The sequence below is a fragment of the Brakhagea baltica genome (assembly GCF_052161605.1).
Lineage (GTDB): Bacteria > Planctomycetota > Planctomycetia > Pirellulales > Pirellulaceae > JBKCUI01.
Window position 1 is genome coordinate 5,478,792 of sequence record NZ_CP197409.1, and the last position, 57,671, is coordinate 5,536,462.

The 57,671-nt window shown below is 51.9% G+C and carries 53 protein-coding genes (2 of these 53 cut by a window edge); 18 read left to right on the plus strand and 35 right to left on the minus strand.

The genetic code is table 11. The annotated features are described in order from the left end of the window. Positions 1-124: the beginning of a hypothetical protein gene (locus SH449x_RS21250; protein ID WP_482378086.1), read on the minus strand. It extends 296 nt beyond the left edge of the window; 124 of the gene's 420 nt are visible here — the first part of the coding sequence; its start codon is at positions 122-124; its stop codon lies off the left edge, out of view. A 335-nt stretch (positions 125-459) separates the two neighbouring features. Beyond that, a complete protein-coding gene (locus tag SH449x_RS21255; protein WP_482378087.1) occupies positions 460-2,376 on the minus strand; it encodes a hypothetical protein in 1,917 nt (638 codons plus the stop codon). Positions 2,377-2,751: 375 nt separating this feature from the next. Here SH449x_RS21255 and SH449x_RS21260 point away from each other — a divergent pair, with 375 nt between their 5' ends. After that, positions 2,752-5,361 (plus strand): discoidin domain-containing protein, encoded by a 2,610-nt coding sequence (locus SH449x_RS21260; protein WP_482378088.1) that lies wholly within the window; start codon positions 2,752-2,754, stop codon positions 5,359-5,361. 1 nt (position 5,362) lies between these two features. Here the strand turns inward: SH449x_RS21260 and SH449x_RS21265 are convergent, their stop codons facing one another. Continuing rightward, positions 5,363-9,607, minus strand: coding sequence for a hypothetical protein (locus SH449x_RS21265; RefSeq protein ID WP_482378089.1), 4,245 nt, complete (start codon positions 9,605-9,607; stop codon positions 5,363-5,365). Positions 9,608-9,829: 222 nt separating this feature from the next. Here SH449x_RS21265 and SH449x_RS21270 point away from each other — a divergent pair, with 222 nt between their 5' ends. After that, positions 9,830-10,390 carry a rhodanese-like domain-containing protein gene (locus SH449x_RS21270; RefSeq protein WP_482378090.1) on the plus strand — a complete coding sequence of 187 codons (561 nt, stop codon included), beginning with the start codon at positions 9,830-9,832 and terminating at the stop codon, positions 10,388-10,390. Between the two features lie 62 nt (positions 10,391-10,452). Here the strand turns inward: SH449x_RS21270 and SH449x_RS21275 are convergent, their stop codons facing one another. The 26 genes from SH449x_RS21275 to SH449x_RS21400 form a co-directional block, all read right to left on the minus strand. Next, the gene (locus SH449x_RS21275) at positions 10,453-11,028 is read right to left on the minus strand and encodes an adenylate kinase (protein WP_482378091.1); all 576 of its coding nucleotides are present in this window, start codon (positions 11,026-11,028) and stop codon (positions 10,453-10,455) included. 57 nt (positions 11,029-11,085) lie between these two features. Beyond that, the gene (secY, locus tag SH449x_RS21280) at positions 11,086-12,444 is read right to left on the minus strand and encodes a preprotein translocase subunit SecY (RefSeq protein WP_482378092.1); all 1,359 of its coding nucleotides are present in this window, start codon (positions 12,442-12,444) and stop codon (positions 11,086-11,088) included. Between the two features lie 180 nt (positions 12,445-12,624). After that, positions 12,625-13,116 (minus strand): 50S ribosomal protein L15, encoded by a 492-nt coding sequence (gene rplO, locus SH449x_RS21285; protein ID WP_482378093.1) that lies wholly within the window; start codon positions 13,114-13,116, stop codon positions 12,625-12,627. Beyond that, complete coding sequence (gene rpsE / locus SH449x_RS21290) at positions 13,116-13,607, minus strand: 30S ribosomal protein S5 (protein WP_482378094.1); 492 nt, start codon at positions 13,605-13,607, stop codon at positions 13,116-13,118. The genes rplO and rpsE overlap by 1 nt, the downstream gene beginning before the upstream one ends. Positions 13,608-13,623: 16 nt before the next feature. Then, positions 13,624-13,992 (minus strand): 50S ribosomal protein L18, encoded by a 369-nt coding sequence (gene rplR / locus SH449x_RS21295; protein WP_482378095.1) that lies wholly within the window; start codon positions 13,990-13,992, stop codon positions 13,624-13,626. 135 nt (positions 13,993-14,127) lie between these two features. Beyond that, positions 14,128-14,670 carry a 50S ribosomal protein L6 gene (rplF, locus tag SH449x_RS21300; RefSeq protein WP_482378096.1) on the minus strand — a complete coding sequence of 181 codons (543 nt, stop codon included), beginning with the start codon at positions 14,668-14,670 and terminating at the stop codon, positions 14,128-14,130. Between the two features lie 89 nt (positions 14,671-14,759). Further along, positions 14,760-15,155 carry a 30S ribosomal protein S8 gene (gene rpsH / locus SH449x_RS21305; protein ID WP_482378097.1) on the minus strand — a complete coding sequence of 132 codons (396 nt, stop codon included), beginning with the start codon at positions 15,153-15,155 and terminating at the stop codon, positions 14,760-14,762. 22 nt (positions 15,156-15,177) lie between these two features. Continuing rightward, positions 15,178-15,363: a type Z 30S ribosomal protein S14 gene (locus SH449x_RS21310; RefSeq protein WP_482378098.1), complete on the minus strand. Its 186-nt coding sequence runs from the start codon at positions 15,361-15,363 to the stop codon at positions 15,178-15,180. A gap of 85 nt (positions 15,364-15,448) precedes the next feature. Then, positions 15,449-16,009: a 50S ribosomal protein L5 gene (gene rplE / locus SH449x_RS21315; RefSeq protein ID WP_482378099.1), complete on the minus strand. Its 561-nt coding sequence runs from the start codon at positions 16,007-16,009 to the stop codon at positions 15,449-15,451. Positions 16,010-16,141: 132 nt separating this feature from the next. Then, entirely contained in the window at positions 16,142-16,477 is a 336-nt protein-coding gene (rplX, locus tag SH449x_RS21320) for a 50S ribosomal protein L24 (protein WP_482378100.1), read from the minus strand. Further along, positions 16,478-16,846, minus strand: coding sequence for a 50S ribosomal protein L14 (gene rplN / locus SH449x_RS21325; RefSeq protein ID WP_482378101.1), 369 nt, complete (start codon positions 16,844-16,846; stop codon positions 16,478-16,480). An 85-nt stretch (positions 16,847-16,931) separates the two neighbouring features. Then, positions 16,932-17,225 carry a 30S ribosomal protein S17 gene (gene rpsQ, locus SH449x_RS21330; RefSeq protein ID WP_482378102.1) on the minus strand — a complete coding sequence of 98 codons (294 nt, stop codon included), beginning with the start codon at positions 17,223-17,225 and terminating at the stop codon, positions 16,932-16,934. A gap of 58 nt (positions 17,226-17,283) precedes the next feature. Continuing rightward, positions 17,284-17,481 (minus strand): 50S ribosomal protein L29, encoded by a 198-nt coding sequence (gene rpmC, locus SH449x_RS21335; RefSeq protein WP_482378103.1) that lies wholly within the window; start codon positions 17,479-17,481, stop codon positions 17,284-17,286. A 125-nt stretch (positions 17,482-17,606) separates the two neighbouring features. Then, positions 17,607-18,023 carry a 50S ribosomal protein L16 gene (rplP, locus tag SH449x_RS21340; RefSeq protein WP_482378104.1) on the minus strand — a complete coding sequence of 139 codons (417 nt, stop codon included), beginning with the start codon at positions 18,021-18,023 and terminating at the stop codon, positions 17,607-17,609. Next, a complete protein-coding gene (gene rpsC, locus SH449x_RS21345; protein WP_482378105.1) occupies positions 17,962-18,675 on the minus strand; it encodes a 30S ribosomal protein S3 in 714 nt (237 codons plus the stop codon). Before rpsC ends, rplP begins: the two co-directional genes overlap by 62 nt. A 10-nt stretch (positions 18,676-18,685) precedes the next feature. Continuing rightward, on the minus strand, positions 18,686-19,042 hold the full coding sequence (gene rplV, locus SH449x_RS21350; protein ID WP_482378106.1) for a 50S ribosomal protein L22: 357 nt from the start codon (positions 19,040-19,042) through the stop codon (positions 18,686-18,688). Between the two features lie 24 nt (positions 19,043-19,066). Further along, positions 19,067-19,339 (minus strand): 30S ribosomal protein S19, encoded by a 273-nt coding sequence (gene rpsS / locus SH449x_RS21355; protein WP_482378107.1) that lies wholly within the window; start codon positions 19,337-19,339, stop codon positions 19,067-19,069. Positions 19,340-19,435: 96 nt separating this feature from the next. Further along, complete coding sequence (gene rplB / locus SH449x_RS21360) at positions 19,436-20,293, minus strand: 50S ribosomal protein L2 (RefSeq protein ID WP_482378108.1); 858 nt, start codon at positions 20,291-20,293, stop codon at positions 19,436-19,438. 14 nt (positions 20,294-20,307) lie between these two features. Beyond that, on the minus strand, positions 20,308-20,619 hold the full coding sequence (gene rplW / locus SH449x_RS21365; RefSeq protein ID WP_482378109.1) for a 50S ribosomal protein L23: 312 nt from the start codon (positions 20,617-20,619) through the stop codon (positions 20,308-20,310). Between the two features lie 105 nt (positions 20,620-20,724). Further along, positions 20,725-21,351 (minus strand): 50S ribosomal protein L4, encoded by a 627-nt coding sequence (gene rplD / locus SH449x_RS21370; RefSeq protein WP_482378110.1) that lies wholly within the window; start codon positions 21,349-21,351, stop codon positions 20,725-20,727. Positions 21,352-21,396: 45 nt separating this feature from the next. Then, the gene (rplC, locus tag SH449x_RS21375) at positions 21,397-22,050 is read right to left on the minus strand and encodes a 50S ribosomal protein L3 (RefSeq protein ID WP_482381845.1); all 654 of its coding nucleotides are present in this window, start codon (positions 22,048-22,050) and stop codon (positions 21,397-21,399) included. A gap of 212 nt (positions 22,051-22,262) precedes the next feature. Continuing rightward, complete coding sequence (gene rpsJ / locus SH449x_RS21380) at positions 22,263-22,586, minus strand: 30S ribosomal protein S10 (protein ID WP_482378111.1); 324 nt, start codon at positions 22,584-22,586, stop codon at positions 22,263-22,265. A 176-nt stretch (positions 22,587-22,762) separates the two neighbouring features. Further along, the gene (locus SH449x_RS21385) at positions 22,763-23,353 is read right to left on the minus strand and encodes a 1,2-dihydroxy-3-keto-5-methylthiopentene dioxygenase (protein WP_482378112.1); all 591 of its coding nucleotides are present in this window, start codon (positions 23,351-23,353) and stop codon (positions 22,763-22,765) included. 63 nt (positions 23,354-23,416) lie between these two features. Beyond that, positions 23,417-24,313, minus strand: coding sequence for a hypothetical protein (locus SH449x_RS21390; RefSeq protein WP_482378113.1), 897 nt, complete (start codon positions 24,311-24,313; stop codon positions 23,417-23,419). A gap of 79 nt (positions 24,314-24,392) precedes the next feature. Continuing rightward, entirely contained in the window at positions 24,393-25,274 is an 882-nt protein-coding gene (murB, locus tag SH449x_RS21395) for a UDP-N-acetylmuramate dehydrogenase (protein WP_482378114.1), read from the minus strand. Between the two features lie 85 nt (positions 25,275-25,359). Beyond that, positions 25,360-25,794, minus strand: coding sequence for a thioredoxin family protein (locus SH449x_RS21400; RefSeq protein ID WP_482378115.1), 435 nt, complete (start codon positions 25,792-25,794; stop codon positions 25,360-25,362). A gap of 897 nt (positions 25,795-26,691) precedes the next feature. Here SH449x_RS21400 and SH449x_RS21405 point away from each other — a divergent pair. The 8 genes from SH449x_RS21405 (at position 26,692) to SH449x_RS21440 (ending at position 35,913) form a co-directional block, all read left to right on the plus strand. Then, positions 26,692-27,798 carry a glycosyltransferase family 4 protein gene (locus tag SH449x_RS21405; protein WP_482378116.1) on the plus strand — a complete coding sequence of 369 codons (1,107 nt, stop codon included), beginning with the start codon at positions 26,692-26,694 and terminating at the stop codon, positions 27,796-27,798. Continuing rightward, positions 27,795-29,108, plus strand: a complete 1,314-nt coding sequence (locus tag SH449x_RS21410; protein WP_482378117.1) for a hypothetical protein — start codon at positions 27,795-27,797, stop codon at positions 29,106-29,108. The genes SH449x_RS21405 and SH449x_RS21410 overlap by 4 nt, the downstream gene beginning before the upstream one ends. Further along, positions 29,101-30,075, plus strand: a complete 975-nt coding sequence (locus SH449x_RS21415; RefSeq protein ID WP_482378118.1) for a glycosyltransferase family 2 protein — start codon at positions 29,101-29,103, stop codon at positions 30,073-30,075. Before SH449x_RS21410 ends, SH449x_RS21415 begins: the two co-directional genes overlap by 8 nt. Further along, positions 30,075-31,265, plus strand: coding sequence for a glycosyltransferase (locus tag SH449x_RS21420; RefSeq protein WP_482378119.1), 1,191 nt, complete (start codon positions 30,075-30,077; stop codon positions 31,263-31,265). Before SH449x_RS21415 ends, SH449x_RS21420 begins: the two co-directional genes overlap by 1 nt. Continuing rightward, complete coding sequence (locus SH449x_RS21425; RefSeq protein ID WP_482378120.1) at positions 31,252-32,712, plus strand: glycosyltransferase family 39 protein; 1,461 nt, start codon at positions 31,252-31,254, stop codon at positions 32,710-32,712. Before SH449x_RS21420 ends, SH449x_RS21425 begins: the two co-directional genes overlap by 14 nt. A gap of 668 nt (positions 32,713-33,380) precedes the next feature. Next, positions 33,381-34,304: a histone deacetylase family protein gene (locus SH449x_RS21430; RefSeq protein ID WP_482378121.1), complete on the plus strand. Its 924-nt coding sequence runs from the start codon at positions 33,381-33,383 to the stop codon at positions 34,302-34,304. 22 nt (positions 34,305-34,326) lie between these two features. Continuing rightward, positions 34,327-35,145: a DNA adenine methylase gene (locus SH449x_RS21435; RefSeq protein ID WP_482378122.1), complete on the plus strand. Its 819-nt coding sequence runs from the start codon at positions 34,327-34,329 to the stop codon at positions 35,143-35,145. Between the two features lie 15 nt (positions 35,146-35,160). Then, a complete protein-coding gene (locus SH449x_RS21440; RefSeq protein ID WP_482378123.1) occupies positions 35,161-35,913 on the plus strand; it encodes a ComF family protein in 753 nt (250 codons plus the stop codon). Between the two features lie 9 nt (positions 35,914-35,922). Here SH449x_RS21440 and SH449x_RS21445 read toward each other — a convergent pair whose 3' ends face one another. Continuing rightward, positions 35,923-37,530 (minus strand): DUF1559 family PulG-like putative transporter, encoded by a 1,608-nt coding sequence (locus SH449x_RS21445; RefSeq protein WP_482378124.1) that lies wholly within the window; start codon positions 37,528-37,530, stop codon positions 35,923-35,925. Positions 37,531-37,689: 159 nt separating this feature from the next. Between SH449x_RS21445 and SH449x_RS21450 the strand changes: the two genes are divergently transcribed. The 4 genes from SH449x_RS21450 (at position 37,690) to accD (ending at position 41,572) form a co-directional block, all read left to right on the plus strand. Further along, positions 37,690-39,099: a hypothetical protein gene (locus SH449x_RS21450; RefSeq protein WP_482378125.1), complete on the plus strand. Its 1,410-nt coding sequence runs from the start codon at positions 37,690-37,692 to the stop codon at positions 39,097-39,099. A gap of 115 nt (positions 39,100-39,214) precedes the next feature. Continuing rightward, the gene (rpe, locus tag SH449x_RS21455; protein ID WP_482378126.1) at positions 39,215-40,015 is read left to right on the plus strand and encodes a ribulose-phosphate 3-epimerase; all 801 of its coding nucleotides are present in this window, start codon (positions 39,215-39,217) and stop codon (positions 40,013-40,015) included. Positions 40,016-40,046: 31 nt separating this feature from the next. Further along, positions 40,047-40,664 carry a histidine phosphatase family protein gene (locus SH449x_RS21460; RefSeq protein WP_482378127.1) on the plus strand — a complete coding sequence of 206 codons (618 nt, stop codon included), beginning with the start codon at positions 40,047-40,049 and terminating at the stop codon, positions 40,662-40,664. A 56-nt stretch (positions 40,665-40,720) separates the two neighbouring features. Continuing rightward, positions 40,721-41,572, plus strand: coding sequence for an acetyl-CoA carboxylase, carboxyltransferase subunit beta (gene accD / locus SH449x_RS21465; RefSeq protein ID WP_482378128.1), 852 nt, complete (start codon positions 40,721-40,723; stop codon positions 41,570-41,572). A gap of 121 nt (positions 41,573-41,693) precedes the next feature. On the opposite strand, the gene SH449x_RS21470 is transcribed toward accD, so the two are convergent. Continuing rightward, positions 41,694-43,571: a GMC family oxidoreductase N-terminal domain-containing protein gene (locus SH449x_RS21470; protein WP_482378129.1), complete on the minus strand. Its 1,878-nt coding sequence runs from the start codon at positions 43,569-43,571 to the stop codon at positions 41,694-41,696. 438 nt (positions 43,572-44,009) lie between these two features. After that, positions 44,010-44,681 (minus strand): DUF8091 domain-containing protein, encoded by a 672-nt coding sequence (locus SH449x_RS21475; protein ID WP_482378130.1) that lies wholly within the window; start codon positions 44,679-44,681, stop codon positions 44,010-44,012. 301 nt (positions 44,682-44,982) lie between these two features. Here SH449x_RS21475 and SH449x_RS21480 point away from each other — a divergent pair, with 301 nt between their 5' ends. From SH449x_RS21480 to SH449x_RS21495, 4 genes are all read left to right on the plus strand, one after another. After that, the gene (locus tag SH449x_RS21480; RefSeq protein ID WP_482378131.1) at positions 44,983-46,290 is read left to right on the plus strand and encodes a c-type cytochrome; all 1,308 of its coding nucleotides are present in this window, start codon (positions 44,983-44,985) and stop codon (positions 46,288-46,290) included. A 3-nt stretch (positions 46,291-46,293) separates the two neighbouring features. Beyond that, the gene (locus SH449x_RS21485; protein WP_482378132.1) at positions 46,294-47,322 is read left to right on the plus strand and encodes a COX15/CtaA family protein; all 1,029 of its coding nucleotides are present in this window, start codon (positions 46,294-46,296) and stop codon (positions 47,320-47,322) included. A 69-nt stretch (positions 47,323-47,391) separates the two neighbouring features. Continuing rightward, on the plus strand, positions 47,392-48,369 hold the full coding sequence (gene cyoE, locus SH449x_RS21490) for a heme o synthase (RefSeq protein ID WP_482378133.1): 978 nt from the start codon (positions 47,392-47,394) through the stop codon (positions 48,367-48,369). Between the two features lie 73 nt (positions 48,370-48,442). Continuing rightward, positions 48,443-49,909 carry an MATE family efflux transporter gene (locus tag SH449x_RS21495; protein WP_482378134.1) on the plus strand — a complete coding sequence of 489 codons (1,467 nt, stop codon included), beginning with the start codon at positions 48,443-48,445 and terminating at the stop codon, positions 49,907-49,909. A 34-nt stretch (positions 49,910-49,943) separates the two neighbouring features. Here the strand turns inward: SH449x_RS21495 and SH449x_RS21500 are convergent, their stop codons facing one another. The 3 genes from SH449x_RS21500 to SH449x_RS21510 form a co-directional block, all read right to left on the minus strand. Then, positions 49,944-53,486 (minus strand): hypothetical protein, encoded by a 3,543-nt coding sequence (locus tag SH449x_RS21500; RefSeq protein WP_482378135.1) that lies wholly within the window; start codon positions 53,484-53,486, stop codon positions 49,944-49,946. A 297-nt stretch (positions 53,487-53,783) separates the two neighbouring features. Then, positions 53,784-54,104 carry a thioredoxin gene (trxA, locus tag SH449x_RS21505; protein ID WP_482378136.1) on the minus strand — a complete coding sequence of 107 codons (321 nt, stop codon included), beginning with the start codon at positions 54,102-54,104 and terminating at the stop codon, positions 53,784-53,786. A 364-nt stretch (positions 54,105-54,468) separates the two neighbouring features. Next, positions 54,469-57,671 carry the 3' portion of an alpha-2-macroglobulin family protein gene (locus SH449x_RS21510; RefSeq protein ID WP_482378137.1) on the minus strand. The gene runs 2,872 nt beyond the window's last position, so the window shows 3,203 of its 6,075 coding nt (coding positions 2,873-6,075); the start codon falls outside the window, past its right edge; it ends in the stop codon at positions 54,469-54,471.

Genomic DNA, 57,671 nt, shown 5'->3' on the forward strand with positions numbered 1-57,671 from the left:
CCATCGGTGCCAAAGACACGGTCGAAATTGCGAGCAAGTAAATTGAAAAGCCGATCGAACACAGGATGACGGTCGAAATAACCACCAGAGCGAGAATTGAGGTTATGTCACCAAGCTTATTCATGCGTACCTGTTTTAAAAATTGCTGAAAAAATGAAACACTGCTCGCTAATCGCCAACAGCGTCACCTTCCCCAAACTGCGTTTTGGAGGAGGGGCGTCGACATAAACCGAACCCTTTTCCATTCTACCTCGAATCGGCAGCGCATCAGTCTCACCAGTTCAAGAATACGACCAGCTGCATCGCATGGTTGCTGGAAAGCCACTCCAAAATTTACCACAATTCTTCACGCCCCATACATTTAGGCCTGTAACAGCCGGCGTAACATCGCAGTTTCTCATCGTCGACCATGGGGGAACGGAAACAGAGAAGAGGATGGAAAGTTGATTCGCGATCTCCTCAAAATGGAGCGTCGTCCTCGGAACTAGCATCATGCCAGCCATCACGGAAGGTTTCTTCCGCATAGTCGGTGAAGCACCGCAATAACTGGCTGAGCTCCTCGGCGACGTGCAATGCCTTTCGGGAGAATAAAACGTTCTGCGATTCGGGGATCGAACTCCTTCCGTACTTGTCGTCAGCTCTTGAATCGTTTTCTTCTGCTTTGATGGATTCGAATTCGCGTAGATAGTGCTGCAAGTAAACAGTCAGTTCGTTAACGAGTTTCAACAACTCCGACGCGTTTACCTCGACGTTGAGCGATAGCTGCTGCTCGGTCGATTCTGCGCAAACCTGTTGCAACAAAGCATAAGCATCCATGAGGCTATCGATGTACTGCTGAACATCAAGGCCAGTATCATGTGTCGTAGCGATGCGAACCTGCACGACCAGCGACACCACACAATGTGCCACCTTGTTCAGTCTGTCGCCCAGCGGAATAACGCCAGCTTCATCTTTAACCAGCAATCGCCAAACGTCTCCGTAGTCGGATTTGGGCACGGAATACAGTGGTGGAAGTCCCCATTGTTTGGCAAGCTTCCACTCTTGATCGATCTGCTCATTGAACGCCCGAAAATCTGCCTGGTCAAGTTCCCATGATTCAATCGTTTTGTGATGGTAGGCGAATGCAAATAAGTCGTCCATATTGCAGCCGTCCATGTGCCAGAATCCAATGCCTGGCATCTCGGCCAATGCTTGACAACAGGGACAATCCGGATCGATAGGATGAAACTGACCGCCATTGGGCTGCCGTCGGCGCTCAAGATTGATGATGCCTCGTGGCGTCCGCATCGGATCGTCCTCCCACGGTGCATCAAGCCATTGATTGCCGATCTCCCGCAACCGAATCACTTCATTGCAGACAAACTCTTCGAGATCGCTCTGCGATACTTCTAGCGTTGCTCGTTCGGCGTTTGACATCGATCGTAAACCGTCCCAGCATGCCCAGGCAACTTGGCGAACATAATCGTAGTACATCACAATTTCGGTCGTGTTGAATCCGCCAAACCGAAATGCATGCGATTCGGGACTGATACCGGGTGGACATCGCCCTAGAATGCTCCATTGGATTTCACGATCATCCATGTCACCGCTTAATCGATCGTGGTCTTCCAACATCACCGCTCGAGGAAGCTGACCGTTGAGCTCTGCACACGGCGTCATCAACCACGCTGCGTGAATGTCGCGAATGGTATTGTAATAAATACGGTATTCGATATCCGCCGACGGATCTTCCATGCGAGCGAGCTCGTGGAGCGTTAACGTTTCGGGCGCTGGCTGGGGAACATCGGCATACCGTTCGTTCCAGTGGCGTCGATTTTCGATCCATTCCAGACGAACTTGTTTAGCTATCTCGTCCCGCTGGCGAAATTGCATTCGACAGCCATGAATGATCGATCGCAGCATCGGTTCGCCATAGAAGATTTCACGCAACTCGAAAACTGGCTGGTCAGCTCGGGCCTGCCGGCGCATGCGTGCGGTTGCTTCCCAGCTGGTCGCGTCATGCAGAAACAGCCAATCGTCTGCCAGACGATAGCGTAGACGCACGCTCCCGCCTTCGACGGAATCGATATTGTGCCTCTCGATGAATCCGGTGCGGCCAGGAGAAGAGTAAGATGAGTCGATCATTACCAGTCGCGCCGCCATATCGATCACCACAAGTCCTGCATCCCACGGCTCGGTGTCGATGGCGTGAAGGAAGTGCGAAAAATATCCATGAGTTGGCGATTCTAGAGTAAATCGATCCACTGCAGCATTCAGATCGGCCAGCGAAACTGGATCCGCACTCAACGCCGCAATAAAGCATTCCGCCACCGACCCATGCACTGTGCCAGACCGGTCTTCGTCCACATCGCGAATCACAAGCTTGACTTCCGACATTTGATGCCCTTTCTACATGGGAGATCTCGCCGTATTTAAACACCACAAGTTTAACAATTTCGTACCGTTATTGCTTCAGAATTTGCACAGCGATTGTCAATCGAGATCGCCCGACGAAGCAGGGAGTTAAGACGTCTCTATGAATCGGTACTGCTGAGCGAGCAGATTCTTGCTCATTGAATAGCCTCTGACAATCTTCTGTAGTGCTATGAAGCCAGGTCTCAGTCTCACTTTTATTCTGCTGCCAGAAGGTTCTAGGTTTACTATCCGTCTTTGGCTATGATGATTCGTGGTTTGTATTTCGCTAGTTCGTCGGCATACGAGATCTACGCAATACATAGCAATCCTCTCGCAGATTCCGGGAAAGTAAAAATCATGTCAGTCTTCGCATCCTCTCGCGGGTTATCAAGGTCGCTCGCTTCTGGACTCATAGCTTGCGTCGTAGCTTTGTTGTTCGTACAGGTTTCCAATGCTCAGCCAAGCGATTCGCCATTGCTTGACAAAAGCGAGATCCTGAAACGATTCGACTTTTGGGATAACCAGGATTGGAATTGGTACAAAGAGAACATTCCCTTCTTCGAGTGCCCTGACGATGATATCACCCTAACCTACTACTATCGATGGGAATTGATTACAAAGCATTTGACCTATGGCTCACCGAACACTGGCTATCTCTTTACGGAATTTATCGATCGCCCCTTCTGGTCGGGGGCATACGGTGCGATAAGCTGCCCTGCTGGTCATCAACTTTACGAAGCTCGTTGGTTAAGGTCGCCACGTGTTGCCCAGGACTATTCACGATACTGGTTGCGAACACCCGGTGCTCAGCCTCGCAACTATTCCACTTGGTTGGCGGATTCGGTATGGGAAGTCAATCGCACCCATCCGAACCGCGAGTTTACGATCGATCTTTTGAACGATCTGATTGCGAACTACGAAGGTTGGGAGAAGAGACATTTTGTTAAAGAGGTCGGATTGTTCTGGCAAACAGGACACGACGATGGAATGGAGTTCAACATCAATAGCCGCCAGACGCAGGATATCCTGAGAGGAGCTCCCAGCTATCGCCCGTCCTTTAATGCGTACATGTGGGCCGATGCTGTCGCCATCGCCAAAATCGCTGAACTGGCTGGCAAGTCGGAGATAGCCTCCCAATACCGTGTCAAAGCTCGTAACCTTAAGGATAAAATGATCGAGCTTATGTGGGATGAACAACGACAGTTCTTCTTTCCCGTCTTTAAGAACGATGAAGAACGTGATGGTCATATCAACAAAGCCTTGACCAAGACTTATGAGTCCGGGCAACATGCCGGCAGCCCCTTTGGGCGTGAACTCATTGGTTACGTTCCGTGGCACTTCGATATGATCGATGACGAGCGGTTCGATATAGCTTGGAAGAAGCTCATGGATCGAGAAGCATTCTACGCAGACTATGGCCCATCAACAGTCGAACGCAATGACCCCATGTTTCTGCTTCAACGATCATGCTGCTGGTGGAGCGGACAATCCTGGCCGTTTGCAACGACACAAACCCTCAAAGCCATGGCGAACTTGATTCAGCGTGGAACTCAAGTCATCAATGCCTCCGACTATGTGGATATGCTTGGTATCTACGCACGCTCCCATCGCAAGGATGGGCGTCCGTATCTGGCGGAGGCTTTGCATCCCGACACCGGCTCATTTGAAGGGCACGATGGTTACAACCATTCGGAGCATTACTTTCACTCTGCCTACTGCGATTTGGTGATCACCGGCCTAGTTGGATTCCGGACGCGGGATGATGATGCGTTGGAGTTGATCCCTTTGGCACCGCCGGAGTGGGACTATTTCGCTTTGGACGATCTGCGTTATCGAGATAGCGATGTGTCGATTCTCTGGGATCGAACCGGTGAACGGTACGGTCGAGGTAAGGGGTTAAAGGTTTATGTCGACGGCAAGCTCATAGCCGAATCTGCAGAATTGCAACCGTTGAAGGCAGTCAATGTTTTTACAAAGGGAACGAATAGTACCGACCGCTCCACATCGATTAGCACCACAAACTTAGTCAATTTCGCTGTCAATAACGACGGTACTTATTACCCGCGATTGACCACCTCCTACACCAGTGGCGAAGCGCCGCTGATGAAGGTGAACGACGGTAACTACTGGTACGCAAAACATCCCCCTAATCGCTGGACAGCAGAGGGTTCTTCTAACCCATCTGATTGGATTGAAATCGACTTTGGTATTCCACGCCCCATCGAAACGCTCCAGCTTTATTTCCTCGACGATGGGGACAACGGCCGAATCGTCCCGCCCGACTCGGTCGAGATAGAAGTCTTTCAGAACGGTGAATGGACGAAGCTCTTTGACGCTTCTAAGCCAATACAGAATGTCGTTGGGCGTAGACCAACAACGATATCGCTCGGAGGTTCGCCAACAGATAAAGTGAAGATCACGATGAAGCACTCGCCGCGAGGTAAATCCGGTTTGACGGAAATCGAAGCTTGGGGACCTGCAACCCTTCCGGTGAAGACGGCTCCGCCGCCCGCTGGCAATCACGCCTACAACGATGGATCGTCTGAGTTTCCGCGGGCAACCGCTTCCCATTTTGATCGATTTGGCGGGGTCCCAAAGAGTGCCATCGACGGTAAGGTCGTGTTTACCCCGACCCCGACGAATCGTTGGACGAGCTATGAATCTCCTAATGCACAAGATTGGTTGCAAGTGGAGTTCGGAGAGACGCGACGTATCGGCAGAGCGGAATTGTATATCTACGACGATCGGGGTGGTGTTCAAACCCCTACGGAGTACTGGGTTGAGTATTGGGCAGACTCGGAATGGAAACGAGTGGCAAACGAAACGCATGAACCGAGCAAGCCCACTGGTAGCGTCATGAATACGAGCCGATTCCAACCCGTTGAAACCACGAAGATTCGCGTGGTTTTCGTCAACAAAGGCCAAGCGAGAAGCGGCGTTACCGAGCTCGAGCTATGGAGCGAGTAGACTAGTGCGGCCCGCGTAGAGCTCGATTGTGGGCCATAACAGCGTTCAATTGAGATTGGATGTTGGAGCTGGGAACCACGATCCATGGTACGGATCGTTCCAATCGCTGAGTCTGGGGAAAAGCTCGATGGTTGTGCAGAACGCGATCGACTTCTTCCTCGAGCATCAGAAGCCAGGCGGGAATATCCAGCCCCACACCTGTTGGTTCACGCATCATGAGATGAGCCTCTTCCACTAGCAAATCAAAAGCGTGACTCTCCTCCCGGTCGCTCGCCCTGAGTTGCCGGATCGCAGGGCGAATGAGAGCACGCATCCGATCGATCGTCATCGGCTTAACGAATCGTTCGTTGAGTCGATCGGCTACGGTTGGCATCTTCATGGCGTAGACTTCTTGTAACTTGGCCAAACGCTCCAAGTACTGATCGGATTCTCGGGCCACACGCTCTGCCAATGCGCGTCGCCATTGCTGAGCAGAGTTTTGGCAACCCGCATGCACCAAAACCTCATGAGCCCAAAATACAGGCTTTAAATTCCAACAAACCCGATCGTATCGAACTCGCAACCTGAGGAAATCGAGGAGCATATAAAGCATCTCGCCTCGATCCGATTGCGTCGTCGTGCTGTTGTAATCCTTATATTCCGAGTAGTGGTCGATAATCGCTTCGAAAACCACCGAAAGCCAACGGGTGGCGTCCTCCATCGAGATTTCGCCCGCATCTAGGGCTTCAAGCAGTGGCACCAATTCATCGGAATCACGATTCTCGATCGCTTGCGTTAGGTAGTTACCAACCCCTTGATGCAGGATAGCTCGTACGTTGGATAGCTTGAGAAAGCCTTGGGTGAAAATTCCTTTACCGTACTTTTGAATAAACGTAGCTAACTGGTTCCATGTACCCGCCCCATCCATGGTTTCTAGCACGCTCAATCGGAGCGTCCGTGAATGCGACAACCAGCTCCCCAACAAAATCTCCGTCAACTGTTCCAATAGAGGGACCAATTGCTCTTGATTCGGTTCCGGCGGATTCAAATCCACTATCGCATCCAGCTCGATCGCATCCCATTGATTGGGAGAAATTCGCTTGCGTTTCGTTCCCTTACCTTCTTTTGGGTTCGGTGGATCTTGTTGCCACTGGTAGGCATTGCGGACCAGACAACGCACCATCGATTTAAAGGCGATCTGAAACAAATCGTCGAACTCGGTGACTGCCCCATGTCCCACAGGATTGGAATGCTCCATGTGTCGCGCCGTGTCCACCAATCGGCATGCTTGGTAGAAAAGTCCCTGCCGAGGTAACCACGTAAGCAAATGCGTTAGTGCTCGTCTGCGAACTCGCGCATCCAGGATCTCTCGAGGATTGCCGCCCCGAGCGAGCGAAACGTAAAGCAACTTTTGATCGCGAATCACGGCGATGAAGTCGGGAAAGGAGTCCTCAACGTGGCTTCTACGGCCAGCCATCAAATTGCCGAAAAGCTCTACCGTGAGCCGCTCATCTCGAGGCAGTTTTTGCAAGGTCTCGGAAACGCAGCTTCCTTCGTCATCGCTGGACAGAATCGCACCGATGAGGAGCCTACCTGCATCCGCCGTTTCCACGGCTGCCGCCAATATTCGCTCCATGAGAGATTCTTTGACGACTCGTTTACGGTCGTATTTTGCCATCGACTCGGTGTCCGTCCCGCCCCGAACAATCTTATACGACTGCACTTGATCCAGTAATCGAATCAGTCCGTCTCGATTCGACAAGCATTGCTCACTCCATCTATACAAAGCATCGGAAATGCTGGACTGCGGACTTCCTGCCGGCTCGGTCTTACGTAAGAGCCGAACAGACTGCGAAACAAGTTTCCACATCTGGGCCAGAGCAACCAGGAACGTTAAGTGTTCGCCGATTCGTTTCGACTCCGAAATCAACTCCTCCGACGTTCCCTCGTCCTCTTCGAACACAGGACCTTCGTTGCCGTCGTCAGTGCTATCCTCGTAAGTAACCCCTTCATAGGCGGCGCCGTACAACGAGCTCTGCACCTCGTCTTCCGGCTCATCATCCCCCACCAGCTCCGCGTTGGCTTTCGGCTTTTCTCGTTTGGACCCGAGCTGAAAGTCGGGAACTGTCCAATAGGATTCCCCGTTCGCCTCGAGATAATCGAAATACTTTTCAATCGTCCCCCAGCAGGGGCATTCCGGTGCCATTGCTGGCGTCCCCTGACCTTGCGTGGCTTGATCCGGTTTGGCTTGATCTAGTTTGGCTTGATCCGGTTTGGCTTGATCCGGTTTGGCTTGATCCGGTTTGGCTTGATCCGGTTTGGCTTCTGGAGCTAGGCTTTGACACCGGGACTCGATCAACTGCTCCAGCCAAAGCCGTGCAAAATCAGCGTAAGAAGTATTGCCACTTTGCAGGCCGACCCGATCCGCTTGGCTAAGCCAGTGGACTAATAGAGCCATAGCCCCGACGAAATCGTTTCGATCCAGGAGGGCTTCGATGACGAGTCCATAGGCCTTGGGAGAGTCAAACAGCTCAGCGTGGGGTGCCCAGAACCGGATATCGCCCGACGCGGCTCCACCTTTGTGCCAGAGTCGCAACGCCCTGGCCACAAGTTGTGATGATTCGAGAATATCTTGCGGATCGGTCGCTGAAACATCGCTCACTTCATGAGCTGCAAACTGGCGCCACCAGTCGGAAATCGACTTGAATCTTTGCTCGGTTCGCGCACAGAGTTGATCTTGGTTGGTGGCGGCAGCTTCCCGCCACAATCGGGACATCAACCCCAGTAACTGCTCCATGATGTGGACCAACTCTTCGACTCGTTCATCACTTACTGTCGAGTCGGTGCCAATAAATCGGGGGAAGTTACCGGCGAACCCCAGGATGTTCCATGGGTCAACCAAAGCCCCACAACGGATGCCTCGTTCTATCCAATCAAAGATCTGATCCGGTATCTCCACCGCTTTTTCCAGCTCACCGCGCCGGAGAAGCTGATTGCCGATGGTCAGCAGACAGTCGATCCTGCACAAAATACGAGCCGAGGGAACCTGAACGTCATCGGATTCATCCTTGGCCGCTGTCGCATTTCCCATGCGTGCAAAGATGCGAGCCAATTGAACGTGTTCGACCTGCGTTGCTCTCAGTCTAGCCAAATGAGTGTTAAGCTGTTGACGAGCTCCGCCGAGCGGTTGCCTGCGAATGGCGCTTTCCGCTTTGAGTCGCTCTGCATGAGGACCGACCAAATTATCTAAGAACTCGGAGTAGAACTGATCTCGGTAGTTGGCAATAACGGACAATAACTGTACCAACGTGGTCGTGGACGAGAATGCATTGGCACCTCCTCCGGAAATGCCCGAGGCCATCAACATGGTGCCGGCCAGAACGGTAGCCGCCTCGGTCAGAAGCTGATCGCGAGGGATCTCCTTTTCTTCTTTGACCCTCGCCAACAATGCATCAACGGTCACCTGTTGCAATACAAACCGACGATACGAGCCGGATTGATCGAGAAGATGGGGATCCCATTGCCCGAAGTAATAATTCGGGCGTTTGTTGACGGGATGATCAAAGTCATACGCTCGGGGATCCAACGCTAACTCATCGAGATTCTCCGGATCGAACTGGGCGTCTCGCAGAATATGCGGAGAGGTGTTGCGAATGATCTCCAAGCAACGCGATACGATCTCATAGTAGGGGCCGAGCGCGACGCCTACATCGCGAATGTACAAAGGAATAGGGCGAAGCCACTCGTGGGGATAAGGCTCCAGTCTGCGACCTTCGAGGACCGCGACTGGCCGATAGCCTACGTAGTCGTTCAGTTGTTCTATTGCTGCGGATACGATCCGATCCGTTTCCCCCCAGGGGCCACCCTGTTGGAGAACGCACTCTATAGCACGCCCTAGAAACAGACCATTGAACAGTCCCTCTGGCTCTTGATGGAATAGTAGATCGCTGTGAAAATCGAGATACTCCGGGAGCAGGTGCTGCCAGACAAGTTCAATCACCCGCTCTGCTTGTTCGCTCTCTCGGAAAATCTCCTTTTCCTGCTTGAGCGACCGAAGCCGGGACTGCAACCACTCGAGAATGGTCAACCAAGCCGGAGGACCTGCAAAAGGACTATTTCGCTTGTTGGTGCCGGTCAGCGCTAGACTATAGAGTCTATTCAAAGCAGACAGGGACTTCGGGTCGGATTTCCCTGATGAAAAGTTAAAGTAGCCCAAGACATGAACCAAATCCCCGTCCCGGCTGTCTGCATTCCCTTCGATCGTCACCGAATCCCCCTAGTACGCGTGTTTGAAAGGGTAATGGTAGATAGGATGCCCTAATCACGGAAGTCCAAGAAGCCCCTGGAAACCGGCAAGAAGTGTTATTTCTTGGCTGGTTGCTGAAGGTAAACTAGGTGTGATCCCATTGCTCCAGCCTTGATCTAGGTAACAATGAACCTAGTGAACCATAATCGGATTCGGTTTCGAAAACCAAAGAACGAAATATCTATGACAACTGGTACCTTTGCGAATATCTCGCCCCACGATTTAAAGGATTGGGTTTCCCAACCTGGAACGGTCCACGTCATTGATGTGCGAACAGCTCCAGAGTTTCAAGAAGTACACCTCGAAGCAGCCACGAATGTCCCCCTAGACAAACTTCGAGCGGAAAGCCTGCCCAGCGATGGAAAACCAATCGTTTTCGTCTGCAAATCGGGGACCAGAGGCCGAACAGCTGCTGAGAAAGCCTCCCAGCACCGGCAGAATGTGTTCAACGTTGAGGGGGGGACTGATGCTTGTGTCGCCGCGAACCTGCCAGTCATCAGAGGCAAAAAAGCAATTTCATTAGAGAGACAAGTCCGGATTGCTGCGGGCTCCCTGGTGCTAACGGGAGTCGCGCTCGCATACTTGATCCACCCCGCGTGCATTTTATTGTCCGCTTTCGTCGGAGCAGGATTGGTTTTCGCTGGCGTAACAGACACGTGCGGAATGGCGATTTTGCTCGGCAAGATGCCTTGGAATCAATGCCCGCTGGCCCCGTCGAGCGCCTCCCAAAAGTTGGCCTCCTAGTTCATGGAGACCGTTTCTAGGTGCAAAGTCCGTTCGGATCTCTTCCCCCTTACCCTGGCCTTTCAAGGCTGAGAATGGCGATCAACGCAACTCCTGATCGCCTCGAACACATCGTCAGGAGATTGCATCCCATCGACGACCTCTAACTTGTCCTGTCTTGCATAATACTCGGTGAGTGGAGCCGTTTGCGTTTTGAAAACATGCAGCCGTTCGCGAATGGTCTCATAATTGTCATCCACTCGACCATCGATTTGAGCTCGCTTCAACAGCCGCTGGATCAGCTCCTCTTCGTCGACTCTTAATTCGAGTGCCATGTCCAGCTTAAGGCCCTCTTCGGCCAGGAAGTCATCCAGCAGTTGTGCTTGAACTATCGTCCGAGGGAATCCGTCGAACAAAGCACCGTTTACACATTCCTCACTCTTTAATTTCTGCGAGACAATCCTCATGACCAGATGGTCCGGAGCCAATCGGCCAGCGTCAATGTAGGACGCCACCCACCGAGACAGAGCGGTGTCCTGCTTCTTGACCGTCCTTAACATCTCACCCGTCGAAAGATGGGGGATGCTAAGCAGCTTCACCAATCTCGCACACTGTGTTCCCTTTCCAGCCCCCGGGGGGCCGATAAATACCAATCGCATCTTGCGGCCCTTCCTAAACCCAATCTAAATTCCAGCGCCCTGGGAATCGAACATGGCTTATTGTTCGAGAAGTCCCTTGTAGTTCCGCATCAGCAAATGACTATCGATTTTCTGGATCAAGTCAAAACCTACACTGACCGCGATAAGCAATCCCGTACCGCCATAAAAAGAAGCGACCGAAAAAGGTACCCCAAACTGGGATGCTATCACCGTCGGCACGATCGCGACTATCGCCAGAAACGCTGCCCCAACATAGGTAATTCGAGTCATGACTTTCTCGAGGTAGTCAGCCGTCCTCTTTCCTGGCCTATAACCAGGGATAAATGCACCAGAATCCTGTAATTGCTGGGACATTTCCTTTGGGTTGAACATGATAGAGGTCCAGAAATAACAGAAAAAGAAAATCAAAGCGATGTAGCAGATACTGTAAACGAAAGTTCCCGAATCGCCCAAACTGGACGAAAGGGTGTTGAACACCGTCCCCAAGAACTCAGAATACTGACCAATTCCCGATGCAATAAATCCAAGTATCAACGCAGGGAACATGAGTAAGCTGCCGGCGAAAATGATTGGCATAACCCCCGACTGATTCAGCTTAAGAGGTAAAAACTGTTTTGTTCCCCCTGTGACGCGACGCCCTCGAACATGCTTCGCGCTCTGCATCTGAATGCGTCGCTGAGCCATGGTTATAAACACTACCGCAAAAACGACTCCCACAAATAAGCACGCTAAAATCAATAAAACGTCCGGACCGATCGAACTTCCCGAGCCACCGCTCAAACCCGATGTCATATTCTGCCTCAGGTCCCAAATCGCCATCGGTGCTTGAGCCAAAATTCCAGCCATGATCAATAACGAGATCCCATTTCCGATACCGTACTCGTCAATCTGCTCTCCGAGCCACATCAAAAACATGGAACCAGCCGTCATGATTGCAACACAGCTAATCTGCCAACCAAACGAAAGCTGATCTGAACTCGAATAGAAAACATCCGAGATCTTGGACGGATCATTGACCACAGTGAACCGCAAGTAAACCCAGCTTTGGATTACGCAAATAAACAATGTCAAGTAACGTGTGTACTCGTTGATCTTTTTTCGGCCCGCAGGCCCCTCTTTACGAAGTTGTTCAATGGGCGCCCAAACCGTTCCCAATAGCTGGAAAATAATCGACGCGGAAATATAAGGAGCGATGCCCAATCCGAAAATGGTCAAAGTCCTAAGATCCGTCGCAGCGAAGACAGCAACTTTATCCAGAAAACTCTGTAGCTGGTCACCCATCAGGGTATTTGAGTCTTTAAGAACGGGTAGACGAATATGGTATCCAACCCGGTAAATCGCGAGCAACGCGAGGGTCAATATGATCTTTTGACGCAATTCGGGAATAGAGAATACAACGCGAAACTTTTCCCACATAATCGTGATCCCTGAATGTTATGAATTCCACGGCCAAGCCGTCAGCCTGGATATTGTCTAGTAAGTCTCGGATCGTGACTAGCCGAATTGAGGCTGCTTCCCAAAAGGTCTACCAAAAAACAAACACCACGCCCTGAAACGTGGTGTCAACAATTTTTCCCGAGTACCCTTGAGCTGACCTTATTCGCCCTTGAGGGCTGCAACTCGCTCTTCTGGCGTCCGCTTGGCAGCGATAATTTCCACGCTACCACCTGCCGCCGCAATCTTAGTCTTGGCTGATTCACTAGCACGGGTTACAACGAACTTCAAACCTTTTGTCAGCTCGCCATCACCCAGGATCTTGATCTCGTCACAACGAACCTTGACCAAACCCTTTTCGCGGAGCGTTGTGGGATTGACTTCTTCGCCGGCCTGAAAAACGGCATCGATCACCGAGAGATTAACACCGAACACGGTCGTTGCAAACCGGTTATGGAACCCTCGCTTTGGCAAACGTCTGACCAACGGCAAATCCCCGCCGTTGAACATAGGTTTGCGGGAGTATCCACTCCGGGACTTATGACCGTCCTGACCACGCCCCGACGTCTTGCCAGTCTTACTACCAACACCACGACCAACCCGCTTTCGCCCACGATTGGTTACGATGCCATTATTGATGTCTTCAAGATTCATTACAGCTTTACTCCTCGGAGTCGTTCAACGTCTTCTCGGGTTCGGAGTTGCTCCAAGGCATCGAACGTCGCCTTGATCAAGACCGATGGATTATTGGATCGGAAGCTCTTGGTCAGAATGTCCTGAATTCCAACAGCCTCACAAACTGCCCGAACCACTTGCCCAGCAATGATACCAGTACCTGGGCTGGCTGGCATTAGCAAAACGTGGGCCGCGCCAAAGCGCCCCGTAACGGCGTGTGGGATCGTACCGTTCTCTAGCGGCACCGAGATCATAGCGCGGTTCGCAGCTTTTTGAGCTTTAGACACGCTTGGTGGGACTTCGTTAGCCTTTCCGTAACCGTATCCGACGCGACCACGACCATCACCAACAACAACCAATGCTGCAAAGCTAAACCGTCTACCCCCCTTGACCACCGCTGCACAGCGTTTGATCTTTAGGACACGATCAATGAGTTGATCGCCTTGAGTTGTTTCCGTTGTATTCGCCACTCTTCGATCACTCCTACTAGAATTCTAAACCTGCTTCGCGAGCTGCGTCAGCAAACGCAGCCACTCTGCCGTGATACCTGCACGAACCACGGTCGAGGGCCACTTGCTTTATACCCTTTGCAAGAGCTCTCTCCGCCACAATCTTACCTAGCTTCATAGCTGCTGCACAATTCCCACCATAACCCATGTCTCCCCGAAGGTCCTTGTCCCTCGTAGTAGCAGAACAAATCGTCTTGCCAACTGTGTCATCGATCACTTGGCAGCTCAAATTGGTAAGCGAACGCGTAATGCACAACCTCGGTCGCTCGGTTGTACCGCGTACCTTCTTCCGAACTCGATATGCCCGTCGCTGACGCTGCCCAGCTACAGTCTTTCTGATATCCACGCTTCTACCCTTGATTTTCCTTGGTCAAAAATGACCGCAAATTCCACCAGTTTTATCCGCACCCAAGGCCCCGCCGTTATGCCCGATGGCAGCCCCGGATCTATGTACCACTTCAACAAAGCCCACCTGGGCCTACTATGTAGCACTCTTACCAGGCTTGAGTTTGATCTGCTCGCCCACGTACCGAACACCCTTACCCTTGTAAGGCTCCGGCTTACGCAATGACCGAACATGCGCTGCAAATTGCCCAACAGCCTGCTTGTCGCAACCCTTGACCGTAACGTGCGTCTGATCCGGGCAAGTGACTTCCAAATTATCAGGAATTGGCACTTGAAGCTCATTGGCAAAACCAACGCGGAGTTGAAGGATTTTACCCTTAATCGCCGCGAGGTAACCAACGCCGATAATTTCCAGTTTCTTCTCATACCCGTTCTTGACACCAACAATCATATTGTTGATCAAAGCACGAGTTAATCCATGCAAGGCGCGGCTTGTACGCTCCTCGTTCTTTCGGCTTACACTGACTTCCTTACCATCCTCGGAACATGTCACGTCGATTCGATCGCTAAATCCGAACGATAACTTCCCCTTGGGACCCTCGACAGTTACTGTTTGCCCTTCAATTAAGACCTTCACTCCGTCCAGGACCGTAATCGGCTTTTTTCCTACTCTTGACATGTTTCTCTTTCTCTCCGGAATGTGTGCTTGATCCTGACTCGGACAGCATTCTTCCTGTTTTGCTCAATAAACCCAGTATTTCGATGTCCCTAGCAAACCTCAGCCAGTACTTCGCCACCTAGCTTGTGTTGCCGGGCTTCTCGGTCGCTGAACACTCCCCTGGACGTACTGACGATCGAGATGCCGAGTCCGTTTAGTACGGGCTTTAATTCATTGCACTTTAAATAAACTCTGCGGCCGGGTTTGCTAACACGACGAACGTTTTGGATGATTTTCTCGCCATTTGGACCATACTTCAGCTCAATCCGTAAAACTTTAGCAGGGGACTCGTCAACTTCGGTATAATCCCAAATAAAGCCTTCTCGCTTGAGTACATCCGCAACTCCCTTTCGCAACCTCGAAAGGGGCATGTCTACGAAACGTCGCTCTATGCGAACCGCATTGCGAATCCGAGTCAACATATCAGAAATTGGATCATTCGTCATGTTTATCTATCACTCCCCAAGCTTACCAGCTAGCCTTACGAACACCAGGAATCAGACCCTTGTCAGCCAACTGACGAAAACAGATCCGGCAAATACCGAACTTTCGGTATACCGCCCTAGGGCGCCCGCATAATTTACAACGGTTCTCACGACGAGTCGAAAACTTTGGCTCACGACTGGCTTTTGCAATCTTACTTTTGCTGGCCACTGATGTTATCCAATTTACTAGAAAACTGATTTCATTTGTGTCTAGGTCCCATCACCACAACGGAACCTCACCTGTCTCTATCCTACTACGCAGACTTTTTCTTTGGTGCCCTGAAAGGCATCCCGAACAGTTCCAACAATCGACGAGCATGCTCATCAGTCTTGGAGGACGATACGATCACAATGTTCATACCCTGGGCTTTTGCGAACTTGTCACCAATCAACTCAGGGAAAACCAACCATTCGGAAAGCCCCATCGAGTAGTTGCCGTTTCCGTCGAACGCTGTCCGGCTAACACCTCGAAAGTCCCTAACCCGAGGCAAAACGATACTGATCAAACGATCCAGAAATTCGTACATTCGCTCACGTCGCAGAGTCACCTTGCAACCGATAGGAACGCCTTCGCGGAGTTTGAAACCCGCGATGGAATTCCTAGCCAACGTCGCTACCGGCTTCTGTCCCGAAATCTCGGTCATCGCATCCAAAGCAAGCTCAAGGAATTTCTTGTCCTGCATCGCCTCTCCAACTCCCATATTGATGGAGATCTTCTCCAACTTGGGAATCGCAAGAATGTTACTAATTCCAAGCTCTTGAGCGATCTGCGGTCGGATCGTTTCAAAGTAATGCTGTTGTAATCGTGGTTTCATCTTTTTCGTTGGGTTGCCCACCCTTAAGGATCTATTGGTCGTGGCCTATTTAAACCAGTGATTTGTTTTTTTACCAAGCCTGCTGAACCCGTAACCTTGGTTACAGCTCCAAACAAGCCTACTTCGAAGGAACTATTTGCTCTTCGCTGGAGACACGACACTGATCGTCTCCCCGCTTTTCTTACTATATCGCTCTTTCGATCCATCCGGAAGGATTCTTACTCCGACCCGCGTTGGCAATCCCGTTTTCGGGCACACCAACATTACCTTGGATGCATCGACGAACGCCTCTCTGGACAATCGCCCACCCTGTGGGTTTCTTTGGGACTTGCGTACGTGCTTGAATATCTTGTTCAAGCCCTCTACGATGACCTTGTTATTGGCTCGATCGACCTTGATTACCTTGCCCCGCTGGCCTTTGTCTTGCCCGGAGAGCATGACCACTGTGTCATTGACCTTAATCAACATTTAAACCACCTCACTCGCCAATGAAACAATCTTCGTAAAGCTCTTCTCTCGCAATTCTCGAGCAACCGCTCCGAAAATCCGAGTGCCTCGAGGGTTGTTGTCCTTATCGACCAAGACAACTGCATTGGTGTCGAATCGGACGTAACTGCCGTCCACTCGCCGTGCAGGCTGACTGGTGCGTACGATAACGCCACGCACGACGGCCTTTTTCTTGATCTCACTGCCGGGAATCACACTCTTGACGGAGCAGATGATGACATCCCCCAGTCCAGCGTACCGGCGACGCGTTCCACCAAGCACCTTGATGCACATCACTTCACGCGCACCCGTGTTATCGGCGACAACCAATCGGCTTTCTTGCTGAATCATTTTGGACTATTCCAACCTATCGACGTTTATGTTTGCTGTACTAAATAACGAGCAGCGTTGCGAAACAATCGCAACAAAACAACGTTTATGAACTTAATTCGCTCGACAAATCTTCCGATACCGAGGCAACTGCCGACTTGTTCTTTTGGACAACCTTAACCAACTTCCATCGCTTGAGCTTGGAAAGTGGCCGTGATTCTTCAATTTCCACCAAGTCTCCCACCTGAGACTCGTTGTTCTCGTCGTGGGCGTGGCATACAGTCGTTTTGCGAATGATCTTCGTATACCTCGGATGTCTCACCAATCGCTTGATTTCAACACGCCGTGTCTTCGAAGCCTTATCGCCAGTTACAACCCCAACCAAAATTCGCCGTGGCATAGTTCTGTAGTCTTGCTAAATATCTAAGTTTTTATCTGTGATCCCGAAGGACCCCCGGTTAGACGCTTTTCTTTGATCGCTCGGTCTGTATCGTACGAACTCTTGCAATCAACCTCCTGTTGTGCCGCATTTGCGTTGGCACATCCACTCGGTCGGTCTGAGATTGCAACCGAAGCTTGAACATGGTCTCCGCAGCATCTACCGCTGTGAGCTCCAGTTGCTCATCGCTCATCTCTCGAAGTTCTTTTGCTTTCATATCCACACTAACCGTTTAAAATTTGTTTCACTTGCCGACCTGGTCGGCATTCAACCTGGGACGACAACCCTATCGTCATCCCGGCATATGTTCGCTTTCCATTGAGTATCAGAACCCACGCGTTATTAAGCAGGACGTCGCCTGATTAATCGCACGGGAACCGGCATCTTGGCGGCCAAACGTGCGAAACAAATCTTCGCCTGTTGTTCCGTCACTCCGCTCAGCTCGTACAGAACTGTGCCTGGCTTAACCACAGCAACCCAGTACTCCGGCTCTCCTTTCCCCTTACCCATTCGGGTCTCAAGAGGTTTCGAAGAAACCGGCTTATCCGGAAATACTCTAATATATAGTCGCCCCGTACCACGAACGTATTGATTACCAGCAATCCGCCCCGCTTCGATTGTCTGAGCTCGGATCCAGCCACCTTGCAGGCACTGTAGTCCAAAATCTCCAAAAACAACCTTGTTTCCGCGGGTTGCATTACCTTTTATACGTCCTCTTTGGCTTTTTCGGTGCTTGACCCGTTTGGGCATCAGCGCCATCGTTAGCTTCTCCCGCGTAAGAACCTTGATTTACCCATACCTGAATACCAATATTTCCTTGCGGAGTACTGGCTTCAGCAAACCCATAACTAATCTTCGCTTGGATCGTGCTGAGTGGAAGTGCACCCGCGTTGCCCTTTTCGCAACGCGCCATTTCCGCTCCACCCAATCGTCCCGACATTTGAATTTTGATACCCAGTGCTCCAGCATCCATGGCGGTCTCAATCGCACGCTTCATGGTTCTGCGGAAACTAGCTCGCTTCGCGAGTTGTTTGGCAATGTCCTCTGCAATCAGCTGCGCCTGAATCTCTGGCCGATAAACTTCCTCTACCTTGAGGTTCACCCGGCGACCAATCAGGTTCTGCAATTCTTCCTGCAGAATCTCGATCTCCGTACCCTTCTTCCCAATAATCAAACCTGGCTTCGCAACGTAAACCATCAACCGAACTTCATCCCGCGTTCGCTCGATTTCGATTCGATCAATCCCAGCCTCTCTGTAGGCTGGCTTGGTTGGATGGTACTTGATGAACTTCCTAATCTTTTGATCTTCGACCAGCAATTCTGCAAACTCTCGCTTGCTGGCATACCAACGACTCTTCCAAGTCATCACAATACCGGTGCGGAAACCAATTGGATTTACTTTTTGTCCCATATTCCGTTTCCTACATCTCTTCTAGTCGTTTGAGTTCAACGCTGATATGGGCCGATCGCCGCAGAACGGTAAAGGCCTGACCACGCGACATCGGACGAAACCGCTTGAACATCGGCCCACCATCGATTCTGGCGTCGACGACAACCAACTCTTCCACGGAATACGAACGCCCGCCGTTCTGCTCCGTATCTTGAGCGTTCCCGATGGCACTCCTGATCACCTTCTCCAGCATCCTCGCACCGCGATTCGGCTGGTACTTGAGCAATGCGAGTGCTTCGTCCGCAAATTTGCCACGCACCAAGTCTGCCAGCGGACGTACCTTTCTGGCACTGATGCGTGCATGTCTATGAACGGCTCGAAAAGCCATGTTATATTCCTGAATAAAAAGTACTTACTTCTTGCCGCCCTTGCCACCATGACCACGGAAGGTCCGGGTCGGGGCAAACTCACCAAGCTTGTGCCCAACCATGTCTTCTGTCACGTAGACCTTGATGTGAGCCTTGCCGTTATGGACCATAAAGGTCGTTCCCACGAACTCGGGAACAATCGTGCATCGTCTTGCCCAAGTCTTAATGGGCTGGTTGTCGCCGGTCTCTCGAGCCTTCGAAAACTTTGCGAATAACCTGGGCTCCACATAGGGGCCCTTCTTTGTCGATCGTCCCATTCGTCGAAATCTTCCCTACAATGTTTCTTAACTTGTTTCGCTATCGATCTCGATCGTGTTTGAAACGCGATCGACGTATCTTCGTCGCCTAAGCGATTACTTCAACTTCAACTGGCCATACCTAACCGACTTCCGTCGACGTATGATCGCCGAGTTACCCGGCTTCCTTGGTCTTCTCGTCGATCCGCCCTTCGCCAATTTGCCCGTAGGACTAACTGGATGACGCCCACCCTTGGTTCGTCCTTCACCACCACCGTGTGGGTGATCGTGCGGGTTCATCGCAGTACCACGAACGTGGGGTCTTCGACCCTTCCATCGGTTACGCCCGGCTTTTCCAATCACGACTTTCTCGTGCTCAGAATTACCCATACGCCCAATGACCGCTCGACATTGTCCGGGAACCCGCCGCACCTCACCACTAGGCAATTGCAACTGTGCCCAACCTGACTCCCTCGCCATCAAAACAGCACTCATGCCCGCTGAACGACACAAAGCCGCTCCTCGTCCGGGAGTCATCTCCACGCAGCAAACCTCGGTTCCTGGTGGAATGTTTCGCATTGGCAAACAGTTTCCAACTACCGGAGCGGCGTTCTCGCCATTCTCGATCGTTTGCCCGGCTTTTAAGCCGTCTGGAGCAAGCACGTATGCTTTCTCGCCATCGGCATAAACCACCAATGCGATCCGCGCCGTTCGGTTCGGATCATACTGGATCGAATCAACCTTACCAGCGATCCCATCCTTTGTTCGACGGAAATCAATGATGCGGTACATTCGCTTATGACCGCCGCCTCGATGGCGAACAGTGATAAAGCCCTGATTATTTCGTCCGCCCTTTTTCTTCGCTCGCTTGAGCAAAGATTTCTCGGGCTTTGCTCCTGGTGTCAATTCGACAAAGTCATTGACCGATGCGTTTCGACGCCCAGGTGAAGTTGGCCGGTATACTCTAATTCCCATTGTTCACTCTTCTCCTAGAAGAAGTCGATCTTGTGTTCGTCGCTCAGCTTAACAATGGCCTTTTTCCAAGCCTTTGTCTTACCAGCTTTCATCTTATAACGCCGAGCTTTTCCAGCTCTGTTTTGGGTCGCTACCGCAACGACCTTAACGTTGAACAATTCCTCGATCGCATCTTTGATCGCTGGCTTATCCGCAAGGGGATTAACCTCGAACGCATAACGGTTCTGCCGAGTCGCTTTGTGCACACCCTTCTCAGTCACCAATGGTCTTACGACGATTTGGTGAGGAGTGAGGATCATCGATGTTTTAGGCTTTGGTTTGGCCATGGTGGTCTCGCGTTCGCTAGCCCTACAATTCGTTTTTCATTAAGTCACTGTTTATGCAAAGCGGCACGATATCCGCCCAGCTTACATTCACCTAGCTACGTTGTCTTACGATGCTCGAGACTGTAACCAGTCCAACGCATCTTTCGTCACTACAAGCTTCTTTGGCCGCAGGATGGTAAGTGCATTCAAGTCGGAGACCGGGGAAATCGTACATCCCTGGATGTTCCGCCCACTCAAATACACGTTCTTGTCCAAGCCACCGAGAGCCAACGTCTTGGTCTGGCCTTCCAAGCCCAAAGCCTTGAAAGCCGCAGCCAGCACCTTGGTCTTGGGAGCGTCCATTTTGATTTCGTTAACCACCACAACCGATCCGGACGTGATCTTGGCGGCCATCGCCATTCGCGTTGCAGCCTGAACAGCCTTGCGTGGCAAGCGATAATAATAAGATCTTGGTTGACGGGAGTTGGCATGTCCACCACCACGACGAACTGGTGTCCGCTTGGCACCCATCCGTGCATTACCCGTTCCTTTTTGCTTGTAAAGCTTTTTGGTCGAACCTGAAACTTCGCCGCGAGACTTTGTCTTATTGCTACCTTGTCGTTGGTTTGCCAAGTACATCACGACGACGTCGTGAAGCAACTGCTTGCTAATCTTCGGTGCAAGCTTGGCTGGGTCGATTTCGTAGTCGCCTACTTTATTCCCTGCGAGGTCAAATACTGGAAGTGTTGTCATTTTGCTTTGCCTTGAATGCTACGGCTACCTAGATGGATTCCGAACTTAACCAACCTTGTTGGTCTCTCGAATAATCACGAATCCACCTGCTGGTCCTGGAACGGCGCCGTGTACCAAAATCAGATTGTTTTCAACGTCGATCTTCGCAACTGACAAGTTACGCATCGTTACTCGGTCCACCCCGTAGTGACCAGCTCCCTTTTTGCCTTTGCGAACGTGACCGGGGTATGTACCGGCACTGGTGCCCCCTGCATGACGGTGAACTTTCTTCACACCGTGGGTCGCACGCTGACCGGCAAAGTTATGCCGCTTCATCCATCCGGAAAACCCGCACCCCTTGCTCGTGCCGGTAACGTCTACAGCCTTGACACCCTCAAGAATCGAAACATTGAGTTGTGCACCAACCTCGGCAGTGGGAGCCCCGCGGAACTCGCGAACAAACCGCTTTGGTTCACACTCTGCCTTGACAGAAACTGCCGCTCCAGCGGCCTTTAATTTGGTCGAACGCTTGCTAGAAATAGAGGCTACATGCCCGCGACCAGCTTTGCTCACCAACCGGCGAGGCTTGTCAGAGAAGCCCAATTGCATGGCTTCGTAACCATCACGATCTACGGTCTTGACTTGCAAAACGTGGCAAGGACCAGCTTCGATTACCGTGACAGGAATCGCGCGTCCGTTAGCTTCAAATATCTGTGTCATACCGACCTTTCGGCCGAGAATACCTTTGCTCATCTTTTTGTTCCGTAAATCGTTTGCCTTAAGGGACTCGTCGACAATCACGACCCCAACTTCAAGTTGAAAGGCCTGGCAGGCTCTCCATCGACAGGAACGAGCCCAAAGATTACCGAAGGTTACCCGCAGGGCTTCCGTTCATCGTGGAATCCTGATGGATACGTTAAATTACCGCAAAACTATCGCGACGTGGCCTTGATCTTGATGTCCACCCCTGCTGGGAGACTCAACTTGTTCAAGGCTTCAATGGTCTTCGCTGTCGCCTGCTTGATATCGATCAAACGCTTGTGCGTTCGGATCTCAAACTGCTGACGTGCTTTCTTGTCGATGTTCGGGCCGGAAAGAACGGTGTATCGCTCGATCCTGGTTGGCAATGGAATGGGACCATGGACTTCAGAGTGGGTACGCTTAGCTGTATCCACAATCTCCATAGCACTTTGATCCAGAACGGCATGATCATACGCTTCCATTCTGATGCGAATTACTTCATGCGATCCAGACACTGTTATTACCACCTGTACTAAACATCGAAAATCAGCAATCCAACCCTTGGATGCTATGCCATTTCCCACATCGGTCGCGGGAGGGGAGAATTTAGGGAGGAGCCCCCAAGTCGTCAATCGCAAAAGTTCGGATTTTGTTGCGATCTAGTTGAAAGAAAGGTTTGTACCCCCGGAATCTAGCCTACACCGCCCAGTTTTGTATCGATTGGTAAATAGCTACCACCAAAACACGCGGGACTAAACTTCTCATGCACAGGCGTTTCGACGTAATGTGGTGTCCATCCCGTCATGTCTTGGAAAAACCGGATACAGCGTATGTGCCTGTCGTCGCACAAGTTAAACCAATGGTTCATCCCTTTGGGTACGTTGATCATGTCGCCACTCTCAACCGTGACCCCAAATACGGGGCCGCCGTCTGGATGGAGGTGGAACACTCCCTTGCCAGCGACGGTAAATCGGACCTCATCCTCGGTGTGGATGTGCTCCTTGTCGAACTTAGCCAGCATAGCGTCCAAGTTTGGGGTGCTCGGGTTGACGTTGATTACGTCCGCAGTCACATACCCACCCGCTTGCTTTACCTGCTCGATCTCCTGAGCATACTCCTGCAAAATCTCTTCGTCGGTTGCCCCGTCTTTTAGCCTGCCGGCGACTTGCCAGTGCTCATAAACGATCCCGAACGGCCTTAGAAATTCAACGATTTCCAAAGGTTCATTAATGGTGCGGTTTTGCTCTTCAATGAATATGCTTGCCATAGAATTTCGACTCATTTGCGGTGGGATACAGTGACATGAATGCTCAATTGTAGCGTTTTTGGCCGGACAGGCGAACTGCTAGTCCCGATCCGAAACCGTCAAGTCCAAGCTCTCTCGACTCCAAAGCGTTCTGTTGGAGGCTGCGTCCAATAATCTGCTTAGCTTGTTGCTGGCCGACGGCTCGGCGATTCCTTCCATACCAATAGCGCACCCCCACTTTACTCTCGGCCCTGTCTTGTCAGCACCAGCGGCTGTGATTAGCTCGAAAACCCACCCCCTTCGGGACTGGCCGTTGCCATAGACGTTGACCCTGCGAATCATTGCGTGCTCTCGATGTGGTGCCAGCAACGCACACAATTCTGCTGCCTGTTCAATTCTGGCGTCTCCAAATCGTCGCCCCTCCAGGCGGTCATCACTATCTCTGATTCCCGTTGCGTAAATCCAGATATAGCGAGGCACGTCACTTTCCTGAAAATGCTCCCGGGGCAACAAAACGCCTTCCCTGTCAATGGGAAGAAAGGATGATCGGCCATCCTCCCCCTCGCAATGAACCATCGCCACCGGCTGCCGAAATTCCGCCTTCACCAGAACCCGCCCCCCGGCAACCAATTGAACTTGCTGGGTCTTTCGAATCGATGGATGGGAGTCAAAGGCCCTGGCGATTACCGCCGTAGCTTGATTGTCGAAAATCGAAACGTGCTCCAAACCACCAGCCCTAAACACGTCGTCCGTGATCGATGACTTGAGCCAATCGGGCTGCGTTAAGAGGACATCTTCCTGATTGATGCCGTAAAACGTCTTCTCGTAGTGATGGGCTCCATAGAAAAGCCAGCCGAAATAGCCGATGAGCAAAAGAAGCGATGGCCCCACCATGCTCAACAATGCCGTGCGAGGAATAGATCGAAACCAACCTAGCAAATGAGACCAAATCAAGGGCTCTTTCTTCGTTTGGGATTCGATATCTGCCGAAGCCATCTCGTACGTCCTTGTACAAAATCGTTAGGTTTCGCTGCCCATCGATTGACAGCGAGGCGCACTCCGCCACATCTAGCGTTTACCAAATTTGAAGGTACTGCTGCAACTGCACTCCGCTGCGATCTTGAACCCCCTGCTTGATCCTTTCCAGCAATTTCAAAACTTGACCGCTCGTGGCTCCAGCGCTAGCGATCAAGAAATTGGGATAGGCCGTGCTCATCCGGACCGCACCTTCCACAGCACCAACCATTCCGGCTTGCTGGATGAGATCCGCAGCTTTGTAACCTACGGGGTCAATAAAAGCCAACGCCGCCCGCTCGGGAAAGGAAGGCTGCGAACGACGCTTCAGAATCCAAAAGGTTTGCTGCCTCTTGGTCAATGCTTCTGCGTCCCCCGCATAAAGCGAAAACGTAACCTCAATTAACGCGACACCATCTAAACCGCTCGTGCGATGCGTAAACGCCATTTCATCCCGCGTCACGTCTCGAATGCTCCCGTCTTTTGCTAGCACTTTCGCTGATTTGATGGACTGGGAAATGTCTCCCTCATCCGAGCCGCAGTTGCCGCGAACCGCTCCGCCAACCGTGCCTGGAATTGCGACCAAGTGCTCGAGCCCCCCCAGTCCCAGTCCGACAGCATGCCCAACGACGTGAGATAACTTGGCGCCCGCCCCACACGTGAGCATCGTTCCAGCCTGTGAAATCTGTGAAAACGCGGGGGCTGTCAGCATCATGGTGACCCCGGCGAAACCCGCTTCTCGAACTAGCACGTTCGATCCGCCACCCAACAATCGAACCGGTATCGACTGATCGTTACAAGCCTTTAGGACCTGCGATGCCTCCTCCACCGAATCGGGCTCAACCAGATACCTGGTTGGACCACCTATCTGTAGCCATGTGAAAGGAGCCAGGGATTCGTTTTCCCGGATAATGCTAGAATATTGTGCCAGCTGATGCGTCATACGATTGTTCAAACTTACGAAAAAAGGGACGCGAGAACTGGTCCGTCCTCGCATCCCCTGGTTGTACCATCCGATCCCGTTTACGCTACCGTCGCTGAGGCAGAACTTCTATTGCACGGGACAGTAGCTCCTTAACCCGCCGCTCACTCTGCATTCCCGTGAGCGAGAACTTTTTCCATCCTTTGTCGCTCTCGCAGAATACCACAATTTGTGGCAAGGTGTTTCCCTGCATAATTTGCGATGCGATCTCTGGATGCTTGTCCTTGTCTACTTGGGTGTAGACAACCTCTTTCAACTGCCCCGAATTCTTCATCGGGGTGATGGTTTCGGTCTTCATCGTCTTGCATGCTTGGCACCAATCGGCACCAACCAAAACTACGAGTGGCTTTCGCTCTCTCTGGGCTTGCTGATAAGCTACCTCGTAAGAGACCGGCTCCTCCTTCTTGTCAGCGGGCTTATCTGCTCCACTTGCGAAGCCTCCCGCAACTCCCAACACAACCAATGCCGCAATCCGCAACATCGTGGACCCCTTTCCTTAGGTAAAGGACTAGTAAAAGTTTGCACCCGAGCCGCAAAGTCCGTTTCGCTGTCCCACCATCCATCGGAAGGACGCCCGTAGTGTTTTTTGCCGACAGAGTACCAAACCGCATTTCGTAGGATGTCGAATCTAAGGGGTGTTAAATCAGGGTGAGTTTGCGGATTAGATAAGCTCTGCTGACAGCAACAAGGCACGGAGTATAGGCCCCCGAAAGCAATTCGCAACACTCGGAATCGCTCTTGCTTTGCTAGCATCGACCAAAAAAGCCCCCTGCGTCGCGTCAATTTGACGCAACTTCTGTCTCAACGGGAACGATCCCCACCCGGAAGCCAAATTCGCTAAGGCTTTCCCAAACCAAAACTTAGGAGCGTCCCTTACCAAGTTCCCATCACGCAGCCACAACCCCCCATTATGGGGTGTGCACTGTGGGAACATTTTTTTGGACTTACCTAGTTTTTATGACCAAAGAACCATCAGGGAATCCACTTTCCTGCCGGTTGGAGTGGTGACGTTAATTCGGATTGAACCGTCGAGCTAGGTGCTGTTTTGCTAAAAACGCTCCACGCTGACGGGCTTGATTTACCGCCAGGAGCTGGAGCAAATACCCTAGAAAGAACCCTGCACCCCCAAAAAGTGCGGTGCGGGGACACGAGACACCTTCTGAGAACCTAAACGAATCAAGTAGACACCGAAGTCGATCGATCGCATCAAATGCAGTACAGCCCGCCAACCCGAAAACTTCTGATACTGGCCTTCTGCTGCCACCCGCGAGGAACTATGGAGCATCGCAACGGGTGGCACCGCGCGGTCCTGGCTGCCCAAGCTGGATACGAAACCACCGTACTTTACTGCCCATGCAGCACTGACCTTGACGACTCGATGTTGACATCCGTCTTGCCCGCCGAGTTAAAAGAGATGGTCCGATTCGTGCCCGTCTCCCCTAGCGAAATCGCCAAGAAATGGCTCGGCTTCGAACCGATGTTCTATGCGGCCTACAAGCACTGGCATCGGTTGGCCTTTCGTACGGCGGCCCAATTGTATGCTTCGGCCCCTTTTGATCTGACCCACACGGTTACCCTCTGCGGTTTCCGTGAACCCGGGTTCCTCTGGCAACTCGATGTTCCTCATGTCTGGGGACCGATCGGGGGCAACCACATCTTCCCCGAACCTTTTTCGAAGCTTCTAGACAGAAAGGACCGTTGCCGCGAACGAGTCAGATCGATTCTCAACTGGCTCCAACTGAACACAACCCCACGAGTCAAAAAGGCTGCCAGAAGAAGCGCGGTTGTCATGGCTGCTACCAGCCCCGCCCAGGAGACCTTTCAGCAGACGTTCGGCATCGAGGTTTTGAAAGAGCTTGAGACGGGAATCACCAAGGTCCGCGAACAAAGCCGCCCCCCCCGCCAGCCTCATGAACCGCTCAAAATTCTCTGGGCAGGGCGACTCCGTGGCTGGAAAGCCCTTCCCATTTTGCTTCACGCCATCTCGAAGCTGCCAAACAAACATTCGGTGCAGCTTCGCGTCTTAGGTGACGGCAACTGCCAACGACCGTGGCAACAACTGGCTGGTTCGCTCGGAATCGCCGGCCTAATCGAGTGGATCCCTTGGCCGACCTACCTGGAAACGCTTCCCTACTACGATTGGGCCGACGTTTTCGCATTTACAAGTCTTAGAGATACATCCGGGACCGGACTCCTTGAAGCCCTGGCCGCCGGCTGCCCGGTCATCACGGTCGGACACCAAGGTGCCGCCGACATCGTCGACGACTCATGCGGAATTCTGACACCTGTTCACGACCTGCCAACCACCATCCAAGCATTCGCGGACGCGATCACACAACTTCAGACGTCCCCCGACCTTTGGAAACGATTGTCCGATGGGAGCCTAGCCCGAGCCAAGTCTTTTCTGTGGGACTCGCGGCTCGAACAAACTCGCGAGACCTATGAAAGGGCACTATCGAAGAAGTCCGGGGAGGCTAGCCCGTGAATAGAGCGAGCTCCTCCCCCGGTCGATGGGAATCTTTGCAACAACGTTTCGGATCGCAATTGGCTGGCTTTATTGCCCTGGCCGATCAAGGAATCGTTAGCATCACCAACTTCGCGACCGTTATTCTCCTGGCAATGTTTTGCGAAGACAGCGTGTTCGCCGCCATTGCCTTGGCCGGCCAAGCGATTAGCTACCTCCGCTCCGCCCAAGAACGCCTGATATCGGCCCCCTACGGAGCCTTCATACATCGTGCCGAGACCGATCAAACGTCCTACACAGGCAGCAGCCTTCGCCATAGCAGCGTCTTCGTACTAGTCTCGTCATTGGCTGCAACCTCAGCCGCCGTCCTCTTCTATTTTAATGCTAGCAGCACCACGATCAGTACTGGCCTCTTGGCTCAATGCCTTTTGCTTCCCTGTTTGCTGCTTCGCGATCACTTGAGGTACGTGAGTTTCGCAAGATTCCAAGTTAATGTCGCCTTTTCCTTGGACACAGTCGCAAGCCTCGTCCAGCTCAGTCTTTTGTCTGCACTCTTCTTCCTGGGACGCACAGACGCAGTATCCATCACCCTCGCCTTGGTCGCCAGCAGCCTGGTTCCAATCGTCGCATGGTTCCTGCTCAAACCGGTGTCGTACCATGTTCTGCCTAACCGTATACGGCCTGACTGGCAGGACAACTGGCGGTATTCTCGTTGGCTCCTCTTTGGACGACTCTTTGGTGTCGCCAGCTACCTGGTCATCCCATGGATGATCGCCTTTCAGCTCGGAGATTCGGAAACTGCCCTTTTTGCCAAGGCGATGAACATCATCGGGATTTCGACCGTCTTTGTCTCCGGTTTGAATAATTACTTTCAGCCGACAACGGTGCACGCATACCATAATGGTGGTCCGGCGGCTCTGCGCACAAAACTTGCTCGGAACGCAACACTATTCCTGACTGTTCTGGGGGGGCTTTGTTTCGTTTATTTTCTGCTCGGTGAATCCTTGATGCGATTTGTTTACAGAACCAATCATCCCGAGCAAGGAAACGTGACTCTTATACTGGGCATTAACGTCTTGGCCTTTAGCCTGGCCATCGTGGCTAGCAATGGACTGGCGGCGCTCCAATCCTCGGTAGCCAACTTCTGGGCAGAGTTTGGGAATTTTGTGGTCTCGATCGGGGCGGCCTTGATCGTACTGCCGACGTATGGATTAACCGGAGCTGCAACTGCAATCTTTATCGGAAGCGCAGCATCGGCAGTCATTACGACCATCATGCTGTGGTGGCAGCTACGACGCGTAGAATCTGCGGAGTCTATCAGCCATGACTAGCACAATCGAAGACGCCACCGTCCCATTGATCAGCATTGCGATCGCCACCTACAACCGATCTGCACTACTCCGACGTGCACTGGAAAGTTTAAGTCAACTCGAGCCATGTACCGCATTCCGAACGGAAGTTGTCGTGATCGATAATGGCTCAACAGATGACACACGCGATATTGCAATATCATTTTCATCTCCCCAATTTCCCGTTCGCTGGTTCTTTGAGGAGAAGGGGGGACTTCCCTTCGCAAGAAATCGAGCCGTTGAGGAGTCACGAGGAGACTGGATTGCCTTCTTCGATGATGATCAACTCGCTGCGCCGAACTGGCTTAAACGCTTATTCGAGACAGCTCAAGCCGAGAAGCTTTTGTGTGTCGGTGGCCCCCGAGCGCTTCGCATCGAAACCACCGAACCACCTCCGTCCCTTCCCGAGTACTCCCGTATGCTACTAGGGGAGATCTCTCTGGACTATCCGCATGATTATCATAGACAGCACCTTCCATGCACCGGAAACGTCTTGGTCGCACGTTCCGTCTTTGCTCAAGTCGGGCGATTTGACGAATCTGTTCTCGACGGCGGGGAAGACACCGATTTCTTTAACCGAGTGCTCGATGCTGGTGTTCGAGCCAAATACACACCAGACGCTTGCGTTGAACATATTATTGCCCCTCGAAGGCTTGAAGCGGACTACTTGCAACTCATAGCCTACCGACATGGTCGGCACGTCTGTCGACGGGACTTAAACCTTCACGGTAAAATGTTTGCGGTCGGATCTGCATTGCTTCGTTCGGGCGTGACCGGATTGCCAAGCATCGCAAAAAAAATCCTTTACCAGATTCGGGGCAAACAGCACGAAGCAATAGCCACCGCCTGCAAGTGGAGTCGGGTATGTGGCTACTGGTCCTATCTCAAGCGGGAACTTACGACAGCAGTAGATAATAACACCAGAACCATGCATCGAGGAAAAGGCTGATGCGAATTCTGCTTGTTCATAACTATTATCAACAGCGTGGTGGAGAGGACCAATGCTTTGAAGATGAAGTCCGCGTGCTTCAAGAGCACGGTGTAATCGTCGAAACCCATTCCGTTCACAATGATTCGATCGAACACAAGAACAAACTAAGCGTAGCGCTCGGTACGGTTTGGAATCGAGAGGCAGCGCGATACATCCGTAGCCGAATCGATGCGTTTCAGCCCGATATCTTGCATGCGATGAATACGTTTCCATTGCTTTCTCCCTCGGTACTAAGGGCTGCCAAGAAACGCGGCGTAGCGGTCGTGCAAGAGGTTCAAAACTATCGTTTTGCCTGCGCCAACGCATTCCTATTGCGCAATGGAACAGTCTGCGAAACCTGTTTGCATTCACATCTGCCAATCGCTGCGGTTCAACATCGTTGTTATCGCGATAACCTAGCCGGTAGCCTCACTCTGGCGAGCTCGATTTTCATCCACAAACTTTTAAAGACTTGGAACAAGAACGTTGATACCTTTCTGACGCCCTCTCAAACAACACGAAGTAAGATGGTGGAGTTTGGCATCGATCCCAAACGTATCTTGATCAAACCGAACACCCTCAATTTCGATCCAGGATTTCAAGCGTCGAATGAAGACTGTTTCGTATTCGTGGGGCGTCTGTCCCCCGAGAAAGGACTCACCACTGTCTTGAAAGCCTGGCAACAGAACCCGTGTTTTCCCAATCTAAAAGTAATCGGTGATGGCCCCGAGGCGGGGCTTGCTCAAGCTGCCGCAGCGAACGATGGTCGCATCGAATGGCTCGGAAAACGCCCCCTAACTGAAGTGTTGGATCTGGTAGGCAAGGCTAAGTTTCTTATCATGCCCTCGGTTTGGTACGAGGCCTTTGGTCGTACCACCATCGAGGCCTTTGCTAAAGGGACTCCCGTTATCGGCTCGCGAATTGGTGGAACGGCTGAGATTATCACCGATGAAATTACGGGCTTTCTTTTTGAGCCCAACAGTTCTGCCGATCTGAGCCAAACCATACACAAGGCTCTCACGCTAACGGAAGATGCGGTCGCTCAAATGCGAGTCGCAGCCCGACACTGCTTCGAGGAAAACTATACGTCTCGGGCCAATCTGAACGGACTGCTGGCGGCCTACGATTCTGCATTGGCCCATGCGAGTAAGAACCATGACCAGAGCTGATCGAGCGTTCTTGCCTGCTCTGGCCTGCATTGTCGCTCTTCAAGCCATACTACTGTCGTGCTTGCTACAGCATAAATCCTTTACCGCCGACGAGTGTTATGAATTGCGAAATCTGGCTCTTAACCCACTTACTATCGCTGCTGACGGAGATGGGTTCCCCCCGTTGTTTCGATGGCTTCTGAGCGGGGTGATCCTCGTCACAGGGGAACCACTTGCCAGAATCTTTCCCATGCTGACCTCTCTCCTAGGTACGCTGGTTATCGGTTGGACGGGTCGCAAAATCGCGGGGGCTGCGGGCGGGCTCGCCGGTGCTACTTTTTTCGCCTTCTCTGCGTGCCAATGGGAATACGCTCAACAACTGCGTTCCTATTCCCTCTATATTCTGGGGATCGCCCTGATGGGCGCGACTTTTTTCAGGCTTGTTCAGAATGCAACGCCGTCTCGGTGGCTAGGTTTCGTGGTCAGTACCAGCCTTGCCCTGCTAACCCATTACTTTGCCGTTCTATTCGCTGTTGTACTGTGGGGCATTCTAGGTTGGCTAACGATCAAGCGTTCAAACAAACTCTCTCCAAAAGGCTTTTTCATCGCTGCGATAGGCTGTGGGGCGCTCTCGCTGCCATTTCTGTGGGCCCTACAGGTCGATCTGGCCTATCCTCCTCCCCCGGAAGTAGTCAACCCGGTCGATCTAACATCCGTTGCCTATCTGTACCTGTCACTTGCACAAGGCTGGTGCGTAGGTCCCTCATCGATTGAGCTACAATCGATGCCTTTGCAGCAAGCTTTGCTGCAGATTGGCCCCTGGGCAATCATTTCATTCGGTGCAGCCTTCTGTTTAATCCTTTCGTCGATCCTTAGTGAGAAAAAATGGGAAGCAAGTGTTCTGCTCATTTTGCTTAGTATTACCACATTGATAGCCATCGGCTTATCTCTGACGCTGGGGTTTTCTTTCGTTTCTCGTTACTTAGCGGGCTTGATCGCTCCCACGGCACTTTTGGTGTGTCTAGGTTGTCAACGGTTATGTCATCCCAAGGCTTGGCTACCCTTGTTAATCCTGCTCGCCATAAACGGTCTATCGATCGCCAATCGCAACTACAATGAACGCTACGATCGAGAAAACTATCGACTCTTGATAGAAACTATCCTGGCTCAAGATTCCAAGCCTCAGATCTTGGTTCTATCGCATTACATTTCGCATGCCGTGCGCAAAACAGCACCCCAAGGTTGCGATATCACACCACTCGCATTTTACTCAGACGATCCGGATGATACCGTATTGTGGGAATCTCTTATTTCTTCAGAACAAAGCTCGGGAGCGTGGCTGGTCACGGAATGGTTCCCGCCTCATTCGCCACTGGCAGACGAACGCAATTTGCGCATCGAACAACTAGGGGCCATTCACGTCGCTCGGATCGGTAACACGCTCGAGCTGTATCGCCTAGGCGACTAAGGCATCGCTAGATCATCGCTGCTGGGTTTTCTATTTATTGGAACTATCTTTCACACAGTTTGAAGCGTGAAGCGTGAATCTCCAACAGATTCGTGCCAGGCGGTCAGGCCTCGTCGCCTCGGCCACTACGGGAAGTTCTGCATCTTCGTAGTGGACGAGGTAACGAGGCCATTCGCCCTGGAGACCGCCTGTTCTGACTATAAAATTCTAGTTTAAAATTCGAGGGACACAGCACTTGATCGATGGGCAGTGCCCCGGCGTTCCGCTTACAACGCAGATGGGCATCTGATAGAATTGCAGGATTTGAAGACAAGCTCTGTCCCCACGCGAGCTTCCCCCACCTTCAGATATTCACACCGCTAGAGATTAGAGAAACGCGAGAGGATCAATGGTCAACTGATTTCAAGACAACTCTTGCGTCTCTCTAATCTCTCGCGGTGCTGGCCTCCCTGAATCTGCTGGAGAACCCAAGTTGAAGAATTGTCCCTTTGGGTTTATTTCGATCCAAAAAGCAGAATGTGTCGAAAGATGCAGGGCGAAAAATAGACGGTTAAAAGGAGGCTGGCCCCCAGCGAAGCTACCATGGCTGGTATTTCCTGCGGCCTGGCTTAAGATCGATGCCAAATTTCCCTACACACCAATATGGGCCCATTACAGGAACCAGATCGATGCTGCTTTACCATAGCCAGGATTTCGAGGGGCATGACACAGGAGCTCACCCCGAGTGCATTGAGCGAATCACTCGAGTCAATGAAATGCTCGACAAGAGCGGCTGGCTCGAACGTTGTCCGAGGCCAGAATGGCAGCTTGCAAGCCCCGACCAATGCCTGCGGATTCACACGGAGCCCTACTTGACCCAGCTTGAGAAATGGTGCCAGGACAATGCGGGGCGAATCGAAGCGGATACGGTCGTGTCGACTCGCTCGTGGAATGCCGCTTTGCGGGGAGCCGGTGCAGCTTGCGACGCCGTCGAACGAGTGATCCGAGGGGAAGATACTAAAGCGTTTTGCGCCATTCGCCCACCCGGACATCATGCGGTTCCCGATAATGCCATGGGGTTCTGTCTGTTGAACAACGTAGCCATCGCGGCTCGCCATGCGCGCAGCCTCGGTCTGGAGCGAGTTCTGATTGTCGATTGGGACATCCACCACGGAAACGGAACTCAGGATGCATTCTGGGAAGACCCGACCGTGGCCTTTGTTTCGATTCATCGTTTCCCATTTTATCCCGGGACAGGTAGAGCCGACGAAAAAGGAGGCGGTGCCGCCGTGGGAACCAAGAAAAATATACCTGTTCAGGCTAGCACGAGCGCCAAAGACTTTCTCGCTAAATTAATGGATGCCACCGACGCTTTAGCCTCTCGGTTTAAACCTCAGTTGTTACTGCTCAGTGCCGGCTTTGATGCCCATCGTGCGGATCCAGTTGGCGGTCTGTCTCTGGAAGAATCGGACTTTGAGACCGCAGGACGCTGGATCGGCGAATTGGCTGCAACGCATTGCGATGGGCGGCTGGTTTCACTACTGGAAGGTGGCTATAACTTGACCCACATGCCACAATCGGTCGACGCCCATTTACGGGGCCTGCATTCCTAGAAGCAATATTCAGAAGCAATAAATGGCAAAAGAAGTATCTGCTCCCATCAAATGGCATGGGGGCAAAACGTATCTTGCATCAAGAATCCTGGAATTGATGCCGGAGCACGTTCATTATGTGGAGCCATTTTTTGGCGGCGGAGCGGTCTTGTTCCGAAAGTCGGCTCCTTTGATCGAGAAGCATTCCGAGGTCGTAAACGATATCTATGGAGACTTGATCAATTTCTGGAAAGTCCTCCAGTCCAAAGAACTCTATCCCGAGTTCGAACGTATGGTAACGCTGACACCGTTTGCTGAGCCAGTTTGGAAAGAGGCCTGCACGGATCAGAGCGAAGAACCAATCGCGAGGGCAGTCGCATTCTTCGTTCAGTATCGACAGTCAAGACAGGGGCTTGGGAAGGCATTCGCGACCATGTCCCGCAGCCGGACACGACGTGGCATGAATGAACAAGTGTCGTCGTGGATCTCGGCGATCGAGGGGTTGCCTGAGGCGCACGAGCGTTTACGACGAGTCGTCATTTTTAATGAACAAGCGGCCAAATTGATTCGCCGCGAGGATGATCCCAATACCTTTTTCTATTGTGATCCACCGTACTTGTCAGAAACCCGGGCAGTGAAAAATGCTTACTCGCACGAAATGATCGAAGCCGAGCACTTGGAGCTGATCGAGACCTTGGGGAGTATCCAAGGCAAATTTATTTTGAGCGGCTATCCGCATCCCATGTACAAAATGGCAGAGATTCGATTCGGTTGGCGTTGCGAAGAGATCTCAATTGATAATAAGGCCAGCTCGGCCAAAATCAAACCGATCAAAACCGAGTGCTTGTGGATGAACTTTTAGTACTTGTTGACAATCATGAACCTAAGCATGCAACGATTGGTTCGTACGGTTCGCCCTTTAGTGGACGCCTTGTTTCCTCGTATCTGTCAGGTATGTGAGACGGTTCTTTTGGATCCATTTTCGGAAGCGATCTGCCAAGACTGTTTGCTCAGCTTTGCTCCGGACGACAACCGCTGCCAGCGGTGCAGTGCACCAGTCCCCCGCTCCGTCGCAATCAACCCAAAGAAGTGCCATCTGTGCAAGAAGTCTTGGCACTTTCAGAGGGCGATATGCCTTTGTACTTATCGGGGCCCGGCAGCCAAAGCAGCTCGGAGGATGAAATCCGCCAACCATGAGCCACTCACGGTAGAGATCGGTTGTCATATAGGTAGATGGCTGAACGAAACCGCGAATATGGTTCACTACGATGCATTGCTCCCCATCCCTCAACATTGGTATCGTCGTGTGACACATCGCTACAACCAAGCTGACGTGTTAGCCGAGATGATTGCGACTCAGTGTGACACTCCAGTGCGGTATGATGTTCTCAAACGTACACGTCTGACTGCCAAACAAGGAACGAAGACCATCCAAGAAAGGCAGCAGTCGCTTATCGACTCCTTTGCTTGCACGCTCCCTGACTTTGTAAAGTATAAATCCTTATTGCTAGTCGACGATATCGTAACGAGTGGGGCGACTGCGAGCGAAGCAGCCAAGCCCCTGATAGCGGCGGGCGCAAAGAGAGTCGATATCGTCGCCTTTGCACGTGGCGCTTCGGCGAGTAAGTGAATCGTTATCTCACTCGTAAGGAATGTTGACGACCTCTCCACCTCGGTGGGTTAGCATCTTTTCGAGGATCTCAAGATCGATAAAACTCGAGAAGAATCGCACCGACCCGTCCCATAAACCGACATTCGCTCCTTGAAGTGGAAATGCATCAGTTAGATCATGCTCTTCAAAGCTTATATCGTCAGGGGCAGTCCATGGTACGGAATACTCTGAATCGACCTCGACGATGGCAATCGTGTTCGACAAACCATCTGTAAACATTCTGAAGGTAAGTTTGCCTTCTTCCGAACCTGGGGTACCGGCACCGTAGGGCATCAAATAGGTTGTGTAACCTTTCTCGGTGGGAACCTGTGGATTTCGATAGGTGGGAGGCATCTTATCGAGAAGCTGGATATTGTGAGGGCTATCCCAAGGCTCATCGAGCTTGAACTGTTGGTAAAGATCCGATTCCTCCAGGAACGGCAGTAAAGCAACTCTCCAGCTTAAAAGCGGCTTCCCTTCTGCATCCCTTTTCCAAGCCCGATTCGGCAGTTGTCGATAGGCTGATTCATAGTTGTGAAAGGCAAGCATGATTTGCTTTTCGTTATTGGAGCTCGACATGCGTTGAGCAGCGGCCCTGGCAGCTTGAACGGCAGGAAGCAACAAACCTACTGCGACACCAATGGCTAAGGTACCGTTCGTGTTGACGCTAAGGGAGAGGCGGTCATCGTGCTTTGTCCAAAGGCTTTCGCCAACAAAGGACTTGATTCTCTCAGCATAGGCATCAACCGCCGCCAGCATTTCCGGTGAAACCGACGGGTCTCGTGCCATGTTGTCACGCATTTGCATCTCGAATAGATCCATGCCGATCGCCTCAATACTGTTCAGAGACGATGCGACAGAATCAATCGACTCTTTGGAATCGGAGAATAGATCCAGCACCAAGCTCGCACTGAAGCCGGGAGTCGTGGAGACCCGAACCACATCCACATGCTCCACGAGCGACATGAGTGGTTCAAGAAACGGTTCCGGCAAGTCCATCATGTTGTCTTCGAGAAGTCCGATGAGAATAGGTCGAATTGGCGAGAGCGACATAACCGCAAACACCGGCGCCGTGGTTTGGCTCGCGATGTCGATGGCGGCTGACTTAGAGTTCTTGGCAGCGAGCATTCTTCGCAACATACCGTCGGTTCCGAAAAACATCTGCTTGCTTGTTTGCTGAGCGAATCGTATCGGCGAATATTCCATTTCACGAAATCGCAAGTCGGCTCGTCGCGGTGATACTTGTGCTTCTTTGAGGTCGGGTAACGTCAGATCCTCGATATCAACATCGGTCGAAGCGATGATCGAAGCTGCGAATTCAGGGCCTGATGGCCCAGGCATCCCCACGACCACATCGATCGTGTTGGCCAACAGAATATCAATTCCTAGTTGCTCGCGAGAGCCGACGCTTATGATCTCCCAGGGAATCATCTGTAGTTCTGGAATCGCTTTGACCGCGTTGAGGTCTACTGAGAGGATCGCAATCGATTCGGATGGCAAGGCTTGAAAACGATTACCGTTTTCCTGGGCCTGGACCAACCTTCCCAAACCAAGAAACGAGAGGGCCACCATCCACATACGCAGGCATTTGTTCATACTTAGAGCTCCCTTCAAGAAAAGATATCAGACCTCGGTCCCACACTTGGAGTATAACGCAACGGAAGTGAGTCGCAACAAAAAGGAAGGCTAAGGCATCGATTATTGAATTTTGGTTAGAACACCGGGCAACCTTGATTTTGTGAGGTGGATTTTGCTATGAGTCAATCAAGGTGGCGTTTTAGTTTCCGGGGTGTAAGGATGGGCAAGATGGCGACTCTAGTTATGACGTTCAGCAGTAGTCGCGAGCACTATTTTCGGTTTTCATGCCTCGTTTTGGCATTTCTGTCAACAATTTCCGGGCTCTCCTGTGCTCAAGAAACCGAGATAAAATCCTTTCTGCTGCTGGACCACGGTGGTGTTCTGCACGGTGTGACCAATCCCATTGGTGACCAAATCGCCGTACAACTGGAGAAAGGAAATACGATCTACGTCAAGAAAGATAACGTGATTCATATCTGTCGGTCCAAGCTAGAACTCTACGAGTTTCAGGTGGGCTCCATTCGTCGCTGGGGAGCAAACGAGCACTGGCACATCACGCAATGGTGCGTACAGAACGAACTGATCGAGCAGGCCCTGTTTCACTTCCATGAGCTATCAAAGATCGCAGAACCTTCACCCAAACTTAAGCAACTAGAACACCAAATCAAGGTTGCCATTCTCCGATCAGAACCTGTCCAACGATATCTTGCCGAACAACAACGTGCACTGGGTATCGTTCCCAAAGAGGAAACAGCCGTTACCGTTTCTTACGAGTCTTCGAATTCAGGAAATGAGGTTCAAACTGCCCTAGCGACTAACTCCGATGTGAGCGAATACGAAGAAATCCGAATCAATGAAATCCCGAGCTATGCTCGCAAAGCCTTTCAGCAATCGATCACCCCCGTTCTCGTTCAACGATGTGGACAGTCAGGATGCCATGGGTTGCCAGGAAAGTCTGATTTCCAAATCTATCAGCCGATCGGTGAACGTGCCGCCGAAACCTCTATAAAGAACTTGATCAATGTCCTTAAACACGTTGACACCAAGCAACCTAGCAGCAGCCGTCTTGTAGCGTACGCCACCAACGCTCACAGCATCCAGAGGCTCCCTGCCCTAAACGTAATGAAGGACTCGGACCAAGCGATCGTTACTCGAATTGAGCATTGGATCAGATCGATTGAACCAGCATCTTTACAGTCGGGCCAGTTTCTAGCTGGCGTTCAGCCCGCCTCCGTTGCGTTGGCTGGCACTCCTGCCATGACCTCCACGGTGGCTCCCGGGCTACCTACGTTGCAGGTTCCACCTGTTGATGAACTCACCCCACCGGGCGATTCGGCACTTAGCCGCAAGGACTTGCTACTAAGCCTCCGAAACGATCTTGGTGTAGAAGATCCGAACGCTAGGCTTTCGAAACCAGCCAAATCGGGAAGCCTACCTCCACTTGTTGATGCCAACGAGCTAGCGGGACTGGAGCGAGCCATCGAGAGGCTGGAGCAGTCCGCCGCCGCTAAGAACAAGAAAGACCCGTTTGATCCCAACGAGTTCAACAACCGTTACGGTCCCAAACAAGGGGGCAGTATTCGCTAAGCTAATTCAAGGGTGGCAAATACTTTTATTTTCTAAGCTGCGGCCAGATAGCGACTTAAGTGGTTTTCGACCGGCCCTTCTAGCCTGATCGGATTGACTATCGGCGTTTTGCCTCTTGAAACAACTGGGCAGTGTTGACTATCGTTTACGGCACTGTGATACACGGGAGACCAACGCGGTTGGTCAAGTCGCAGTAACACTTGGACCTTATGGTATGTCCGAACAGGCGAATAGGTCGCAGAAGACTAGCAAAGTACTGAAGGAGGCAAAGCCAGCGGTTTTGCCTTCGCTTCTAATGTGCGACTTTTCTAACTTGGAACGCGAAGTCAGGCGTTTAGAAGAAGCAGGCATCGAGGTTTTGCATCTCGACGTCATGGACGGGCATTTTGTCCCGAACTTGACCTACGGGATGCCGATCGTTTCCGCACTGCGTGGGATCACCGATTTGGTGCTCGACGTCCATTTGATGATTAGCGAGCCTGAGCGGTATTCCCAGCGGTTCATCGACGCAGGGGCCGATGTGATTACCTATCACATCGAGACGCTCCCCTCTCCCGCCGACTTGCTTCAAAAAACACGAGACCAGGGAGTCTTGTCGGGGTTGGCGATCAACCCGCAGACCGATCTAGATCTCTTGTTACCTCATTTGTCGGCATGCGATATTGTGCTGATCATGAGCGTGCAAGCAGGTTTTGGCGGTCAAGCCTTTAACCCAGTGGCCTTGGAACGCCTCTCCCATTTGAGAGCAAAGCTAGGCGATGGGGTTTTGCTGGAGGTTGATGGCGGCGTCAATGAAAAAACGATAGGCCCATGTGTTGCCGCAGGAGCCGATCTGTTGGTAGTCGGTTCGGCATTGTTTGGACACCCGGATTATTGCCTTGCAATCTCCCGTTTACAGGCGGCCATGAAGTCATGAACTGCCTTTCGATCCTCTTTGGAAATTGTGTATGTGCCGAGTAGTGGTTGTTCGCCCAGGAGCGACGTCCTTTGACGAGCAGGAGCGAATCAAGGGATGTTTAGATATGCCTCTATCTAGCCAGGGGCTAGAGCAGGTGCAACGAGTTGCTTCGGAGATGGAACAGATACCCATCCGCTACGTTTACTGTGGCCCGTGTGAATCAGCCCAGGAGACAGCGAGAGAAATAGCAGAACACGTTAATGCAAAATGGAAAGTATGCGATTGTTTTCGCAATATCGACCACGGTCTATGGGAAGGCAAGCTGATCGATGAAGTGCGACGGCAGCAACCCAAACTTTTCCGACAGGTTCAGGAAAACCCCAGGTCGTTTTGTCCTCCTGGCGGAGAAACATTGGCGGACGCCGAGGAACGGATCGCCAAACAAGTCGCAAAACTGTGTAAAAAACATAAGGGGGAAACCATCGCGGTCGTAATCCCCGAGCCACTTGCTACACTGGTAGCCAATCGTCTCAAGGATGTGGAATTTATGGATATGTGGGATTCTGAACAAGACGATGCAACTTGGGAGATGATCGACTCGGAGACGCGAGCATGTCTATCGGTCCCACATCAAATGGAAACGGAATGTTCCGCGCGAGCCAAATAGAACAGGCAAGCGAGCCAGGCCTAGGTTTGAGAGCTTAACGAGACAAGCAAAGTGAGATGAGTACCATTCAAAATCAATCGGTTTCAAACAACTCGACCAGGTCCGAGAAGAAGGGGGTCCCGGAAGGGCTCTGGATTCGATGTCCAGGTTGCGGCGAAACCATCTACCGAAAGGAGATGGAACGAAATCTAAATGTTTGCCCGAAATGCCAGTATCACATGTATGTTTCGGCATGGGATCGCGTTGGCCAGCTCCTTGATGAGAACACCTTTGAGATCTGTGACGAACACGTTCTACCAACCGATCCTCTTTCCTTTTCAGACAAAAAGACTTACGCACAGAGGCTTATCGAAGAGCAAAAGCGCACCGGGTTAACCGATGCAGCTCTGTGCGGCACCGGCATGATTCGTGCCCGGCGAGTCGCTATCGCGGTGACCGACTCAGCATTTATCATGGGCAGTATGGGATCCGTGGTTGGTGAACGTCTGACTCGATTGATCGAACGGGCCACCAAGCACTCACTCCCGCTCATTATCGTGAGCGGCTCGGGTGGAGGTGCACGCATGCATGAAGGGATCCTTTCGTTGATGCAGATGGCCAAGGTGTCGGCTGCCTTGGCAAAGTACCACTCCAACGGCGGACTATACATCAGCGTGCTGACCAACCCTACGATGGGTGGTGTGGCAGCGAGCTTTGCAAGCCTCGGGGATTTGATCTTCGCCGAGCCGAAAGCTCTTATCGGATTTGCCGGTCCGAGGACAATCAAAGCTACGATTCGAATCGAACTGCCAGCGGGGTTTCAAACAAGCGAGTTCCTGTTAGAGCATGGGTACATCGATCGTATTGTCGAACGCAATCGATTGAAGACTGAGATCGCTACGGCAATCGATTATTGCGGGAAGCAGTAAGACTAGCTCTCTTTGAATACCAACTCGACATAGCGGGCGCGAGGCTTTTGCTTCAGATAGAGTTCGCTGGCACGTCATTCGATGGCTTTCGCAGCGATCCTAGAATGTTAAGGCATTGATGTTAGAGCTTGAAGATGTCAGCGTATTTAGGCTCCAGGGCCAACAGTTGGGAATTGCGTTCTGCCAAGGCTGAGATCGTCAAAAACGGGTTGCAAGCGATCGCGGTCGGCAGGATCGCACCGTCGCATACATAGAGGCCTTCGTGGATACGAAACTCTCCTGTTTGAGGGGCGATGTCTCCCCCACAGGCCGTATCGTAGACCTGGCCTTTATGGTTGACGACTCCACTGCGAGGATCATCGCTCATACCACACCCACCCAGTGGATGCACCGAAATCATCTTGTCACCGAAGAGCTTGAGGTATTTATACTGGCCGCCATGCGCGTGAGCGATTCTAGAGAACTGTTCACGGATCATGCGACGATAGTCACTTTTCGTCAGCCCTGGCCATGAGACCGATGCGTTTCCGTTGTCCTCCAGAATCAGCTTGCCCTCCTGGCGATCGTGCCCCATGCCGAGAAGAATCTGTGTCTGATCTAGATCCAGATCTCGCATGAGGAGTTTCAGTACATTGGTATACGCCCGCGCCGCCACCCCTTCTTGTACAAGGGTTCGATCGAACAGGTTAGGGTAGTTGGGCGTAGTGACGTTGGTCTGAATGGTTGGACCTGAACGCACACCTTCGTGTTCGTATGCACTCGACCCAGCGACACAGGTCGGACAATCCGTTTTGCGAATGAAACCTAGTGCGTCCCCATTGCCGGTCCAATTGCAGCCCAGTTGCCGCGAAAAGTCTAAGCATTCGCTCTGGGAACGCATGAGAATTTCCGAGCTCCCGATACTACCTGCACCGAGGACAAGGATGCGAGTCGTGACAAATCCCTCGTACTCTTCATGGCTGCCATCTTCCTTCCGGTCAAAGTACAGAAAGCGAACACGCCAAAAACCATCACATTTCTCGACTTCACGGACTTCCGTTTGAGTAAACATCATGGTGTTGTTTCGCCGTGCGATGGGCAAGTAATTTGTCACCAATGTGTTCTTGGCACCGACATTACATCCTGTAAGGCAGTCGCCACAATCGATGCAGCTCCGTTGTAGCATGCCGTGCTGGTTCATGACTGGCAGGTGGTTCGGGCCGCTGCGAACGATCGTTAAGGCAGCCGCTTCATAGTGCAGTCCATAGTTTTGCAATCGCTCCACGGCGAGTCGTTGAGCTCTCATTTTATGAGTCCAATCGTGCGGCTCGACGCGAACACCGAGGACATGTGATGTTATATCGTAATAGGGATCGATAACGCCCATATCGCGCAAAGCGTTTGGCCATTGTGTCTGTAGAAACACATCGGAGTCAGGTCGAATGGCCACGTTCGCATTGATGAGTGACGAGCCACCGAGCCCGCTACCACTCAACACCGCTATGTCATCGCATTGCAGAACTTGGAAAAGTCCGGTGGGATTTTGAAGCCTCCTCTGTTTGCGACCAAACAAATGGAGCCGGGATTCCGACATCACATCCTTGAGGGTATCAGGAAAGTTTCCAGGGACCCATTCACGGCCTCGCTCGAGCACGCCGATCCGCGTGCCGGACCGCATCTTCTCACTCAATCGAGCGGCCGTGATCGCCGCCCCATATCCCGAGCCCACCACCAAGACGTCAAACTGATAGGGTTTGCCGTCAAAGGGCATCTGGAAAAGCCAACGCGGGTTAGCCTGGAGCTGGCCACCATAATGTTGGAGACTCTTGCCGTAGTCCGCCCGCGCGGTCCGCTTGAAATCGCTATCGGTCGATTTACGGTTGCTGGGGGGGGAATTAGGCCCAGGAGTAGGCGGAGCAGCCCGCCCGGTCGCGGCGGCGGTCAAGCTACCAGCTACAACACCAGCGGAACGGAGCAGCAGGTCCCGTCGACTTATTTTCTCCTGATTTGACTTAGGCACAGCTAGCTCGACCGGTTTCGCGTGGGTTACTCGGTTACAGACATGCTATTCATCGTCCATAAATCGGATCGAGCGTGCACGTTAACTTCGCAAACCAACCTCCTTGCCCAAGTTGACTCGATTACCGACCGCCCGACCGAAATGCTAGCATGTCGAAAGCTCTCCACCCTACCTAAGGTGGATGGCACCAATTGAAGACGACGAAGAACAATGCTGTAACAAGGCTCTGCGCAGTTACAGCATTCACTCTCCCTTCGAGGGAGAGTCGAGCGCAGCTCGGAGAGGGTGAAAGGCACAGCGATGCATAAAGGCTCCGGCTGGTCAGCGATTCTAAAGCACCCTCCCCTCGTGATCGTTCCTCCACTCTGGTCCTCCCAAATTCTTTGGGAGGGTGAATAAGGGTGGGGATAATAGATGGATGGCACCAATCGAGGGAGACTAGGCGGCGCGGTAGACGATCGCATTGCCTCGCTTGTCGCAGACCTTGGTCGCGCCACACGAGCGGAGGACGTAGGCGATTTGCTGGGCAAACCAGCGTGGCTCCCCAATCGCATCTGCCAGCTGCTGGGTATCGAACCGCTTCGGTAGCTTCGGATTACCCAGTAACCGCCAGAGGTCGCCGAGGGTTGCCAAAACAACGGCTTCGGAGGGATCGGGAACGCAAACCAGATCGACGTCCAGCGTCTTGTACTGTTTCCGCCTACCTCGACGCGGCGTGTCAACTCGCGTCTCGATGCTTTCAACGAAAAGCAATTCCAAGGTGAGCTGAGGATGCGGATAGACCTGGGTAAAGTGAATTAACTCCAAGAAAATATCGATCGGGCGGATCTTCTTAGGGCTTTTGCGTTTTCTGACAACCGCTTGTGTCTCCGGGTCGATCGTAGCAACCACCTTGGATTGCAAGCATGGCTTCACGATCCGAACGAAGTAGTCGTCATCCAGTAGCTGCCGGATTTTTTTTCGGATCGATCCCAGCCCCGAATGCTGGATTTCGACGATAACGCCTTCGTGATCAATCGCATCGATCCGGTAGTTCGATTCCGCCACCTCGATGCAATCGGGACCGGCCGCGTAGAGCTCTTTAAGCTTTCGATGAAGGGAGGTTTCCATGGCTTCCTTGCCAAAAACGCAGCGAGTTATTTTCTAGAGGAGGGTATCGGTATGAGATCCTAGCAGATACAGGTAGCCTGAAACTACAGGAAAATGTGCGTTTAAATGCGGTTTAGGGCTAAGTCTGACAACCCAACGCCCGAATGCAAGACATTGCCTCTCCGGTACCCTACTGCGGCGATTTGGCCCTGCGAAAATTGGTGTTTCGTGCGACAATTCCTCGGTTGCTACCCTCACGTGGAATATGCATCGATCCCAGCAAACGGCGTTTCCGAACCTGCAAATGTACAAAAAGTCTACCATGGCCTCCAACCAGGCAAACTGTCGTTTCTTCCAGCTATTTTGCTTGGTTGCGTTGAGCGGGTTAGGTTCATCGTTTATTTCTGGCTGCTCGAGCCCCTCGTTCGAGCCGAATCGCCTCGCCGCTGCTAGCTACTTGGAAACCCAAGACTCCGCCGAAGTCGATCGCCTCGCCGCTTCAGTAGGCGTGCTGATCGAGGAGATTTTTGGCACTCCTGATGCTCCCAAATGGCCAGACGGCGTCCCTATGGCTGTTGAGATGGAGGAGGTGGAACGGTGCGCTGGCCCGGTAGGGAGAGCTTACGATAAGGTCGAGCGAGGCCTGTACCGCAAGCACTGCGTGCAGTGCCACGGGATCACCGGCGATGGGGCAGGCCCGGCGGCATCCCTATTAGCTCCTTACCCGCGTGACTTTCGACGTGGCACCTTTAAATTCAAATCGACCAGCATCGGCAGCAAGCCAATCCGATCGGACCTAATAAAAACTATCGAGCATGGGCTGCCTGGAACTTCGATGCCCGCTTTCCAAACGCTTCGAAATCGGCCTGAGTTCGAGCATGATATCGAGTCGCTCGTAGAGTACGTCGTTTTTCTTTCGATTCGCGGAGAAGCTGAACGAAGGTTGCTCAAGCTTTCCGTCGACAATGAAACGCAACCGAGCCGTGAGGAAGCGATCGCGGTTGTGTCAAAAGTTTCACAAAGCTGGATCGAAGCTCCCGACCTCGTCGTAGACATACCGGTCATCCCAGAAGTGTCTCCTGAAGAATTTCAGGCATCGGTGGAGCGGGGGAAAACGCTCTTCACAAGTGACAAGGCATCGTGCTTCAAGTGCCACGGCTACGAAGGCAAAGGAGATGGCGTATCTCAAGACTACGACGAATGGACCAAGGATTGGACGATTCGCGTAGGAATTGATCCCGCCAAGAAATCGGAATGGAAGGTCATGAAGCCTTTCGGAGCGTTGAAGCCAGTCGTTGATCGCTCACGCAATTTCAGCTTGGGAGGCTTGCGGGGCGGTTCTACCGAGCAAGATATCGTGAAACGGATTGTGCTGGGTGTTGATGGCACACCGATGCCAGCAGCTACCTTTAGCGAAACGGACCCCAATGCATTCAGCCTGGAAGATGTATTTGATTTAGCTCGTTACGTCGCCAGCCTTGGTCGTAACACAACCTCCGCAGACGCGGGGCTCGCAGTCTCTGCTCCTGGCAGTTCTGTCTCTGGTAGTTCGGATGCAAATAGTTCGGATGCAGACAATACTGATGCGGATGGCGTAAAGGTGGTCAACTCGTCGAAAGGAGCACAGTAACTCATGACACCCTCTCATGAAGTCGCCAACTCGAACAACGGCACGAAACAGCAATCACGCAAGGTTTATCGCTGGGCGTTTTTCGTATCTTTTCTTACGTTCCCGTTGATTTGGCTCGGGGGCTTAGTAACCACGCACGATGCGGGGATGGCTGTACCAGATTGGCCAGGCACGTTTGGTTACAACATGTTTCTCTACCCTTGGACGACCTGGCTGTTCGGTCCGTTTGATTTACTGGTGGAGCACGGGCACAGGTTGCTGGCTAGCTTGGTCGGACTCATCGCAATTATTCTCTGTTTTGTTGCCCGCAAGCACGAGACGCGACGATTTGGGCGAATCGCCTGCTATGCACTGCTGCTTGCTATTATCAGTCAGGGAATCTTGGGGGGAGTTCGCGTTCTTCTCGATGCGAGGATCGTGGCGTTAATTCACGGCTGCTGTGGACCTCTAGTGTTCGCGCTGGCGTGCGGCATTGTCATGATCAATTCGAGGGATTGGCAAACCGCGACTAGATCGATTCGGTCGAATGGATTGAGATGGACTTTGCGTGTCCTGCTCGTGTTGACGGTTGTGCAGCTGATCATGGGGGCCCATTTGCGACATGCATTACCGCAGTGGAAGCCGGCATTGTTCATGTCGTTTGTTCATACGCACTTGCTCATGGCGACCTTGATCACGGGAATCATCTTCTCGGTTTTTTGCCTCACGGTTTTTGGAAAGTATCGGGGCACAGATGGATTAAGGGGCCCCGCGACGTGGCTGATGGGGCTCGTTTTGATCCAAGTTGGCTTGGGCGTGGGAACCTGGATCAGCAGTTATGCGTTGCCCTGGCAAGAACTGAATGAATTTTTCGCACGATATACGATTGATGGACGTGGATTTGCAGAGACAATGATTATTAATGGGCATCAAGCAACCGGTTCGCTGTTGATCGCTGGCTCACTTTGGTTACTATGTCGTGTCGAAAGGCGATTTGAGGCCTCTGCGGGTCTCGAAAGAATGCCGGCAGGTTTAGCTGCTGCGAGCAGCTAGCCATGTTACCTATTATTCATTAGATCTTCCTTTTTTCCATCCATCGCTGATATACCCGGTACCCCTCCCATGAGCACAGCTACAACCATCAGCCATGAGCAACGGGGGGGGATGCCAATAACATCTCCGGTTAGCGTGCCTAGTGCGGCCGTCAACAGCGATGTTCGAAATATCCCATGGTGGAAGGATTACGGGGCACTTACCAAGCCACGCATTACCCTGATGATTTTGCTGACGGTTGCTGTGGCAATGTTTGCAGCCCAGCAAATCCTCAAGACAAGCGTCGGAGCTTGGGTTTGGCTGCACACGCTGGTCGCCACAGGAATGATTGCGAGCAGTGCGAGCACGTTGAACCAGTGGTTTGAGCGGGAACGCGACAAATTAATGCCCAGAACCAAGCGTCGACCTCTTCCGAGTGGACGGCTGACCGGGTTTGAGGCGGCTGCATTTGGTTGGTTGCTCGTTATTTTGGGAGGTTTGTACTTAGGCATTATGGTCAATGTTTGGGCCATGGGCTGCGGTCTGGCGACTTGGTTCGTTTACTGTTGGGTTTACACGCCGCTCAAACCTGTAACTTGGTGGAATACCGCGGTCGGGACGTTGCCCGGAGCGTTACCTGTTATGATAGGCTGGACTGCGGCAGGCGGTGGACCGTTCGACAGCGATGGTTGGGCCATCACTTGGATCGTCATCCTTTGGCAGTTTCCACATTTCATGGCGATTGCGTGGCTCTATCGAGAGCAATACGGCAATGCAGGCTTTCGGATGATCACCAATGATGAGCCAACGGGTGTGGCTGCCGGGTGGCATGCGATCATCGGGGCAGTGGCTCTGATACCGCTATCCATTATGGTTTTGAGTCCGGTATCTGTCCTAACATGGGGAATCGCCGCTTTGGGCGTTATTTCCTGCTGGTCACAAATCGTCTGGTCATGGCGATTTTTGAATGACAGGAACGACAAAACTGCTAGAAAATTGCTTAGAGCATCGCTCGTCTATTTGCCTGCCATCATGATGCTAATCGTTTTGCGTTGGGTGCTTGTTTAGATCCCCCTTTCGCGAACCAGCTCGTGTCCCTCCGTTTATGATGCGCACTTTAAAGCAAGATCTTAGTGAGGTCATGTCCACGGCATGGCCGCTCATGCTATCGACTGGATTGTTTTCCGTAACGCTATTCGTCGATCGCATGTTGCTATACAAATCGAGCGAGGGAGCAGCGGCGGCGGCCATGACCGCTGGGGTGGTGTCTTGGGCACTAACATGCTTGCCCATGGGGATCTGTGGGTACACCAACACCTTTGTCGCGCAGTACTTGGCCGCCAAGCGACCAGACCGAGCGATGCAGTTCGTTTTCCAAGGACTTTGGTTAGCACTCGCTGTCTTACCGATCTTGGTTTTATTCGCCTTTTTCTCCCGCCAGTTTTTCTTGGTAGTTGGACATGCGGACACGCTAGCAACTATGGAATCCGAGTATTTCAAATGGTTGGTGCCTGCATCGGCGTCTTCGATTCTTTCGGCAGCTCTGGTGGGGTTGTACGCAGGATCAGGCCGCACACGTGTCTTGCTCGTGTCTGATGTCGTAGCAACCACTTTGAACATCGTATTGGACTACTTGCTGATATTCGGACTGATGGGGTTTCCCAAATGGGGAACTGCGGGAGCGGCGATAGCTAGCAGCATCGCGATATCACTCAAGCTCTTGGTATTAATCTATTTTGCTTTTCCCGATTTGGTGCGAGGTGTGGTCCGCTCACGCAACCCAGAGACGGGCAAACTCGATTCGATCGATCAATTGATTGCAGAATTGCCTCAGACCTCGATAATGGCCGACACTTCGCAAGAGGGAAGTCACCATAGTACAACGCGACGTCTGGTTCGCGGTGGCAGAGGTGTTCAGTGGCGGCTCATGCGACAATTGATCGACTTTGGATGGCCCGCCGGGGTTTCAGTCGTTGCCGAATCGTGGAGCTTTACCATCATCATGATGATTGTTGGCCAATTGGGGGAACAAGCTGCCGCAGCAACAACCCTCGCATTAGGAGTTAACATTATCGCGTTCATTCCGCTGGTCGGGCTTGGGACAGCGGTTGGGGTTTTGGTTGGTAAGTATCTGGTTTTGGAGGAACGCGAGACAGCGCGAAGAATTGTATTCAGTGGTCTTTTGATTGGGATTGCTTACAGTTTGATATACGTTGTGCTGTATGGTGGGTTTCCCGATTTTGCCATGACGGTTTATGCGTTTGACGTGGATCCCGTTCGCTTTGAAGAGATGCGACCTGTTTTGCGTCCACTCCTGTACTTCATTGCGGGCTATTGTGTCTTCGATGCCTTTCAGATCGTTTATGTGGGAGCGCTCAAGGGAGCTGGCGACACGTATTTTGTGCTAGGGGGGCATGTTGTAGCGGGGGCATCTACGGTGATCGGGTCGTTGATCGTTCGATACTTTACCGGTTGGAATAGTCTCTACTATTGGTGGGGTGTGATAACCGTATGGGTTATATTGCTGGCAGTGATCTTTACCGGCCGCTACCTACAAGGTGGTTGGCAAAGCAAACGAGTCATTGATCCAGCGCTGATGATCGATTGATGGCAGCACGACCGATCCTTGGTAGAGAATTGGCCTATCGATTCCAGAGTTTCCATCGGCGATCGGCTGCCCGTTTTTCCGGTTCTGGCGGTCTATTTTTTTCCGTCTTAGCAGAAATTGGCATGCCTTGTTTCGGATTCGATGCCGAAACGGGTAGGACATCTCCTGAAACCTCAGCATCCTTCATCCATAGGAGCAGCGTACGAACCGTTGAAGAGTCCAACAATCGATAGGCTGCTTCGGATGATCCCTCGGTAAGTGACCTGCGCGCCAAGAACAGAGTGTTTCGAAACTCGATTCTCTCTCGTTCCAACAAGTAGTCTGTAGCAATGGTGACGCTGTCCAGGTCGATCGCGCAGTCTCCCTGAACATCGAGTTGCAGTCGGAACGTATTGTGAGAGTTTATCCCCAAGCTAACGAGATCCTCGGAAAAGTCCTCTGTCCACTTAGCCCAGGTGTCAGCCCGCTTGCTGAAGTCCATGGATGCGCTGCGTCGAGAGACCTGGTCGAAACGTGAGCTATTTTCGTTCCAAAGAAAAAGCGACCACTGTAAATTCATCACGCTTCCTGGCTGAACACGGTATTGCAATGCGACTTGTAAGCGGTTGGATTGCAAACCGAACGGTGAAGATTGCAGCCACGCAGATGCTCCCACTTTGTCACATGCGATTCTGAGATGACTTTCTCCTGAGTGGGGAGAATCTGATTTAAGCGACACGGGGGCGGACGGATTTAGTGAATACCCCCAGCCCACGATCTTGTCACCTCTAGATTGATCGCCAACCAGATCAAAATCGGAGTTCTCAACCAAATCGTTACGCATGATCGGGACACTAGCGAAATTGAGGGCTGCCTCGACTTGCTGAAGAGCGGACTGATAAGCCAGTAAAGACCGCGATTCGTCAGTACCCCAAGCGTAAGGACTCGCGTTGGGATTATCCCATTCGAGAACAATCAGCGAATTCGCTGGGATCGTGAGGAGCCGAGCTGTAGGGCTTTTATCAACGTCGGCCACGATGCACTCCGAATGAATGACTCGGAGATTTTGCGGCATCACGCTCCACTGGAGGATGATGGTGGTTTCCCAAGGGTTAGCATTGAGGATGGCAGTTTTCGTTGAGTCCTCGGACCTCCACCCCTTTATCCGATCGATCCGTCTTTGCAGAGATTGACTTTCAATCGGAGTTGCGGTCGTCAACCAGCCTGCGTTCGTTGGTAGGATCGTGTCGGACACGAGCCGCGAATCCATCACGTTAGTGGTGAACGCAATAGGACGGAATCCCTCGAGCCACCATCTCCTAGCGATCCATGATGCTAGATTGGGACCTGGTGTATGTACGTAGATCATCGCAGGTCCTGCTTGCGACAGGTCTAGCACCGATTGGTTGGCATCTGTGAAGATATAATTCAGATCGCACTCCCATTCCGAGAACACCTTGAGCATGGATTGTTGATGCTTTAGATGAATGGCATTCCCACTCAATTGACTCAATGCAAGCCTTCTTTCGTCACTGTTATTCGGAACGCGACCACTTTGATCGGCAAGTAGTTTCTGAACGATAGGATCAGAAATCTGCTCGATAGAATCCGCGAGAGACAAGTGACTCTCTTTGCCAATATGAAAAGCGTATCCTCGATAACCACTCAGCTTACTGTACCGACGTTCGAATTCTTTTAGGATCGATTTTATCTCGACCTGAATCTCGGAATGATAGGGGTTCCATCGCGCCGGGCTACCGATCACCTCGCCGGTCGCCTCTCCCCACATATCATCTTTGATTTGTAGGTTTTTAAAGCTGCGCAAAGAAAAATTCCACTCGAATACTGGAATGAATCGCAATTGATGCTTCTCGCATTGAATATACATCCAGTGCACGAGGTCTTTGCTCATCGCATCGCGACCATCCGAATCGAAGCAACCCGTATCTAGCAAAGGATTGGTAAGTACTCGATCAGACGGATACGAGGCTGCCCCCGATGTGAAAACCGGTATGGCTACCGAGTTTACGCCACGATCCTTGCAAAGCTGAAGCCAATCATCAAGGACCTGAGTAACCGACTCCCAACTGTCATAGCGACTCTTCCCACGCAACGAGCGACCTTTCGCAAGAATCAATTTCCAGTCATCTAGGGTCATGTACTCAATGACTCTAGGTGCACCGGCTTGTTCGTTTCGACCGTCGGCCATTGAGGATGCACTAATTTCGGGATTGGGGTGAATCTGAAAATCGCTTAACGTGATAACGCCATGGGCTCGTAAGCTGGTTATACGGATCAACGCTCTCTTGCCCGAGCTTGTGAAACGAAAGAAGTAATTCTTTCTAGTACTAGAGTCTGAATGGGTAAGCAATTGACCAATCGTTGGCTGTATCTTTGAAAGTGTCAGTGTTCGCGTACGATACTCTTGATTGGTTTCCGTCAATTCGGAGATCTGCACTTCGATACCATCTAACGACGACTCGGTCGAAAATGAGAATTGGTATTGAGTCAGTTCGGATAGTTCATTGATCGGTAGAAGCAAACTTTCCCGTGGTTCCAATGCAACGCTACGGGAATCGTTTCCCTCCTTACTGAGGGTTAGTTTACGCAAATTGTTCGCGACTCTACCCCAAGGTCGATTGGCGATCGGATTGGATTTACCCGGTAAAGTTTCTTTGCCAATCGATGATTCGGACCAACTAATTGTTGCCTGCGAACGGCCTCCGCGTGATCCAATCATGTTGGCCGATAACGGTTCAGGTGATGCCACGATAAGCTGAACACGTCTCTCAACGAGCTTCGACGGGAAAACCTGCGATAAGCTTCGGCGAGGACGGAGCTGTATTTGTAGTTCATAAACACCAGGTTGTGCTGGAGCGATAAGCTGCCCCAGACTAACGGCACCCGAAGAACCGAGCTCGTCTAAAGTAACCGGTAGGGAACCGCGATCCTTTGGTGTTGAATCACCAACCTCAACTAGCTCCCATTCGAGCGAAAGTGTTTGATTTTTGATTTTCGTCAGGTTCGGTGTGACTTGAATCGGAAGCGATTCCCCCGGCCTAAACACCCAACTCGCTCGCGTGCTGCTAACACGAAGCGAGTCCCCAGGCAACCTATCAATAAACACTTTTGTTTTCGGACCAAGAGGCAACTCTTGAGGGCCCGTTACCAATTGCTCGAGGGTGAATTCGGCTTCAATCAGAGTCGTAGGATCCGACAGCGGAACCTCACGCGACAACTCTGGCTTGAATCGGACGGTCAGCTTGGAGTCAAGTTTACCCTTAAGTGTACAGTCGCATCCGCCAAACCGGGATTGCGGGTCAACTACTTGGATTCGGTTTGGTTGCTGGGTTTTACGAATCGTTCCTGTTTGGTCCAGGCTGAGTTCGCGAGTGACGTTGAGCAGACCATCTTCGTGCAGGATCTCCCCCTCGAAGGAGTTGGGCTCATTTCCTCCCCAAACGATGCGAACCCCCAATTCCACCAGGCGGTTGTTCCGGTCGTCTCCATAGATTGGATTGGCGCACGCGACGATGGCGATCGCCCAAGCAATCATCGTTGTGCAACAAAACATTGGGATTCGAAGCTGAAACCACATACCTCAAGTACCTAGGGACAGGGCCACCGAGAGAGTACTATCTTTGGTACTCTGGCGACTACGCCAATCTAAGTGCGGTTTTCAAGCTTTGCGTGAATGGAGAGAAAGATTGCTATCATTGACGTGCAATGCAAGAGACAGCCTTCGTGTAATCGAAGAGAGCCAATAACACATACCGATCAACACGCCCTTCGTTCCTCAGCGCGTACCACAAGTATTGCAAGACGGAACGGAAGTCCGTCGTAACTAAGCGGATAGGTTTCTATCCGCCGTTAGCTAAATTCACCTAGGAGTGGCTTACAGCGAATCCAGCCGGGATTCGAGTTTCGACCGGGGAGGAACCCCCTGCATGCGATCAACGATCTCGCCATTTTGGAACAACAACAAAGTCGGAATGGCACTGATACCATATTGTTGAGCCAATCCGGACTGCTCGTCGACGTTCACCTTGCCAATCTTGACCTTGCCATCGTACTTGACTGCCAATTCGTCAATGAGGGGCGCGATCTGCCGACATGGCCCGCACCAGGTAGCCCAAAAATCAACGAGTACTGGTACAGATGACTTGAGAACATCGGTCTCGAATGCATCTTCTGTGAATTCCGCTGCGTGTCCCATTTCTTAGAACCTTTCGTGTTTCCTAACGGAGCTGTCGCCCAAAACAATGCCATTTCCTCCTAGTTGAAGGACGCAATACTGTAGAGCACAACCCGTGCCAAGCCAAGGGTCTAGAACCTTTCCTGCCAGGAAAGATTAGAAGCTACGCTTATTCATTCTCCCTTGAGGGAGAGTCGAACGCAGTTCGGAGAGGGTGAAAGGCACGGAATCGCATAAAGGCTGAGATTAATTGACGATTTTAAAAGCACCCTCCCCTCGTTTTCGTCCCTTAACTCGACCCTCCCGAATGCTTCGGGAGGGTGAAGGAGGCTGCGTTGCCAGGCAGGACGAACATACCCCGGAAGATTTTTACCTAACGATCTCCCTATCGACCGGACACCTTGAGGAAAACACTTCCTGAGTGACTGTTGAATTCCGGAGCGTACATCGACTGGATAGTCGCCATCCCCGAAGGATACTCTCCCGCGTGTTGCACCCGCACGGAGTACTCGAATACGTAATTCCCCTTAGGTAAATAATCGATGAAGAAATGGCTGGCGGTATCTCGAGTGCTCTCGTAATAACCAAACCCGTCCCGATATCGATAACCGCTCAAAACATTGACCGGCTCCGTTCCGCTACCGCGATGATCCTTGAGGTGGACAAACTCCATATCCCGGTCGGTTCGTAGCACCAAGCGAGTCACCAGTTCATCCCCGATTTGCACAGGACCGTCGATCGCCTCCAATACCTCACCAGACTTGGTTTGCACCTTGCGGTAGATCTCTTTCTCTAGCTTCAGCGGAGTTCCATCGTGGGGAGTTATCTTGCTAATATCCTCGAGATACTGCCAGTGAACACTACCCCAACTAACCCCTTCGTCGCTCTTAACCACCTTGATCTTACCAAACTCAGGCTTGATCTCCGTTCGCAAGAATCGTTGTTCATAGAATCCAGTGCCAACCTCAACCTTCTCTGGCTTAATGGCCGAGCCCGCTAACTGAACCTCTACCAGCGAATCGGATGCCAACAAATTGTTGCCCCGAAGCAGCAAGGCGTAAACCGCGTCAGCTGTCGATTTGGTGGTCTTCCAGGCTTGCGTCTGCTTTTGCTTGAGCAACCATACTTTGCATTCCTCGACCAACTTCTTATCCTTAGCAACCTCATCGAACATCTCGATCAAAATCGCTTGTGTCTCAACGGGAGCATGGTACCACCACCAAGCGGTTTGGCTCGCTTCCCAATACATTCCGAGCTCTTCATCCGTTTTGGAGAACTCGACGATACTCTTCACGATTTTTCCAGGAACCATCTCGTCGCCGAATCGGTTCAATCCGATCGCCAATTGAGCTTGGTTCTGTCGGGGCTGGCTTAACCAGTACTTACTTGCTTGACGCTTCCAGTACTCTACTGCAACTCGATGCTGCTCTGGAATCGGGGCATCCTCGAGGAAAAAGCTCCTACCATAGAGATACAGACATATTGGCGATGACAGGTGTTCTGCTTCGGGATCTTTGCTGTTCGCAAGAATCCAGCGGTACTTCTCTTCGATCCAAGCATCGAGCCGAGCGATGGTCCTGAGAGCAGGCGAGGTATCAACATCCACCCCTAGATGACGCATGCGGCCGTAACCGGTCATAATGTACAATGTCAAATACTCATTATCAGGTCCACCTGGAAACCATGGAAACATCCCGTTTTCACGTTGCATTTCCAATAGTCGCTCTTGAGCCCGTGCGATCTCGCTATTGAGTCTGCCATCATCGAATAGTATCCCGACATCTCGTCTGGCTTGCGATTCCTTCTTCGCAGCTCGCAGCCACGGGGTCTCTTCAATCATAACGCTCTTGAGATCCTGGTTCTTCTCCAGTGGAGAATCCAACGCCTCGGGTTGTATGTTCTTCCAAGCATCGAATATTCGGCGAATTTTGGGGTCACTGTTGGCGATATGCCGAGCTAGTATGTTCGAATACATCCGATTAAAAGTTTGCTCGCTGCATTCGTGTTGATACTCCATCAAATACGGTAGTGCCAACACTGCGTACCACGCGGGCTGCGAAACCATCTGAACCGTCAGCGATTCATGCTTGAGCGTGTCCGATTGTGCAGAAACGAGGAGCTTGCTGAACTCGAACTCTTTCGTTTGCTTGCCTCGAATCGGCAACGGCAAGGACTCTGTCACCAAGATTCGCTTGGATAGAACCGGCAATATACCTTCTTCGCCATCACTGGTTTTCTCAGTGCCGCCGATTGCTTTGTACAGCACCGGCATAGAACCATCCGGCACTTGCAACCTCCATGCATACGATTTCGATTCGCCTGCTCCTAACTCGAACGCTTTTTCACGATCGACGTTGGCAAATGCCTCGTCGACCGAACGTGTTCCACTCACATCGAATAGTTTCAACGCCACCATACCGATCTGCGGTTGGCTGGAGGAGTTGCTCACCTTGACCGTAAACTCAATGACATCCCCCTCTCGCAGAAAGCGAGGAGGGTTGGGTTGAACCATGATATCCTTGGATGTGATCGTTCGATTCTCCAGGAATCCAGCTCGCAGTTCCGTATCGTGAGCAAACGCCATGAATCGCCAAGTCGTCAGAGCTTCAGGCATGGTAAATTCGATCTCAAATGCTCCGTCCTCTTTGGCGGTGACATGAGGAAAGAAGAATGCCAGTTCTTGCAGATTCTTTCTGGGTGCTACCTTACCTAAGTTCAAGTTGCTCGCTGAACCTCCCTCGGAGGCACCGCCGACCAATGCATCCGGTGCAGCAGCCGAAAGTTCTGCTGTTTCCATTCCCTGCTGAGCAGACTTCATCATCATGGGGGCTGCCGGCATACCACCCATAGCGCCTGGTGCTGCGTCGAACATGGCTTCTGCCATCATTGCATCTGCTGGCGCACCATAACCTCCGCGTCCGCCGAACGCACGCCCCCCGCGAGCCATCATCATTCCACCTGAGAATAACAATATATCTGGATCAAACGATCGGTATCCTCCTGGAACAGGCAGATATTGCTGCGTGAACTGTCCATCGACAAAGTTCAGTGGCTCGCCAAAGTTCGAAAAAGACCAATTCCCCCATCGATAGTTATTGCGAAACACACCAAATCCGTTTCGCCAATAGTGAGGCATATAAGCATCGAGCGAAGCATCATACATTCCTGCTACCAACTCACTCACCACCTTGGATGCCTGCGGTCCTTCGACAATCAATTTCACTTTGTCTTTGGCTCCCGGCTCTAGCTTCGAAGTAAAGTATTCGGTTCGGATTTTAAGTTCTTTGTTGGTCCACGGAACATCGATATTGCGTTGTTCGATGTAACTGTTGTTTTCTCGGACGAATAGAACTCGCAGAGTCAATCCGCCTCGCATCTCCTCAGTAATCTTTTGTTCAATATTGGTTTGCGTGGAGTTAGGCTTGGTCCAGTAACTCTGTAACACGCGACTTCCTAGCGACAACTCGACGTAGGCCTGTCCCTTGTCGTAGCCCGTTCCCCAAAGAGCGGTAAAGGACTCGCCTGGTTCCACGCTCCACTTCGGTGCAACAACTAGACTCGGTACCTTGATACCTAGTTCCGACTTGC

Bases quoted from the DNA above. Each gene is read 5' to 3' on its own strand.
- SH449x_RS21255 (WP_482378087.1), bottom strand. From the start codon at position 2,376: ATGTCGGAAGTCAAGCTTGTGATTCGCGATGTGGACGAAGACCGGTCT.
- SH449x_RS21260 (WP_482378088.1), top strand. From the start codon at position 2,752: ATGTCAGTCTTCGCATCCTCTCGCGGGTTATCAAGGTCGCTCGCTTCT.
- SH449x_RS21270 (WP_482378090.1), top strand. From the start codon at position 9,830: ATGACAACTGGTACCTTTGCGAATATCTCGCCCCACGATTTAAAGGAT.
- SH449x_RS21275 (WP_482378091.1), bottom strand. From the start codon at position 11,028: ATGCGATTGGTATTTATCGGCCCCCCGGGGGCTGGAAAGGGAACACAG.
- secY (WP_482378092.1), bottom strand. From the start codon at position 12,444: ATGTGGGAAAAGTTTCGCGTTGTATTCTCTATTCCCGAATTGCGTCAA.
- rplO (WP_482378093.1), bottom strand. From the start codon at position 13,116: ATGAATCTTGAAGACATCAATAATGGCATCGTAACCAATCGTGGGCGA.
- rplF (WP_482378096.1), bottom strand. From the start codon at position 14,670: ATGTCAAGAGTAGGAAAAAAGCCGATTACGGTCCTGGACGGAGTGAAG.
- rpsH (WP_482378097.1), bottom strand. From the start codon at position 15,155: ATGACGAATGATCCAATTTCTGATATGTTGACTCGGATTCGCAATGCG.
- rplE (WP_482378099.1), bottom strand. From the start codon at position 16,009: ATGAAACCACGATTACAACAGCATTACTTTGAAACGATCCGACCGCAG.
- rplX (WP_482378100.1), bottom strand. From the start codon at position 16,477: ATGTTGATTAAGGTCAATGACACAGTGGTCATGCTCTCCGGGCAAGAC.
- rplN (WP_482378101.1), bottom strand. From the start codon at position 16,846: ATGATTCAGCAAGAAAGCCGATTGGTTGTCGCCGATAACACGGGTGCG.
- rpsQ (WP_482378102.1), bottom strand. From the start codon at position 17,225: ATGCCACGGCGAATTTTGGTTGGGGTTGTAACTGGCGATAAGGCTTCG.
- rpmC (WP_482378103.1), bottom strand. From the start codon at position 17,481: ATGAAAGCAAAAGAACTTCGAGAGATGAGCGATGAGCAACTGGAGCTC.
- rplP (WP_482378104.1), bottom strand. From the start codon at position 18,023: ATGGCGCTGATGCCCAAACGGGTCAAGCACCGAAAAAGCCAAAGAGGA.
- rpsC (WP_482378105.1), bottom strand. From the start codon at position 18,675: ATGGGACAAAAAGTAAATCCAATTGGTTTCCGCACCGGTATTGTGATG.
- rplV (WP_482378106.1), bottom strand. From the start codon at position 19,042: ATGGCTTTTCGAGCCGTTCATAGACATGCACGCATCAGTGCCAGAAAG.
- rpsS (WP_482378107.1), bottom strand. From the start codon at position 19,339: ATGGGACGATCGACAAAGAAGGGCCCCTATGTGGAGCCCAGGTTATTC.
- rplB (WP_482378108.1), bottom strand. From the start codon at position 20,293: ATGGGAATTAGAGTATACCGGCCAACTTCACCTGGGCGTCGAAACGCA.
- rplW (WP_482378109.1), bottom strand. From the start codon at position 20,619: ATGGCCAAACCAAAGCCTAAAACATCGATGATCCTCACTCCTCACCAA.
- rplD (WP_482378110.1), bottom strand. From the start codon at position 21,351: ATGACAACACTTCCAGTATTTGACCTCGCAGGGAATAAAGTAGGCGAC.
- rplC (WP_482381845.1), bottom strand. From the start codon at position 22,050: ATGACACAGATATTTGAAGCTAACGGACGCGCGATTCCTGTCACGGTA.
- SH449x_RS21385 (WP_482378112.1), bottom strand. From the start codon at position 23,353: ATGAGTCGAAATTCTATGGCAAGCATATTCATTGAAGAGCAAAACCGC.
- SH449x_RS21390 (WP_482378113.1), bottom strand. From the start codon at position 24,313: ATGGCTTCGGCAGATATCGAATCCCAAACGAAGAAAGAGCCCTTGATT.
- murB (WP_482378114.1), bottom strand. From the start codon at position 25,274: ATGACGCATCAGCTGGCACAATATTCTAGCATTATCCGGGAAAACGAA.
- SH449x_RS21400 (WP_482378115.1), bottom strand. From the start codon at position 25,794: ATGTTGCGGATTGCGGCATTGGTTGTGTTGGGAGTTGCGGGAGGCTTC.
- SH449x_RS21405 (WP_482378116.1), top strand. From the start codon at position 26,692: ATGTTGACATCCGTCTTGCCCGCCGAGTTAAAAGAGATGGTCCGATTC.
- SH449x_RS21415 (WP_482378118.1), top strand. From the start codon at position 29,101: ATGACTAGCACAATCGAAGACGCCACCGTCCCATTGATCAGCATTGCG.
- SH449x_RS21420 (WP_482378119.1), top strand. From the start codon at position 30,075: ATGCGAATTCTGCTTGTTCATAACTATTATCAACAGCGTGGTGGAGAG.
- SH449x_RS21425 (WP_482378120.1), top strand. From the start codon at position 31,252: ATGACCAGAGCTGATCGAGCGTTCTTGCCTGCTCTGGCCTGCATTGTC.
- SH449x_RS21430 (WP_482378121.1), top strand. From the start codon at position 33,381: ATGCTGCTTTACCATAGCCAGGATTTCGAGGGGCATGACACAGGAGCT.
- SH449x_RS21435 (WP_482378122.1), top strand. From the start codon at position 34,327: ATGGCAAAAGAAGTATCTGCTCCCATCAAATGGCATGGGGGCAAAACG.
- SH449x_RS21440 (WP_482378123.1), top strand. From the start codon at position 35,161: ATGAACCTAAGCATGCAACGATTGGTTCGTACGGTTCGCCCTTTAGTG.
- SH449x_RS21445 (WP_482378124.1), bottom strand. From the start codon at position 37,530: ATGAACAAATGCCTGCGTATGTGGATGGTGGCCCTCTCGTTTCTTGGT.
- SH449x_RS21450 (WP_482378125.1), top strand. From the start codon at position 37,690: ATGAGTCAATCAAGGTGGCGTTTTAGTTTCCGGGGTGTAAGGATGGGC.
- SH449x_RS21460 (WP_482378127.1), top strand. From the start codon at position 40,047: ATGTGCCGAGTAGTGGTTGTTCGCCCAGGAGCGACGTCCTTTGACGAG.
- accD (WP_482378128.1), top strand. From the start codon at position 40,721: ATGAGTACCATTCAAAATCAATCGGTTTCAAACAACTCGACCAGGTCC.
- SH449x_RS21475 (WP_482378130.1), bottom strand. From the start codon at position 44,681: ATGGAAACCTCCCTTCATCGAAAGCTTAAAGAGCTCTACGCGGCCGGT.
- SH449x_RS21480 (WP_482378131.1), top strand. From the start codon at position 44,983: ATGGCCTCCAACCAGGCAAACTGTCGTTTCTTCCAGCTATTTTGCTTG.
- SH449x_RS21485 (WP_482378132.1), top strand. From the start codon at position 46,294: ATGACACCCTCTCATGAAGTCGCCAACTCGAACAACGGCACGAAACAG.
- cyoE (WP_482378133.1), top strand. From the start codon at position 47,392: ATGAGCACAGCTACAACCATCAGCCATGAGCAACGGGGGGGGATGCCA.
- SH449x_RS21495 (WP_482378134.1), top strand. From the start codon at position 48,443: ATGTCCACGGCATGGCCGCTCATGCTATCGACTGGATTGTTTTCCGTA.
- SH449x_RS21500 (WP_482378135.1), bottom strand. From the start codon at position 53,486: ATGTGGTTTCAGCTTCGAATCCCAATGTTTTGTTGCACAACGATGATT.
- trxA (WP_482378136.1), bottom strand. From the start codon at position 54,104: ATGGGACACGCAGCGGAATTCACAGAAGATGCATTCGAGACCGATGTT.